44 protein-coding genes (2 of these 44 cut by a window edge) are annotated in these 57,671 nt (G+C 71.3%); 33 read left to right on the forward strand and 11 right to left on the reverse strand.

The features are described 5' to 3' along the window. Nucleotides 1–335: the 3' portion of a class III extradiol dioxygenase subunit B-like domain-containing protein gene (locus ACIGYR_RS34840; RefSeq protein ID WP_399607671.1), read on the forward strand. It extends 379 nt beyond the left edge of the window; 335 of the gene's 714 nt are visible here — the last part of the coding sequence; its start codon lies beyond the left edge, outside the window; its stop codon occupies nt 333–335. 395 nt (nt 336–730) lie between these two features. Here ACIGYR_RS34840 and ACIGYR_RS34845 read toward each other — a convergent pair whose 3' ends face one another. Both ACIGYR_RS34845 and ACIGYR_RS34850 read right to left on the reverse strand, forming a co-directional pair. Continuing rightward, the gene (locus tag ACIGYR_RS34845) at nt 731–1,036 is read right to left on the reverse strand and encodes an antitoxin (RefSeq protein ID WP_399607674.1); all 306 of its coding nucleotides are present in this window, start codon (nt 1,034–1,036) and stop codon (nt 731–733) included. Nucleotides 1,037–1,060: 24 nt separating this feature from the next. After that, nucleotides 1,061–1,360 (reverse strand): hypothetical protein, encoded by a 300-nt coding sequence (locus tag ACIGYR_RS34850; protein ID WP_399607676.1) that lies wholly within the window; start codon nt 1,358–1,360, stop codon nt 1,061–1,063. Nucleotides 1,361–1,543: 183 nt separating this feature from the next. On the opposite strand from ACIGYR_RS34850, the gene miaA reads away from it, so the two are divergent. The 6 genes from miaA (at nt 1,544) to hflX (ending at nt 10,618) form a co-directional block, all read left to right on the forward strand. Next, nucleotides 1,544–2,482 carry a tRNA (adenosine(37)-N6)-dimethylallyltransferase MiaA gene (miaA, locus tag ACIGYR_RS34855; protein WP_399607679.1) on the forward strand — a complete coding sequence of 313 codons (939 nt, stop codon included), beginning with the start codon at nt 1,544–1,546 and terminating at the stop codon, nt 2,480–2,482. A gap of 395 nt (nt 2,483–2,877) precedes the next feature. Continuing rightward, nucleotides 2,878–3,357 carry a hypothetical protein gene (locus ACIGYR_RS34860; protein ID WP_399607895.1) on the forward strand — a complete coding sequence of 160 codons (480 nt, stop codon included), beginning with the start codon at nt 2,878–2,880 and terminating at the stop codon, nt 3,355–3,357. Between the two features lie 121 nt (nt 3,358–3,478). After that, nucleotides 3,479–4,348 carry a diaminopimelate epimerase gene (gene dapF / locus ACIGYR_RS34865; protein WP_391847449.1) on the forward strand — a complete coding sequence of 290 codons (870 nt, stop codon included), beginning with the start codon at nt 3,479–3,481 and terminating at the stop codon, nt 4,346–4,348. Between the two features lie 455 nt (nt 4,349–4,803). Next, nucleotides 4,804–7,254 (forward strand): RelA/SpoT family protein, encoded by a 2,451-nt coding sequence (locus ACIGYR_RS34870; protein ID WP_399607682.1) that lies wholly within the window; start codon nt 4,804–4,806, stop codon nt 7,252–7,254. Between the two features lie 82 nt (nt 7,255–7,336). Beyond that, nucleotides 7,337–8,965, forward strand: coding sequence for a M1 family metallopeptidase (locus tag ACIGYR_RS34875; protein ID WP_399607685.1), 1,629 nt, complete (start codon nt 7,337–7,339; stop codon nt 8,963–8,965). Between the two features lie 159 nt (nt 8,966–9,124). Further along, nucleotides 9,125–10,618, forward strand: a complete 1,494-nt coding sequence (gene hflX / locus ACIGYR_RS34880) for a GTPase HflX (RefSeq protein ID WP_399607689.1) — start codon at nt 9,125–9,127, stop codon at nt 10,616–10,618. Between the two features lie 113 nt (nt 10,619–10,731). Here hflX and ACIGYR_RS34885 read toward each other — a convergent pair whose 3' ends face one another. Together ACIGYR_RS34885 and ACIGYR_RS34890 are read right to left on the reverse strand one after the other, a co-directional pair. After that, nucleotides 10,732–11,961: a trypsin-like serine peptidase gene (locus ACIGYR_RS34885; protein WP_399607691.1), complete on the reverse strand. Its 1,230-nt coding sequence runs from the start codon at nt 11,959–11,961 to the stop codon at nt 10,732–10,734. 113 nt (nt 11,962–12,074) lie between these two features. Further along, the gene (locus ACIGYR_RS34890) at nt 12,075–12,206 is read right to left on the reverse strand and encodes a hypothetical protein (protein WP_399607694.1); all 132 of its coding nucleotides are present in this window, start codon (nt 12,204–12,206) and stop codon (nt 12,075–12,077) included. 276 nt (nt 12,207–12,482) lie between these two features. On the opposite strand from ACIGYR_RS34890, the gene ACIGYR_RS34895 reads away from it, so the two are divergent. The 4 genes from ACIGYR_RS34895 (at nt 12,483) to ACIGYR_RS34910 (ending at nt 20,028) form a co-directional block, all read left to right on the forward strand. Next, nucleotides 12,483–14,183 carry a diaminobutyrate--2-oxoglutarate transaminase family protein gene (locus ACIGYR_RS34895; protein WP_399607697.1) on the forward strand — a complete coding sequence of 567 codons (1,701 nt, stop codon included), beginning with the start codon at nt 12,483–12,485 and terminating at the stop codon, nt 14,181–14,183. A 313-nt stretch (nt 14,184–14,496) separates the two neighbouring features. Further along, nucleotides 14,497–16,668, forward strand: coding sequence for an IucA/IucC family protein (locus ACIGYR_RS34900; protein ID WP_399607699.1), 2,172 nt, complete (start codon nt 14,497–14,499; stop codon nt 16,666–16,668). Between the two features lie 110 nt (nt 16,669–16,778). Next, complete coding sequence (locus tag ACIGYR_RS34905; RefSeq protein WP_399607702.1) at nt 16,779–17,549, forward strand: GNAT family N-acetyltransferase; 771 nt, start codon at nt 16,779–16,781, stop codon at nt 17,547–17,549. 502 nt (nt 17,550–18,051) lie between these two features. Beyond that, nucleotides 18,052–20,028 carry an ATP-dependent DNA helicase gene (locus tag ACIGYR_RS34910; RefSeq protein ID WP_391847457.1) on the forward strand — a complete coding sequence of 659 codons (1,977 nt, stop codon included), beginning with the start codon at nt 18,052–18,054 and terminating at the stop codon, nt 20,026–20,028. 274 nt (nt 20,029–20,302) lie between these two features. Here the strand turns inward: ACIGYR_RS34910 and lexA are convergent, their stop codons facing one another. Then, a complete protein-coding gene (gene lexA / locus ACIGYR_RS34915; RefSeq protein WP_391847458.1) occupies nt 20,303–21,082 on the reverse strand; it encodes a transcriptional repressor LexA in 780 nt (259 codons plus the stop codon). A 564-nt stretch (nt 21,083–21,646) separates the two neighbouring features. Between lexA and nrdR the strand changes: the two genes are divergently transcribed. Beyond that, nucleotides 21,647–22,198 (forward strand): transcriptional regulator NrdR, encoded by a 552-nt coding sequence (gene nrdR, locus ACIGYR_RS34920; protein WP_399607705.1) that lies wholly within the window; start codon nt 21,647–21,649, stop codon nt 22,196–22,198. A 165-nt stretch (nt 22,199–22,363) separates the two neighbouring features. Continuing rightward, nucleotides 22,364–25,261, forward strand: a complete 2,898-nt coding sequence (locus ACIGYR_RS34925) for a vitamin B12-dependent ribonucleotide reductase (RefSeq protein ID WP_391847460.1) — start codon at nt 22,364–22,366, stop codon at nt 25,259–25,261. Nucleotides 25,262–25,338: 77 nt separating this feature from the next. On the opposite strand, the gene ACIGYR_RS34930 is transcribed toward ACIGYR_RS34925, so the two are convergent. Beyond that, entirely contained in the window at nt 25,339–25,872 is a 534-nt protein-coding gene (locus ACIGYR_RS34930; RefSeq protein ID WP_399607709.1) for a TerD family protein, read from the reverse strand. Between the two features lie 152 nt (nt 25,873–26,024). Here ACIGYR_RS34930 and ACIGYR_RS34935 point away from each other — a divergent pair, with 152 nt between their 5' ends. The 3 genes from ACIGYR_RS34935 (at nt 26,025) to ACIGYR_RS34945 (ending at nt 28,356) form a co-directional block, all read left to right on the forward strand. Then, the gene (locus ACIGYR_RS34935; protein WP_391847462.1) at nt 26,025–26,630 is read left to right on the forward strand and encodes a YdbC family protein; all 606 of its coding nucleotides are present in this window, start codon (nt 26,025–26,027) and stop codon (nt 26,628–26,630) included. Nucleotides 26,631–26,778: 148 nt separating this feature from the next. Beyond that, nucleotides 26,779–27,438, forward strand: a complete 660-nt coding sequence (locus tag ACIGYR_RS34940; protein WP_391847463.1) for a histidine phosphatase family protein — start codon at nt 26,779–26,781, stop codon at nt 27,436–27,438. A 12-nt stretch (nt 27,439–27,450) separates the two neighbouring features. After that, nucleotides 27,451–28,356 carry an ADP-ribosylglycohydrolase family protein gene (locus tag ACIGYR_RS34945; protein WP_399607712.1) on the forward strand — a complete coding sequence of 302 codons (906 nt, stop codon included), beginning with the start codon at nt 27,451–27,453 and terminating at the stop codon, nt 28,354–28,356. Between the two features lie 374 nt (nt 28,357–28,730). Here the strand turns inward: ACIGYR_RS34945 and ACIGYR_RS34950 are convergent, their stop codons facing one another. Continuing rightward, nucleotides 28,731–30,281 (reverse strand): MFS transporter, encoded by a 1,551-nt coding sequence (locus ACIGYR_RS34950; RefSeq protein ID WP_399607716.1) that lies wholly within the window; start codon nt 30,279–30,281, stop codon nt 28,731–28,733. A gap of 185 nt (nt 30,282–30,466) precedes the next feature. Here ACIGYR_RS34950 and ACIGYR_RS34955 point away from each other — a divergent pair, with 185 nt between their 5' ends. From ACIGYR_RS34955 to ACIGYR_RS34965, 3 genes are all read left to right on the forward strand, one after another. Next, nucleotides 30,467–31,090, forward strand: coding sequence for a TetR/AcrR family transcriptional regulator (locus tag ACIGYR_RS34955; RefSeq protein WP_399607719.1), 624 nt, complete (start codon nt 30,467–30,469; stop codon nt 31,088–31,090). Nucleotides 31,091–31,170: 80 nt separating this feature from the next. Continuing rightward, on the forward strand, nt 31,171–31,872 hold the full coding sequence (locus ACIGYR_RS34960; RefSeq protein WP_391847467.1) for a ribonuclease HII: 702 nt from the start codon (nt 31,171–31,173) through the stop codon (nt 31,870–31,872). 68 nt (nt 31,873–31,940) lie between these two features. Continuing rightward, nucleotides 31,941–32,570, forward strand: a complete 630-nt coding sequence (locus ACIGYR_RS34965; RefSeq protein ID WP_391847468.1) for a hypothetical protein — start codon at nt 31,941–31,943, stop codon at nt 32,568–32,570. Nucleotides 32,571–32,995: 425 nt separating this feature from the next. On the opposite strand, the gene ACIGYR_RS34970 is transcribed toward ACIGYR_RS34965, so the two are convergent. Both ACIGYR_RS34970 and ACIGYR_RS34975 read right to left on the reverse strand, forming a co-directional pair. Next, nucleotides 32,996–33,616: a hypothetical protein gene (locus tag ACIGYR_RS34970; RefSeq protein ID WP_391847469.1), complete on the reverse strand. Its 621-nt coding sequence runs from the start codon at nt 33,614–33,616 to the stop codon at nt 32,996–32,998. 371 nt (nt 33,617–33,987) lie between these two features. Then, on the reverse strand, nt 33,988–36,153 hold the full coding sequence (locus ACIGYR_RS34975; RefSeq protein ID WP_399607725.1) for a RecQ family ATP-dependent DNA helicase: 2,166 nt from the start codon (nt 36,151–36,153) through the stop codon (nt 33,988–33,990). Nucleotides 36,154–36,295: 142 nt separating this feature from the next. Between ACIGYR_RS34975 and ACIGYR_RS34980 the strand changes: the two genes are divergently transcribed. The 7 genes from ACIGYR_RS34980 (at nt 36,296) to ACIGYR_RS35010 (ending at nt 48,235) form a co-directional block, all read left to right on the forward strand. Beyond that, complete coding sequence (locus ACIGYR_RS34980) at nt 36,296–37,840, forward strand: DUF4192 domain-containing protein (protein WP_399607728.1); 1,545 nt, start codon at nt 36,296–36,298, stop codon at nt 37,838–37,840. Nucleotides 37,841–38,351: 511 nt separating this feature from the next. Further along, a complete protein-coding gene (locus ACIGYR_RS34985; protein ID WP_399607731.1) occupies nt 38,352–40,535 on the forward strand; it encodes a glycogen debranching N-terminal domain-containing protein in 2,184 nt (727 codons plus the stop codon). 152 nt (nt 40,536–40,687) lie between these two features. Next, nucleotides 40,688–41,446: an NUDIX domain-containing protein gene (locus tag ACIGYR_RS34990; RefSeq protein ID WP_391847472.1), complete on the forward strand. Its 759-nt coding sequence runs from the start codon at nt 40,688–40,690 to the stop codon at nt 41,444–41,446. A gap of 162 nt (nt 41,447–41,608) precedes the next feature. After that, nucleotides 41,609–44,215, forward strand: a complete 2,607-nt coding sequence (locus ACIGYR_RS34995) for an ATP-binding cassette domain-containing protein (RefSeq protein WP_399607734.1) — start codon at nt 41,609–41,611, stop codon at nt 44,213–44,215. 162 nt (nt 44,216–44,377) lie between these two features. Beyond that, complete coding sequence (locus ACIGYR_RS35000; RefSeq protein WP_399607736.1) at nt 44,378–45,265, forward strand: FadR/GntR family transcriptional regulator; 888 nt, start codon at nt 44,378–44,380, stop codon at nt 45,263–45,265. Between the two features lie 445 nt (nt 45,266–45,710). Then, complete coding sequence (locus ACIGYR_RS35005; protein ID WP_391847475.1) at nt 45,711–47,252, forward strand: RNA polymerase sigma factor; 1,542 nt, start codon at nt 45,711–45,713, stop codon at nt 47,250–47,252. A gap of 122 nt (nt 47,253–47,374) precedes the next feature. Next, nucleotides 47,375–48,235 carry a S1 family peptidase gene (locus ACIGYR_RS35010; RefSeq protein ID WP_399607739.1) on the forward strand — a complete coding sequence of 287 codons (861 nt, stop codon included), beginning with the start codon at nt 47,375–47,377 and terminating at the stop codon, nt 48,233–48,235. Between the two features lie 100 nt (nt 48,236–48,335). On the opposite strand, the gene ACIGYR_RS35015 is transcribed toward ACIGYR_RS35010, so the two are convergent. Beyond that, nucleotides 48,336–48,566: a hypothetical protein gene (locus ACIGYR_RS35015; protein ID WP_391847477.1), complete on the reverse strand. Its 231-nt coding sequence runs from the start codon at nt 48,564–48,566 to the stop codon at nt 48,336–48,338. 440 nt (nt 48,567–49,006) lie between these two features. On the opposite strand from ACIGYR_RS35015, the gene ACIGYR_RS35020 reads away from it, so the two are divergent. The 6 genes from ACIGYR_RS35020 (at nt 49,007) to ACIGYR_RS35045 (ending at nt 56,322) form a co-directional block, all read left to right on the forward strand. Then, nucleotides 49,007–51,130, forward strand: coding sequence for a type IIA DNA topoisomerase subunit B (locus ACIGYR_RS35020; RefSeq protein WP_391847478.1), 2,124 nt, complete (start codon nt 49,007–49,009; stop codon nt 51,128–51,130). A 626-nt stretch (nt 51,131–51,756) separates the two neighbouring features. Beyond that, a complete protein-coding gene (locus ACIGYR_RS35025; RefSeq protein WP_399607743.1) occupies nt 51,757–52,278 on the forward strand; it encodes a DUF1453 domain-containing protein in 522 nt (173 codons plus the stop codon). Continuing rightward, nucleotides 52,275–53,426 carry a sensor histidine kinase gene (locus ACIGYR_RS35030; RefSeq protein ID WP_399607746.1) on the forward strand — a complete coding sequence of 384 codons (1,152 nt, stop codon included), beginning with the start codon at nt 52,275–52,277 and terminating at the stop codon, nt 53,424–53,426. The genes ACIGYR_RS35025 and ACIGYR_RS35030 overlap by 4 nt, the downstream gene beginning before the upstream one ends. Next, nucleotides 53,423–54,112, forward strand: a complete 690-nt coding sequence (locus ACIGYR_RS35035; protein WP_399607749.1) for a response regulator — start codon at nt 53,423–53,425, stop codon at nt 54,110–54,112. The genes ACIGYR_RS35030 and ACIGYR_RS35035 overlap by 4 nt, the downstream gene beginning before the upstream one ends. 69 nt (nt 54,113–54,181) lie before the next feature. Next, the gene (locus ACIGYR_RS35040) at nt 54,182–54,730 is read left to right on the forward strand and encodes a DUF485 domain-containing protein (RefSeq protein WP_400014391.1); all 549 of its coding nucleotides are present in this window, start codon (nt 54,182–54,184) and stop codon (nt 54,728–54,730) included. Next, nucleotides 54,727–56,322, forward strand: coding sequence for a cation acetate symporter (locus tag ACIGYR_RS35045; protein ID WP_399607754.1), 1,596 nt, complete (start codon nt 54,727–54,729; stop codon nt 56,320–56,322). The genes ACIGYR_RS35040 and ACIGYR_RS35045 overlap by 4 nt, the downstream gene beginning before the upstream one ends. Before the next feature lie 15 nt (nt 56,323–56,337). Here ACIGYR_RS35045 and ACIGYR_RS35050 read toward each other — a convergent pair whose 3' ends face one another. Continuing rightward, nucleotides 56,338–57,027 (reverse strand): response regulator, encoded by a 690-nt coding sequence (locus ACIGYR_RS35050; RefSeq protein WP_391847484.1) that lies wholly within the window; start codon nt 57,025–57,027, stop codon nt 56,338–56,340. A 157-nt stretch (nt 57,028–57,184) separates the two neighbouring features. Between ACIGYR_RS35050 and ACIGYR_RS35055 the strand changes: the two genes are divergently transcribed. Then, nucleotides 57,185–57,671, forward strand: partial view of an ABC transporter ATP-binding protein gene (locus ACIGYR_RS35055; RefSeq protein ID WP_399607757.1) — the 5' portion only. It continues 329 nt past the right edge of the window; 487 of the gene's 816 nt are visible here — the first part of the coding sequence; it begins with the start codon at nt 57,185–57,187; its stop codon lies beyond the right edge, outside the window.

Raw genomic sequence — 57,671 nt, forward strand, 5'->3', positions numbered from 1 at the left:
GGTGCGCCGAGACCGGGCGGGAACTCGCCGGCCGGGCCGGACGGGTGGCGCTGCTGGTGATGGGAGACGCCAGCGCCTGCCGCACGCTGAAGGCACCGGGGTACCTGGACGAGCGGGCGGCACCCTTCGACGCCGAGGTGGCGAGGGCGCTCGGTGCGGCGGACGTGGCGGCCCTGCGGGCGCTGGACCCCGGGCCGGCCCGTGAACTGAAGGCCGCCGGCCGCGCTCCCTGGCAGATCCTGGCCGGTGCGGCCGAGCACGCGAACCTCACCGGCAGCCTCCTGTACGAGAACGCGCCGTACGGCGTGGGCTACCTGGTCGCGACCTGGTCCTGACCGCTGAGCCGTACCGCCCACCGCCGGCCGGCCGGTCCTTCGCCCGCGCACCGGCGCGGCTCCCTCCGCCGGGAAACCACGACCACGCCTCCGCTCGCGAAGCCGCTCTCCACCGCACGCGCCCGCGCGGAACCGGCGAAAACGTTGGACACCGTGGAAACGTTGGAAACGTCGGACACGGCGGAGAGGGTGATATCGGCGGGGAGGGTGATATCGGCGGGGAGGGTGAGAACGGCGGACGGCCGGGAGCCGTATCGCTCCGCGGCCGTCCACCGCTGTGCCGCCGGGGGACTTCCCGGACACCGCCGCCGGGCGCGACCCTCCTCAGGGTCAACCCGTGGCAGGCGCCGCGGGACCCTCGGGGCCGCCCCAGGCAACCCGCTGACAGCGCCGGCTCATGACGTCGGAGGCGGTCCCTCCGGGCGGGTGGGGGTCATCGGGTCGCCCGGGCGCGTAGGGGTCATCGGGTCGGGGGGCGCCGCCCCCGGACCATCCTTGTGCGCGAGGCGGTCCATCGCCTCCTTGGCCTTGCCCGTACCCGCCTGGATCTTGTCGCTGTACTTGTGCTTGGTCCGCTCGTCGACGGCCTTCGCGGCCTTGTCGATCCCGTGCTGGACCTTGTCCCCGTGCTGCCGCGCGAGGTCCGACACCTTGTCCTTGGCCGGTCCCAGCTTGGCCTTCATGTTGTCCATCAGACCCATGGTCCACCTTCCCTCACGGGGCAGTTACCTGCGGGCGCCCTCGCCGGCCTCGCTGTCGGCGGCCTCCCCGGCAGACTGCTGCCGGGGGATCCCGGTGCCCTCGGACGCGTCGTCCGCACCGGCGTCCGACCGTACGGCCACGTCCTCGCTTCCGTCCCCGTCCGCCTCCACAGCCTCCGCCCCGGCTCCCCTCGGTTCCGCCGACTCCGTCCGGTCCGTCTGCTCCGCCTCGGCGCCTCCCGGCTCCGTGCCGGCAGGCGCCGCCGCGTCCGACGCCTCCGGAGTCGCCTTCGACCTGCCGAGAAGCCGTGCAAACACGCCCATATCCACTCCATACGGTACTCGTGCGGGCGAATTCCCGCGTCGCCCGGTGCGTACGGTTGCGCCGCCCGGGCCACCGCCTCCCGCAACCGAGCAGGCGGTACCTCGCCACGGGCAACGACGCGGGACCCGCGCTGTCACGTAACCCGTTCGAGACCTCGCCTGGAGGTTTGCGAGACTGGTGCGGTGAGCAGTGCACCCCCCGCCCCCCGAGTCATCGCCGTCGTCGGACCCACCGCGGCCGGAAAGTCCGATCTCGGCGTCTTCCTGGCCCAGCAACTCGACGGCGAAGTCGTCAACGCCGACTCCATGCAGCTGTACCGAGGGATGGACATCGGTACCGCCAAGCTGACGCCCGAGGAGCGCGGCGGCATCCCGCACCACCTGCTGGACATCTGGGACGTGACGGTCCCCGCCTCGGTCGCCGAGTACCAGAAGCTGGCCCGCGCGCGGATCGACGCACTGCTCGCCGAGGGTCGCTGGCCGATCCTGGTCGGCGGCTCCGGCCTGTACGTCCGTGGGGCCGTCGACAACCTGGAGTTCCCCGGCACCGACCCGGAGGTCCGGGCCCGGCTGGAGGAGGAGCTGGCGCTGCGCGGCCCGGGCGCGCTGCACGCCCGGCTGGCCGCCGCCGATCCCGAGGCCGCCCGTGCGATCCTGCCGAGCAACGGCCGCCGTATCGTCCGGGCGCTGGAAGTGATCGAGATCACCGGCCAGCCTTTCACGGCCAATCTGCCCGGCCACGACTCCGTCTACGACACCGTCCAGATCGGTGTCGACGTGGCCCGCCCGGAGCTGGACGACCGCATCGCGCGCCGCGTCGACCGCATGTGGGAGGCGGGCCTCGTGGACGAGGTGCGCACGCTGGAGGCGCAGGGCCTGCGCGAGGGGCGCACGGCGTCGCGCGCGCTCGGCTACCAGCAGGTCCTCGCGGCGCTGGCCGGGGAATGCACCGAAGCGGAAGCGCGGGCCGAGACCGTCCGTGCCACCAAGCGCTTCGCGCGCCGCCAGGATTCATGGTTCAGGCGCGATCCCCGGGTGCACTGGTTGAGTGGGGCCGCCGCGGACCGCGGGGAACTTCCGCACCAGGCCCTGGCGTTGGTCGAACGACCGGTCACAGCCTGATCACGTCATGGCATCGGGATGCGCCGCCGGTCATCGCGGCCTTCGGCGCCGTGCCATCATCGAGCTTCGATCGACCAAGTGGAGCCTAGTTGGGAGGGCGCGTGGCGATGGAGGCCGGCCCTCGCGACACCGCACAAAGTGCCGAACACCTGACCACGGAGGGTGACGGTCCGGGCCTGAGCGAAGACCGCCCGGGCGAGGAACGTCCCGGGGTGAGGGATCTGCACGACGATCTGCGTGACGGCCCTCAGACGGACGATCCGCAGCTGAACGGTGCGCAGGCCAACGGTGTGCAGCTCAACGGTGTGCGGGTCAGTGCGCAGACGAACGGTCCGCACGGGAACGGCCTGCTGGGCGGCGGCCTGGCCGAAGACCGTCCCACCGGCCCGGGCACTCTGACCGAGGACGGTCCGACCGAGGACCCGCTGGCCGAGGACCCGCTGGCCGGGGATCGTCTGGCCGACGACGGGCCCGACGACACCGCGGGCGGCGTCACCGCCGACGGTCCGGCGCCGGAGGAGATGTACCCGGGCGGGCCGGAAGTCGAGGTGGAGCTGCGCCCGCAGCGCCGGCTGCGCATCTGGCAGCTCGCGCCCATCGTGGGCCTCGCCGCCGTCGGCTCCCTGATGTTCGCCTTCCCTCTCGCCTTCGACTTCGGCGACAGCGGCGCGGTGATCGCCATGCTCGGCCTGCTGATCTGCTCCTGCGCGGCCGGCTGGGGCATGATGGCCGCCCGCAGGGTGGGCTACACCTGGCCGGGCCTGCCGGCCCGGGGTTCGGGCCGCCGCCCCGACTGGCGCGTCGTCCTCGGATACGTCGTCCTGGTGGCCGTGGTGGTCATCCTTGCCGTCTGGCGCGTGGCAAGGCTGCGCTGAAGCGCCCCGACAGGGGCGCGCGAACCCGCGCGCCCAGCCCGTCGACCGGGTACCGGCCCAGCGCCCGCACCGGCCCCTCCTCCCTTCGGCCCCCAGGCGGAGCGCCCCGTACGATCGAGGAATGAGCACACCGATCGCCTTCCTCAAGGGGCACGGCACCGAGAACGACTTCGTGATCGTCCCGGACCCCGAGAACGCCCTCGACCTCTCTCCGGCCGCCGTAGCCGCCCTGTGCGACCGCCGGGCGGGCATCGGTGGCGACGGCGTGCTGCACGTCGTGCGGTCCGCGGCACACCCGGAGGCCCGGGCGATGGCCGGTGAGGCCGAGTGGTTCATGGACTACCGCAACGGTGACGGCTCCGTCGCCGAGATGTGCGGCAACGGTGTGCGTGTGTTCGCGCGCTACCTCCAGCACGCGGGTCATGTGGCCGAAGGTGACCTCGCCATCGCCACGCGCGCGGGCGTGAGGACCGTCCACCTCGCGAAGAACGGTGACGTCACCGTCGGCATGGGCCGCGCCCGCTTCCCCGAGGGGGACGTCACGGTGACCGCCGGCGAACGGAGCTGGCCCGCTCGCAACGTGAACATGGGCAATCCGCACGCGGTCGCCTTCGTGGCCGACCTGGCCCACGCCGGCGACCTGTACGCCGCGCCGCCGGTCAGCCCGTCGGCCGCCTACCCGGAGGGCGTGAACGTCGAGTTCGTCGTCGACCGCGGCCCCCGCCACGTCGCCATGCGTGTGCACGAGCGCGGTTCCGGCGAGACCCGCTCGTGCGGCACGGGCGCGTGTGCCGTCGCCGTGGCCGCCGCCCGCCGGGACGGCATCGACCCGGCCGTCACCGGCACCCCGGCGACGTACACCGTCGACGTGCCCGGCGGCCGCCTGGTCATCACCGAACGGCCCGACGGCGAGATCGAGATGACCGGACCCGCCGTCATCGTCGCCGAAGGCGCGATCGACGCCGACTGGCTGGCCCAGGCGCTCGGCTGACGCGGCTCGGCCGTCGACCTGGGCGGCCCGGCGCGGCTCGGCCGTCGACTTAAGCGGCTCGGCCCGGCCTGCCGGGTTCGCCCCGCCCGGCGGGTTCGCCCCGCCCGGCGGGTTCGCCCCGCCCGGCGGGTTCGCTCCGCCCGGCGGGCTCGCCCTGCCCGGTGGCCGTTGCGGTTGCGGTTGCGGTTGCGGTTGCGGAGGCAGTGCAGGCGCGGACGCGGTCCCGGAGGACCGAACGGTTCGAAACCGCGGGCGAGTGCGGGGCACGTGACGCAAGATCTAAACATCGATTCCCTCGCTCGAATGGGTGATCCGTTTCACGCTCGGCGAGAGGCGGTCGGTCGCACGTGTTGGGCTCGGTAGCATCAAGCACCGGCACGGACGGGGGAACGTCGCCATCCCTGAGCCACGTGTGCCCTGGGCTCCGTCCGCCGGTCCACGAGCCGGAGGTGCCCATGAGTGCGGAGGCCACAAATCCTGCGACGGCTGGCCCGGTAGCGCCCGCAGCGCCACAAGCGCTCACAGCGTCCGCGGCGCCACGTAGAAAGTCCCGGCCCCGGATCGACCTGCGCCGGCTCGGCCGCGCCGCGCTGCTCGGCCCCGCCGCCCGCGGCAAGCTGCCCGACGCCATCAGCCACGTCGTGGAGGCGCACCGCGCCCACCACCCCGACGCCGACCTCGAACCCCTGCGCCGGGCCTACGTCCTGGCGGAGTCCTCGCACCGCGGCCAGATGCGCAAGAGCGGCGAGCCCTACATCACGCACCCGCTCGCCGTGACCCTGATCCTCGCCGAACTCGGCGCCGAGACGACGACGTTGACGGCCTCGTTGCTGCACGACACGGTCGAGGACACCGAGGTGACGCTGGATCAGGTGCGGGAACAGTTCGGCGAGGAGGTTCGTTATCTGGTCGACGGCGTCACGAAACTGGAGAAGGTCGACTACGGAGCCGCCGCCGAGCCGGAGACCTTCCGCAAGATGCTCGTCGCCACCGGCAACGACGTGCGCGTGATGTCGATCAAACTCGCCGACCGCCTGCACAACATGCGCACCCTCGGCGTGATGCGCCCCGAGAAGCAGGCGCGGATCGCCAAGGTCACCCGTGACGTCCTCATCCCGCTCGCCGAACGCCTCGGCGTGCAGGCGCTCAAGACCGAGCTGGAGGACCTGGTCTTCGCCATCCTCCACCCCGAGGAGTACGAACACACCCGCGAGCTCATCGCGGAGAACGCCGCCCGCCCCGGCGACCCGCTCGCCGAGGTCGCCGACGAGATGCGCCGAGTGCTGCGCGAGGCCGACATCCCCGCCGAAGTCCTCATCCGCCCCCGGCACTTCGTCTCCGTCCATCGTGTGGCCCGCAAGCGCGGACGGCTGCGCGGCACCGACTTCGGCCGCCTGCTGGTGCTGGTGAACGAGGACGCGGACTGTTACGCCGTCCTCGGTGAACTGCACACGTGCATGACGCCGGTGGTCTCGGAGTTCAAGGACTTCATCGCCGTACCGAAGTTCAACCTCTACCAGTCCCTGCACACCGCCGTCGCCCTCCCCCAGGCTCGAACCGACTCTTCCCGGGGGACCCCGATCGCCGCCCAGGTCGTCGAGGTCCTCATCCGCACCCACCAGATGCACAAGGTCGCCGAGGCCGGTGTCGTGGCCCTCGGCAACCCGTACGCGCCCGCGTCCGAAACCCTCGCGTCCGCAGCCTCGGTGTCCGCAGCCACCGCGCCCGGAGCCTCCAGGTCCGCAGCCTCCGCTTCCGGCGCCGCCACGTCCGGCCTCGACACAGCCGGCGCCCGGGCCGACGGCGAGCGCTCCGACGGTGACCGTGCCGACGGCGAGCGTGCCGACCCCACCCGGCCCGGCTGGCTCTCCCGCCTCCTCGACTGGCAGCAGGCCGCCCCCGACCCCGACACCTTCTGGTCCACCCTGCGCGAGGACCTCGCCCAGGACCGCGAGATCACCGTCTTCCGCCCCGACGGTGGCGCCCTCGGCCTGCCCGAGGGTGCCACGTGCGTGGACGCCGCCTACGCGCAGTACGGCGAGGACGCGCACGCCTGCATCGGCGCCCGCGTCAACGGCCGCCTGGCCACACTCAGCACGGTCCTGCGCGACGGCGACACGGTCCAGCTCCTGATGGGCCAGGACCCGGCCTCCGAACCCTCCCGCGAATGGCTGGAGCACGCCCACACGCCGGCCGCCCGCATCGCCATCCAGCGCTGGCTGGCGACGCACCCCGGCGGCGGCACCGGGGGCGGCGGTATCGACGCGGCGGAGCCGGACGGCGCCCGCACCACACCCGCCGGGGCCGCTGGCGAGCCCCGCGCGGCCTCGGCACGGACCGAGGAGGAGGCCGCCGCGGCCCACCCCACGGCCGCGTCCGCCGCCCGCCCCGACGCCCCGGGCGCTCCCTCCGCACGCCCCGCGGACGGCGCCCCCGCCGCCCCGCGCTCCCGGCGCGCCGACGTCCTCGTGGACCCGCCTGGAGCCGCCGTACGGCTCGCCGGGTGCTGTACGCCCGTACCGCCGGACGAGATCACCGGGTTCGCGGTGCGTGGGGGAGTGGTGACCGTGCACCGCGCGCAGTGCTCGGCGGTGGCGCACATGACGAGCAGAGGACGCGCGGAGATCGGCGTGCGCTGGGGAGACACCGCCGAATGCCGGGTCACCCTGATCGCTGAATCGTTCGGCCGCCCGCATCTGCTCGCCGACCTCACCGAGGCGATCGCCCTGGAGGGCGCCGAGATCGTCTCCGCCACCGTCGAACCGCCCAGCCAGCAGCGGGTGCGGCACACCTACACCCTGCAGCTCCCCGACGCGGCCCGCCTCCCGGCCCTGATGCGCGCCATGCGGGACGTGGCGGGGGTGTACGACGTGAGCAGGGCCCAGCACCAGGCACCGGCCTCCTGACGACGGTGTCCGGCTTACCCGTTCGGGTGGGCCGGGCGCGCGTCGCCGACGTGGGGCGGGCACGTACTGGTAGCGGTGGTTCATGCCGCTTACCCCCCGCCCTCGCCCCCGGCCCCGGCCCCGGTCCGAGACCTCCCCGCACCGGCCCCCGCAGACCCCCCAGCAGCACGAGTCCTCACCGCTCCAGTTCGGGCCCGGGACCTCCTCGCAACGGATCCGGTTCCGGGCGCGGGTCCGGTCCAGGATCTCCCGGCACCGGAAGGTGGCCCTGCTCGCCTCCGCCGTCTCCGTCTGCCTGGTCGCCGCCGCGGCCCCGGCCGAACCGCTCGGCGTCGGCGACCGGCTCTTCCCGTACCTCGGCAACCCGGGGTACGACGTCGCCTCCTACGACCTGGCCCTCACCTATCCCGGCAGCAATGACAAGCCGCTCGAGGCCGTCACCACCATCAACGCCCGGACCACCGCCGACCTGCAACGCGTCAACCTCGACTTCGCGCACGGCACCGTACGCTCGGTCGAGGTCGACGGCCGTCCCGCCGGCTTCACCAGCGCGGGCGACGACCTGGTCGTCACCCCGGAGCACCCCCTGGCCGGGGGCCACTGGACCCGGATCACCGTGCGGCACACCAGTGACCCCGTCTCCGGCAAGGACCAGGAGGGCGGCTGGGTGCGCACCTCCGACGGCCTCGCCATGGCGAACCAGGCCGACGCCGCCCACCTGGTGTTCCCGTGCAACGACCACCCGTCCGACAAGGCGAGGTTCACCTTCCGGATCACCGCGCCGAACGGCTACACCGCCGTCGCCAACGGCCTGCCCGCCGGTGTCGACCGGATCGGCGGCACCACCACCTGGACCTACCGCACTCAGCACCCCATGGCCACCGAACTCGCCCAGGTGTCCATCGGCCGGTCCGCCGTGGTGCACCGCGACGGACCGCACGGGCTGCCTCTGCGCGATGTCGTGCCCGCCGCCGACCGCAAGGCCCTCGAACCGTGGCTCGCGAAGACGCCCGACCAGCTCTCCTGGATGGAGAGCAAGATCGGCCGGTACCCCTTCGAGACCTATGGCGTGCTCATGGCACAGGCGTCCACGGGCTTCGAACTGGAGACACAGACGCTCTCGCTCTTCGAGAAGCGGCTGTTCACCGAGTCCGCCTATCCCAAGTGGTACACCGAGTCGATCATGGTGCACGAGCTGTCCCACCAGTGGTTCGGCGACAGTGTGACCCCGCGCAGCTGGTCCGACGTCTGGCTGAACGAGGGGCATGCCACCTGGTACGAGGCCCTGTACGCCGAGGAGACCGCGCAGCGGCCCATGGAGAGGCGGATGAAGGCCGCCTACGGCGCCTCCGACCGCTGGCGCGAGGCCGGCGGCCCGCCCGCCCGGCCCAAGGCACCGGCCCCCGGCCAGAAGATCAGTATCTTCCGCCCCAACATCTACGACGGTGCCGCCCTCGTGCTCTACGCCCTGCGCCAGGAGATCGGCCGACCGGCCTTCGAGCGGATGGAGCGGATCTGGGTGCGGGACCACCGCGACACCACCGCCACCACCGCCGACTTCGTGCGACTGGCCTCGGCCGTCGCCGGCCGCGACCTCAGCGCCTTCCTGGAGCCGTGGCTGTACGGCGAGAAGACCCCGCCGATGCCTGGCCACCCGGACTGGAAGCCGACGGCAGCGCCCAAGGCGGCCGAGCCCCACACCCAGCGATAACCCGGTGACGAGACGTGCCGTACCGTGCGACCATCTACGGGTCGGCGCGGGCACGGGACGCGGGAATCTCCCGGGGTACTCGTGCGTTGAACAGGGCGAGCGGTCCAGGTGACCGCCGCATCGACGCCGTAAAGGCACTCTCATCGACGTAAGGATCCAATGACCTCCTCTTCTTCCCCTTCCCAGGACACCAAGCGCCTCGCGCACGCCTACCCCGAGGGTCTTCGGGCCGATGCCCTGATGGAAGAGGACGTCGCCTGGAGCCACGAGATCGACGGCGAGCGTGACGGTGACCAGTTCGACCGCACCGAGCGCGCGGCCCTGCGCCGCGTGGTCGGTCTGTCCACCGAACTGGAGGACGTCACCGAGGTCGAGTACCGCCAGCTCCGCCTGGAGCGGGTCGTGCTCGTCGGGGTGTGGACCACCGGCACCGTGCAGGACGCCGACAACTCCCTCGCGGAGCTGGCCGCCCTCGCGGAGACGGCGGGCGCCCTCGTGCTCGACGGCGTCATCCAGCGCCGCGACAAGCCCGACGCGGCCACCTACATCGGCTCCGGCAAGGCCCTGGAGCTGCGGGACATCGTCGTCGAAACGGGCGCGGACACCGTGATCTGCGACGGTGAGCTGAGCCCGGGCCAGCTGATCCAGCTGGAGGACGTCGTCAAGGTCAAGGTCATCGACCGTACGGCCCTCATCCTGGACATCTTCGCCCAGCACGCCAAGTCCCGAGAGGGCAAGGCGCAGGTCGCGCTCGCGCAGATGCAGTACATGCTGCCGCGGCTGCGCGGCTGGGGTCAGTCGCTGTCCCGCCAGATGGGCGGCGGCAAGGGCGGCGGCCTCGCCACCCGTGGTCCCGGTGAGACCAAGATCGAGACGGACCGGCGACGGATCCGCGAGAAGATGGCCAAGATGCGCCGGGAGATCGCGGAGATGAAGACCGGCCGCGAGATCAAGCGCCAGGAGCGTCGCCGCAACAAGGTGCCCTCCGTCGCCATCGCGGGCTACACCAACGCCGGCAAGTCCTCCCTGCTCAACCGCCTCACGGGCGCCGGGGTCCTGGTCGAGAACGCCCTGTTCGCGACCCTGGACCCGACCGTCCGCCGGGCGGAGACCCCGAGCGGCCGGGTGTACACGCTGGCGGACACCGTCGGCTTCGTCCGGCACCTGCCGCACCACCTGGTCGAGGCGTTCCGCTCCACCATGGAGGAGGTCGGCGACTCCGACCTCATCGTGCACGTGGTGGACGGCTCGCACCCCACCCCGGAAGAGCAGCTCGCCGCGGTGCGCGAGGTGATCCGGGACGTCGGCGCCACCGACGTCCCCGAGATCGTCGTGATCAACAAGGCGGACGCGGCCGACCCGCTCGTCCTCCAGCGGCTGCTCAGGATCGAGAAGCGCTCCATCGCCGTCTCGGCCCGCACGGGCCAGGGCATCGAGGAACTGCTCGCCCTGATCGACAACGAGCTGCCCCGCCCCTCGGTCGAGACCGAGGCGCTCGTGCCCTACACGCACGGCAAGCTCGTCGCCCGCGCCCACACCGAGGGCGAGGTGATCTCCGAGGAGCACACCGCGGAGGGCACCCTGCTCAAGGTCCGGGTGCACGAGGAACTCGCGGCGGACCTGGCGCCCTACGCACCGGTCTCCGCGGGCTGACCCACGGCAGCACGAAGGCCCGCCACCCGGCTCGGGTGACGGGCCTCCGTCATGCCCACCGCGTCATGCCCACCGCGTCATGCCCACCGCGTCATGCCCACCGGGTGTCACGCTCACCGGCCGGCGAACTGCCTGCTCACCGACTCGTACACGCCCTTGGCGACGTCACCCAGCCGGGGGCCGGCCAGCCAGCCCGCGCTCACCGGGCCGATGGACGTGTTGGACACGAGCACGGGCTTGCCGTCCGCGCCCGTCTCCACCCAGCCGCCGCCGGACGAGCCACCCGTCATCGTGCAGCCGATCCGGTACATCGTCGGGTCGGACTCCTCGATGGAGAGCCGGCCCGGCTTGTCCTGGCACTGGTAGAGCAGCTGACCGTCGTACGGCGCCGCCGCCGGGTAGCCGGACGCGGTGATGTTCTGCACCTTCGCCACGGCCGGTGCGTCGAAGTTCACCGGCAGCGCCCCGCCGACCGTCTCCTCGAGCGACTTGCCGCCGCTGCCCTGCTCCGGCGTCACATGGATGACGGCGAAGTCGTACGAGGCACCGTCACCGCCCGTCTCACCGCCCTTGCTGATCCACTGCTGCGAGGTCTTCGCCGCGTCGGCCCACCACACCCCGTACGGGGCGATCTCGGACCGGCTGGCGTTCTCCAGCTCGGCCGCCGACTTGCCCTGGTCGTTGTACGACGGCACGAAGGCGATGTTGCGGTACCAGCCGCCCTTCTTGCCCGCGTGCACACAGTGACCGGCCGTCCAGACGAGGTTGGACTTGCCCGGGTGAGCCGGGTCCTGCACGACCGTCGCCGAACACACCATGGTGCCGTCGGGGGCGTCGAAGAGCAGCTTCCCCGACGTGGCCGCACTGCTGTGGTACGGCGGCGTGGCCGCCCGCGCCTTCACCGGCTGCGGCGTCGGGTCCGTCACGCCCTGGTCACCGGAGATGTCGTTGTCGTCGACGCCCTGGTCCGGATCGTCGGCGTGGCGCATCCGGTCCGGGTCCCACAGGCCCTTGATGATCGGGTTGATGAAGTCGTTGGCCTCGCGCAGCCAGTCGTCGTGGTTCCAGTTCTTCCAGGCGCCGTTCTTCCACTTGTCGATGTCGATCCCGTGCTCCTTGAGCCTCCGCTTGAGGTCGTCCGGGATCCTGATCTTTCCGTCGCCGGTGCTCGCCGCGGTGGCGGTGGCGGTCGCGTCGCCGTTGGCGTTGTCGTCACCGTCGCCGTTGCAGGCGGTGGCGGTCAGCGCCAGAGCCGAGACGAGGGCGACCGCCGTCAGCGAGGTCGAGGTGCGGCGACCGCCCCTCCCTCGCCGAGCGGTGAACGACGGCCGTATGGATCGCATGTTCTTGACTCCCCCTGCTGTGAAAGGAACTCGGCGCTTCGGTCCCGACACCGGCCGTGAACTCATGGAAGGTTCATGCCGGTCTCACGACCTTCTGGGAACGGCATCACACACTATGCGGTCGCTGTGGGGGAGTTCTGCCGGGACGGCAACGGTTCCGTCACAGGCTGCCTGAACAGGGCGTCGGCGGCGAGGGTCTGCCGTGCGGTCAGCCGGCCCACCGCCTGGACGACGTGCGCGTCCACGGCTGGAGAGCCGCCTCACCCGGAAGCCGGCTGACGGAAACGGTCACCAACCACCCGGTCATGTGCTCCATGCCGGGCGCCGCCGCACCCGCCGTTCGACACGCCGGCACGAGATGTCACCCACGCCGTCCTGCCAAGGATCTCAAGGCGACCCCGTAACCGCCCGAACGGTCCGCGGTTGTAGCCGGTGGGGCCTGCCGCCTGTGTCCGGTCCCCGAGGATCAACTCGCCTTTGAGCAGCGGGGAGGACAGCGCGCCGTGGCCGTTACGGAGTCGATGGCTGGAGGCACACCCGGGGAAGCGCCGGCCGGGCACGAAGGGATCCTGAGGCGCCAGTCGGCGCGTGAGTCCTCGGCGCGCACCTACGCCCGCGCGCTGCCCATCGTTCCGGTACGGGCGCGAGGGCTCACCATCGAGGGCGCCGACGGCCGCCGTTACCTGGACTGCCTGTCCGGCGCCGGCACCCTCGCGCTCGGCCACAACCACCCGGTCGTGCTGGAAGCCATCCGCAGGGTCCTCGACTCCGGCGCCCCCCTCTCCGTCCTCGACCTCGCGACCCCCGTCAAGGACGCCTTCATCACCGAGCTGTTCCGCACCCTCCCGCCCGGTCTCGCCGACCGAGCCCGCGTCCAGTTCTGCGGACCGGCCGGCACCGACGCCGTCGAAGCCGCCCTCAAACTCGTCCGGTTCGCGACCGGCCGTACCGGCGTCCTCGCCTTCACCGGCGCCTACCACGGCATGACCGCCGGTGCCCTGGCCGCGTCCGGCGGCGCCCACGACGTCCAGGTCGCCCGCCTGCCCTACCCGCAGGACTATCGCTGCCCCTTCGGCATCGGCGGTCCGCCCGGCGCCGAACTCGGCGTCCGCTGGACCGAGTCCCTCCTGGACGACCCCAAGTCCGGCGTACCACTGCCGGCCGGCATGATCCTCGAACCCGTCCAGGGCGAGGGCGGAGTGATCCCGGCACCGGACGACTGGCTGCGCCGCATGCGACGACTCACGGCGGACCGCTCCGTTCCGCTGATCGCCGATGAGATCCAGACCGGTGTCGGCCGAACGGGCGCCTTCTGGGCGGTCGACCACAGCGGCATCACCCCCGACGTCATGGTCCTGTCCAAGGCCATCGGCGGCAGCCTCCCGCTGGCCGTGATCGTCTACCGCGACGACCTCGACACCTGGCAACCCGGCGCCCATGCCGGCACTTTCCGCGGCAACCAGCTCGCCATGGCCGCGGGCACCGCCACCCTCGCCTTCGTCCGTGAGAACGCTCTCGCCGAACGAGCCGCCGCCCTCGGCGCCCGCATGCTGACCCAACTCGCGGAACTCACCCGCGCGTACGCCTGTGTGGGAGACGTGCGAGGACGGGGGCTGATGATCGGGGTCGAACTGGTGAACCCGGAATCCGACCGAGCCGCCTCCGACGCGAGCCCGGTCGCCGACACCCTTGGCGACGCCGATGCCTTCGCTGGCTCCGATGCCTTCGCTGGCTCCGGTGGCTCCGGTGGCTCCGGTGGCTCCGGCGTATGCGGCGGTGGCCGTGGCGTCCCGGGGCGCGTCGGTGCCTCCGGGGGCTTGAGTGGCACCGGCGGCATTGGTGTACCGGGTGGAGCGGGTGGCCCCGGTGGAGCGGGTGGCCCCGGTGGGCTCGGTGTCTCCGGTGACCTTGGCGGCCCCGGCAGCGCCAGTGGCCCTGGCGCCCCGCTGACTTGGCCGGAACCCGCCCGCACTCCGCTCCCGGCCGCTCCCGGACTCGCCGCCGCGGTGCAGCGCGAGTGTCTCCAGCGGGGCCTGATCGTCGAACTGGGCGGCCGGCACGCGTCCGTGATCCGACTGCTCCCGCCTTTGACGATCAGCGACGAACAGGCGACGGCGGTCCTCGACCGACTGGCCGACGCGGTCGACGCGGCGGCCCGCCACCACAAGTCCCACGGCCCACACCGGCAACGACACCCCGACCCCGACCAGCGCGCGAACTGAACACCGCACACGCCCCACCCGGCCCCCGGCCCGGGCACCCGCATGCGAACCGTCCCCAGTTCCATCCCACGCCGCCCCCTTCCGGGCATCCACACCGACATCGACCGTCGGCGACAACCGCACAGGCATCTCGTACACGTCCCCTCCCCGCGCCTCCCTCCCCACGCCTCCCTCCCCGCACCCGCTCTCCCGGTCCCCGCTCTCCCGCCGACCCGGCCGCACCGCCGCCCGGCGACCACGGCCCCCGCGCAAGCGTCCGGGCGGGAGACGGAAACGAGCCCGCGCCACCTCACTCCAGCCCAGAGGAGCCGTCATGAACGCCACCCCCACCCCCGACGGCCGTTCCGGCGCCCCCGACGACCAGGGAGACTCCGGCACCCCACCCTCTGCCCTACCGCTCACCGACGCGGTCCCCCAGCAGAAGAAGCGGCAGGTGGGTGCCGCCCGACGGACAGCGTGCGACGCCGATCCGCTGGAGAACCCAGACCCCCGCGCAGCAGCCGAGGCCGCCGCCGTCGAGAGCCTCCTGCGGTGCTGGGCCCGCGAAACGCGCCTCACCGCTCCCACGGCCGCGAGCCTCCGCATCCCCCTGCCCGCCAGCGGGACCGCCCTGATCGTGCCGGTCCGGTACTGGTCCCCGACGGGCTGGCACCGCTTCGACCCACCGCGTCTCGCCGACGCGCCCGACACCGCGCCACCCGTCGACGCAGTGACCCTCGCGGCGCTGCTCTGCCGGGAGTCAGCCGGCAGGCCGCCCAGCACGGCACATATGCCGGCGCGCTCCACGTCCGCCCTCGACGACGACACCGGTTCCCCGCCTGCCGGCGGCACCGGCCGTGACTCCGGCTCCGGATGTGCCGCCGACCGTCGCCCCGGCAGCGGTCCCGGTCTCGGGGACGGCGCCGATTCCGGCCCCGGTCTCGCGGACGGCTCGGTTTCCGGCCACGGCAGTGGAACCAACCCGGCTTTCGGTGACCGCGGCGACCTCGTCGCCAAGGTGGCCGACTCCGTCCGCGACCGCGGTGACCTCGTCGCCAAGGTGGCCGACTCCGTCCGCCGCACCGCGGACTTCGTCCGGCACCGGCGCGAGAATCCCGCCGACACCCCCGATCTCTTCCTGAGTGCCGAACAGGCCCTCCTCCTCGGACACCCCCTGCATCCGGCCCCGAAGAGCCGCGAGGGCCTGACCGAGGCCGAAGGCGACGTCTACTCACCGGAGTTGCGCGGCTCCTTCCCCCTGCACTGGCTCGCTGTCGCCCCCTCTCTCCTCGCGGCCGACTCGGCCTGGACCGAGCGCGGCCGTCCCGTACCCGCCGGCCACCTCGTCCGACGTCTCGCCGGAACCGACCTGTCACTGCCCGACGGCTACGCCGCCCTCCCGCTGCACCCCTGGCAGGCACGCGAGGTGCGGCACCGAGCGTCCGTCTCCGCACTGTTCGACTCCGGTCTCCTTCGCGACCTCGGCCCCCTCGGCACTCCCTGGCACCCCACCTCCTCCGTACGAACGGTCCACCGACCCGGTGCGCCGGCGATGCTCAAGCTCTCGCTGGCCCTGCGCATCACCAACTCCCGCCGCGAGAACCTGCGCAAGGAACTCCATCGCGGAGTCGAGGTGCACCGACTGCTGCGCACCGGTCTCGCCAAGCAGTGGCAGGCGGCACACCCCGGCTTCGACGCTGTCCGCGACCCGGCCTGGCTCGCTGTCGACGGCCTGGACGGCCTGCCCGTGCCGGGACTCGACGTGATGATCCGGCACAACCCGTTCAACCCGGCCGACGACGTCGGCTGCGTCGCGGGACTCCTCTCACTCCGCCCCCTCGCCGTACAGTCGGCCAAGCTTCCGCCCCCGCAGAGCACTTGGCCGATGGGGTCGCGTCTGGCCCTGCTCCTGGCACGCCTGGCCGCACGCACCGGCCGGCCCGTCGGCGCCGTCGCGGCGGAGTGGTTCCTGCGCTACCTGCACCATGTGGTCCGCCCCGTCCTCTGGCTGGACAGTGAGGCCGGCATCGCCCTCGAAGCCCACCAGCAGAACACCCTGCTCCTGCTGGACGGCGACGGTTGGCCCGCCGGCGGCCGCTACCGTGACAACCAGGGCTACTACTTCCGCGAGTCCCGGCGGCCCGAACTGGACGCCCGGCTGCCCGGCATCGGTGAGCACAGCGACACCTTCGTCTCGGACGACGTCACCGACGAACGCTTCGCCTACTACCTCGCGGTGAACAACGTCTTCGGTCTGATCGGTGCCTTCGGCTCCCAGCGCCTTGCCGACGAGCGACTGCTCCTCGCGGCCTTCCGTCGCTTCCTGACCACCCTGGTCTCAGGGGCCGCCCCACTGCGCACCTCCCTGCCCGGCCGCTTGCTCGACTCACCGGTGCTGCGCTGCAAGGCCAACCTGATGACCCGGCTGCACGGCCTCGACGAACTCGTCGGCCCGGTCGACACCCAGTCCGTCTACGTCACCATCGCCAACCCCCTTCATTCCTGAGCGCCCCAGCTCCGCGCACCACCTGAGCGGCCCGCGCCCGCCGCGAACCGCACCGTCATCCCGCACACCCGAGGAACACGACCCACCTCGTTCCCCGAGAGGAGCGCACCGTGCCTCCCACCGACGCGACCGCCGGAACCGGTCCCGCCGCTGCCCGCCAGGGCAGTGCCTGCCACCCAGCGGACAACACCGGTCCCCGGCACTCTCCGTTCGGCCGGTTCATCGTCGAGGACGACGACCCGGACAGCGAGGACACGCTGGACCTGGAGCTGCCGGCCGAGTTCCTCGCCCTCCGCGCCGGGGGGACGGCCGGCCTGCTCGGCCGACTCGACGCGTGGGGCCCGGTCACGACCCCCGTCGGCTCGTTCCAACTGGTGCCTCTACGCATCGATCAGGATCTGCCGCTCGTCCACCGCTGGATGAACGAGCCCGCCGTCGCGGACTTCTGGGAACTGGCCGGCACCCCGAAGCGGACGGAGGACCATCTGCGGGCCCAGGTTCACGGCGACGGGTGCTGCGCCCCTTGTCTGGGCGTACTCGACGGCACTCCGATGAGCTATTGGGAGATCTACCGCGCGGACCTGGATCCGCTGGCCCGCCACTATCCGGCCCGGCCGCACGACACCGGCCTCCATCTCCTCGTCGGTGAGGCCGTCGACCGCGGGCGAGGAAGGGGATCCGCTCTGCTCCGAGCGGTGGCCGACCTGGTTTTCGACCGTCGTCCCGCCTGCGCACGCGTAGTGGCGGAACCTGATCTCCGTAACACCCCCTCCATCGCCGCGTTCCTGACCGCCGGCTTTCGGTTCGCGGGTGAGATCGACCTGCCCGGCAAGCGGGCCGCCCTCATGATCCGGGACCGACTCCTGCGCGATGTCCTGTAGCGCCGCGTGTTCGATCGCTCACAATGAGATACGAGTGGCGTCCCCGCGATGTTCCCGGCTCAGAGAAAAAATTTGCCGCCCAGCCCCATGCCGGTGTGCCCAGCCTCCCCGCCGGTGTGCCGGTGCCGCGTCCGACGTGCCCAGCCTCCCCGCCGGTGTGCCGGTGTCGCGTCCGACGTGCCCAGCCTCCCCGTCGGTGTGCCGGTGTCGCGTCCGACGTGCCCAGCCTCCCCGTCGGTGTGCCGGTGTCTCACTCCGGTCTGCCGGAGCCGGATCCCCACCCGGCGCAACCAGGAGTACCCAAGACCGGGCCTCGGTCCAGGCAGGCAACCAGTCCGGGCAACCAGTCCCAGCTCACCAGTCCCAGGTCCACCAGTCCCAGCCCAGCGCCCCAGCCCAGTAACCCCAGCCCCGTCACCCCCAGGAGTCCGGACGTGATCCCGCCCCCCGCCCCCGCGGTGAGCCCCCGTTTGTCAGTGCAGGGCCGTAGGGTGGTCAGGCTATGACGAAGCCCTCCCTCTCCGAACTCCTGCATGCCGCCGTCACCGCCGTCGGCGGCACGGAGCGCCCCGGCCAGGTGACCATGGCCGAAGCGGTCGCCGAGGCGATCGACGACGGATCTCACCTGCTGGTCCAGGCCGGCACCGGCACCGGTAAGTCGCTGGGCTATCTCGTGCCCGCGCTCGCGCAGGGGGAACGGGTGATCGTCGCGACGGCCACGCTGGCACTGCAGCGCCAGCTCGTGGAGCGTGACCTGCCGCGTACGGTCGACGCCCTGCATCCGCTGCTGCGCCGCCGTCCGGAGTTCGCGATGCTCAAGGGCCGGTCGAACTATCTGTGCCTGCACCGCCTGCACGAGGGCATGCCGCAGGACGAGGAGGACGGGCTCTTCGACCAGTTCGAGGCCGCCGCGCCCACCAGCAAGCTGGGTCAGGACCTGCTGAGGCTGCGGGACTGGGCGGACGAGACCGAGAGCGGCGACCGGGACGATCTCACTCCGGGTGTCTCGGACCGCGCCTGGGCCCAGGTGTCGGTGTCGTCGCGGGAATGCCTGGGCGCGTCGAAGTGTGCGTACGGAGCCGAGTGCTTCGCGGAGATGGCCCGTGAGCGGGCCAAGCTCGCCGAGGTGGTGGTCACGAACCACGCCCTGCTGGCCATCGACGCCATCGAAGGCGCCCCCGTGTTGCCGCAGCACGAGGTGCTGATCGTGGACGAGGCGCACGAGCTCGTCTCCCGGGTCACGGGCGTCGCCACCGGCGAGCTCACGCCCGGCCAGGTGAACCGCGCCGTGCGCCGTGCCGCCAAGCTGGTCAACGAGAAGGCCGCCGATCAGCTCCAGACCGCGGCCGAGGGCTTCGAGCGGCTCATGGAACTCGCTCTGCCGGGCCGCCTGGAGGAGATCCCGGAGGATCTCGCCTACGCCCTGATGGCCCTGCGGGACGCCGCCCGCACGGTGATCTCCGCGATCGGCACGACGCGCGACAAGTCGGTGCAGGACGAGGACGCGGTGCGCAAGCAGGCGCTGGCCTCGGTGGAGTCGGTGCACGACGTGGCGGAGAGAGTGCTGAACGGCTCCGAGTGGGACGTCGTCTGGTATGAGCGTCACGACCGTTTCGGCGCGTCCCTCCGGGTCGCCCCCATGTCGGTCTCCGGCCTGCTCAGGGAGAAACTCTTCGCCGACCGGTCCGTCGTCCTCACTTCGGCCACGCTCAAGCTGGGCGGTGACTTCAACGGCGTCGGCGCTTCCCTGGGGCTCGGCCCGGAAGGCGCGGAGGGCGAGGACCTGCCGGACTGGAAGGGCGTCGACGTGGGCTCGCCCTTCGACTATCCCAAGCAGGGCATCCTTTACGTCGCCAAGCATCTGGCCCGTCCCGCGCGGGACGGCGACCGCGTCGACATGCTGGACGAGCTGACCGAGCTGATCCAGGCGGCCGGCGGTCGCACCCTCGGCCTCTTCTCGTCCATGCGGGCCGCCCAGCTCGCCGCGGAGGAGCTGCGTTCCCGGATCCCCGAGTTCCCGATCCTGCTCCAGGGAGAGGAGACGCTCGGCGAACTGATCAAGAATTTCGCGGCCGATCCGAAGACGTGTCTCTTCGGCACGCTGTCGCTGTGGCAGGGCGTCGACGTCCCGGGCCCCAGCTGTCAGCTGGTCGTCATGGACAAGATCCCGTTCCCGCGTCCCGATGACCCGTTGATGAGTGCGCGCCAGAAGGCCGTGGAGGACGCCGGCGGCAACGGCTTCATGGCCGTGGCCGCCACCCATGCGGCTCTGCTGATGGCGCAGGGAGCCGGCCGTCTCGTCCGGGCGTCCGGTGACCGGGGCGTCGTCGCCGTACTGGACCAGCGGCTGGCCACTGCGCGCTACGGCGGCTATCTCAAGGCGTCGCTTCCGGACTTCTGGTACACCACGGACCGTAACCAGGTCCGCCGGTCGCTGGCGGCGATCGACGCGGCGGCGCAACAGGCTGAGGCGGAGTGAGCGACGCGGCGGCGCGGCAGGCTGAGGCGGAGTGACCGACGCGGCGGCGCGGCAGGCTGAGGCGCAGTGACCGACGCGGCGGCGCGGCAGGCTGAGGCGCAGTGATCGGGGCGGCGGCGGAGTGACAGGGGTGGCCTGACCGGACCCGGTCAGGCCACCGCGTGCGGGGCGCTGCTCCCGCGGCCATTGTGGGCATGCGCAGGGCCCCGGAACCGGCGCAGAGGTTCCGGGGCCCGGTCTGGGAGCGAGCCCGCCGGCTCGCCCGCGGCAGCCGTCACACGCGGCGCAGCACAGCGACGACCTTGCCGAGGATGGTCGCGTCGTCGCCGGGAATCGGCTCGTAGGCCGCATTGTGGGGCAGGAGCCACACATGGCCGTCCTCGCGCTTGAAGCGCTTGACGGTGGCTTCGCCGTCGAGCATGGCGGCCACGATGTCGCCGTTCTCGGCGACCGGCTGGCGGCGCACGGTGACCCAGTCGCCGTCGCAGATCGCGGCCTCGATCATGGAGTCGCCGACGACCTTCAGGACGAACAGTTCGCCGTCACCGACGAGCTGGCGGGGGAGCGGGAAGACGTCCTCGACGGACTCCTCCGCGAGGATCGGGCCACCGGCGGCGATGCGGCCGACCAGCGGCACATACGACGCGGCGGGCTTGCCGGCGGTGTCCGTGGGCTGCACGGTGACGGCCTGGTCCGATCCACGCACCTCGTACGCCCGCGGACGGTGGGGGTCGCGACGCAGGAAGCCCTTGCGCTCCAGCGCCATCAGCTGGTGGGCGACGGAGGACGTGCTGGAGAGGCCGACGGCCTGGCCGATCTCCCGCATCGACGGCGGGTAACCGCGCCGCTGTACCGAGTCCCTGATGACCTCGATCACCCGGCGCTGTCGGTCGGTGAGCCCCGAGCTGTCCGCCCGGATGCCTGGAGGTCGGCCCGGTAGGGAGCGCTTGTGCCCCTCGGGATTCGTGGCTTCGTTCATCGCGTGTACCGGCTCGACTCGGCCCTGGGAGCGGTCCTGGGCGGTGATGATGGCACTGTCTGCGGTGGTGGTCACGGCGGCCCCTCTCGATGGTCTCCCTGCTGCACAACGGTAGTTGCTTTCGAAAGGTTGCGCCAAACACACGTTCGAGTGAAAAAGTGCGTTTTACGTGACGCGATCATGTGTCTGGGTGTATGGCTCACGCGACACTCGGCGGGCAAAAGGTCCCATTGTTGTACTCTTCACCGCCGGGGTAGCTCGCCTCGTGGGCCGCGACCCCAGTCTGCCATCCGGAATCCCGCAGTCCGGGATCCGGGGGCCCTTTATGCGCGGTAGTGCCACGCGCCCTCCGTGTGGCGCCCACCGTATCCCCGCAAGTGCCGCGACGGCGGAGTTCGGTGCCCGCGTGTCCGCGCCGGTCTCCGCAGGTGCCCACGCCCGCTGTCGCGGCGCGACACGCGTGTTCGCCTCGATGTATGGGTCGATCCCCACATGTAGTGGTTGGATGGCTACAGCGGCCCACAAGTTGTGGTCCCCCCGGTCGGAGTCGGCTCATCGATCGCCTATGCTTGGGGCTGCTTCGCGAGGCCCATGGGTCAGGCGAGGCTGACGAGTCTGCTGTGAGGAGGGTTGGAGAACATGCACTGCCCCTTCTGCAGGCACCCCGACAGCCGTGTGGTCGACAGTCGTACGACCGACGACGGCACGTCCATCCGCAGGCGCCGCCAGTGCCCTGACTGCTCCCGTCGTTTCACGACCGTGGAGACGTGCTCGCTCATGGTGGTGAAGCGGTCCGGAGTCACCGAGCCGTTCAGTCGTACCAAGGTCATCAACGGTGTGCGCAAGGCATGCCAGGGACGGCCTGTCACCGAGGACGCACTCGCCCAGCTCGGCCAGCGGGTCGAGGAGGCGGTGCGCGCCACCGGGAGCGCCGAGCTGACCACCCATGACGTGGGTCTGGCCATACTCGGCCCGTTGCAGGAGCTCGACCTCGTCGCCTATCTGCGGTTCGCCTCCGTCTACCGGGCGTTCGACTCGCTCGAGGACTTCGAGGCCGCCATCGCGGAGCTGAGGGAGGCGACGCGGGACCCCGCCCTGGGCGAGAAAGAAGCGCGAGCGGGGAGCCGGCAAGACGACCGCGGGCCCGGCGGGACCACTCAGGTTCCCGAGCCCGCCCACGCCGCCGACTGACCGGCGGGCCGGAAACCGGGAGGAGACCCGGGTTCCGGCCGGAAGGCGGCGAACAAAGACCTGTCGCGGGCGGCGGCTGAGGGTGCCCGCGACGTATGACAGAAACACGTGCCTATGGGAACAAATGGGCACTTCAGGGCGTTTGTGCCCGTACAGGGAGGCGGCATGACAGAGACGGCGAGCGGTCCGGCACGAGGTTCCCGAGCCAAGGGCGGCAAGGCGGGAAACAAGGGACTGCACATCGAGCGCATCCACACCACTCCCGGCGTGCATCCGTACGACGAGGTGAACTGGTCGCGCCGTGACGTCGTCATGACCAACTGGCGCGACGGCTCGGTCAACTTCGAGCAGCGTGGCGTCGAGTTCCCCGACTTCTGGTCGGTGAACGCGGTCAACATCGTCACCAGCAAGTACTTCCGGGGTGCCGTGGGCACCCCGCAGCGCGAGGTCAGCCTCAAGCAGCTGATCGACCGCATCGTGAAGACGTACCGGAAGGCCGGTGAGGACTACAGGTACTTCGCCTCGCCCGCGGACGCCGAGATCTTCGAGCACGAGCTGGCGTACGCCCTCCTGCACCAGATCTTCAGCTTCAACAGCCCCGTCTGGTTCAACGTCGGCACCCCGCAGCCCCAGCAGGTCTCCGCCTGCTTCATCCTGTCCGTCGACGACTCCATGGAGTCGATCCTCGACTGGTACAAGGAAGAGGGCATGATCTTCAAGGGCGGCTCCGGCGCCGGCCTGAACCTCTCCCGCATCCGCTCCTCCAAGGAGCTGCTCTCCTCCGGCGGCAACGCCTCCGGCCCGGTGTCCTTCATGCGCGGTGCCGACGCCTCCGCCGGCACCATCAAGTCCGGTGGCGCCACCCGCCGCGCGGCCAAGATGGTCGTGCTCGACGTCGACCACCCCGACATCGAGGACTTCATCGAGACCAAGGTCAAGGAAGAGGAGAAGATCCGCGCCCTGCGCGACGCGGGCTTCGACATGGACCTGGGCGGCGACGACATCACGTCCGTCCAGTACCAGAACGCCAACAACTCGGTCCGCGTGAACGACGAGTTCATGAAGGCGGTCGAGCAGGGCGGCAACTTCGGCCTGCGTGCCCGGATGACCGGTGAGGTCATCGAGGAGGTCGACGCCAAGGCGCTCTTCCGCAAGATGGCCGAGGCCGCGTGGGCCTGCGCCGACCCGGGTATCCAGTACGACGACACCATCAACAACTGGCACACCTGCCCCGAGTCCGGCCGGATCACCGCGTCGAACCCGTGCAGCGAGTACATGCACCTGGACAACACGTCCTGCAACCTGGCCTCGCTGAACCTGATGAAGTTCCTGAAGGACGACGGCAAGGGCAACCAGTCCTTCGAGACCGAGCGCTTCCAGAAGGTCGTCGAGCTGGTCATCACCGCGATGGACATCTCGATCTGCTTCGCGGACTTCCCGACCCAGAAGATCGGCGAGAACACCCGCGCCTTCCGTCAGCTCGGCATCGGCTACGCCAACCTCGGCGCCCTGCTGATGGCCACCGGCCACGCCTACGACTCCCAGGGCGGCCGTGCCCTGGCGGGCGCCATCACCTCCCTGATGACGGGCACGGCCTACCGGCGCTCCGCCGAACTGGCCGCGGTCGTCGGCACCTACGACGGCTACGCCCGCAACGCCGACGCCCACAACCGCGTCATGAAGCAGCACGCCGACGCCAACGGCACGGCCGTCCGCATGGACGACCTGGACAGCCCGGTGTGGGCCGCCGCCACGGAGGCGTGGCAGGACGTGGTGCGCCTCGGTGAGAAGAACGGTTTCCGTAACTCCCAGGCGTCGGTGCTCGCCCCGACGGGCACCATCGGTCTGGCGATGTCCTGTGACACCACCGGTGTCGAGCCCGACCTCGCCCTGGTGAAGTTCAAGAAGCTGGTCGGCGGCGGCTCGATGCAGATCGTCAACGGCACCGTCCCGCAGGCCCTGCGCCGCCTGGGCTACCAGGAGGAGCAGATCGAGGCGATCGTCGCCCACATCGCCGAGCACGGCAACGTGATCGACGCTCCCGGCCTGAAGCCCGAGCACTACGAGGTGTTCGACTGCGCCATGGGCGAGCGTGCCATCTCCCCGATGGGCCACGTCCGCATGATGGCCGCGATCCAGCCCTGGATCTCCGGTGCCATCTCCAAGACGGTCAACATGCCGGAGACGGCGACCGTCGAGGAGGTCGAGGAGATCTACTACGAGGCGTGGAAGCTGGGCGTCAAGGCGCTCGCCATCTACCGCGACAACTGCAAGGTCGGCCAGCCTCTCTCCGCCAAGAAGAAGGAGGAGGAGAAGGCCGAGATCACCGAGAAGACCGAGGACACGATCCGTGCCGCGGTCGAGAAGGTGGTCGAGTACCGCCCGGTCCGCAAGCGCCTGCCCAAGGGCCGTCCCGGCATCACCACGTCCTTCACGGTCGGCGGCGCCGAAGGTTACATGACGGCCAACTCCTACCCGGACGACGGTCTCGGCGAGGTCTTCCTGAAGATGTCCAAGCAGGGATCGACCCTCGCGGGCATGATGGACGCGTTCTCCATCGCCGTCTCCGTCGGTCTGCAGTACGGCGTCCCGCTGGAGACGTACGTCTCGAAGTTCACCAACATGCGCTTCGAGCCGGCCGGTATGACGGACGACCCGGACGTGCGGATGGCGCAGTCGATCGTCGACTACATCTTCCGCCGCCTGGCGCTGGACTTCCTGCCCTTCGAGACGCGCTCCGCACTCGGCATCCACTCCGCCGAGGAGCGTCAGCGTCACCTGGAGACCGGTTCCTACGAGCCGGCTGACGACGAGGTCGACGTCGAGGGCCTGGCCCAGTCGGCGCCGCGCGCCCAGGAACTGAAGGCGGTGGCGGCGCCGAAGGCCGAGGCCGCGGTGGCCGAGCCCGCCCCCAAGCAGGCGCACACCAGCGCCGAGCTGGTCGAGATGCAGCTGGGCATCCAGGCCGACGCCCCGCTGTGCTTCTCCTGCGGTACGAAGATGCAGCGGGCCGGTTCCTGCTACATCTGCGAGGGCTGCGGCTCCACCAGCGGCTGCAGCTGATGACCGAGGGTCGCTGAGGTAAGGGGCGCCGGCACGAGCCGGCGCCCCTTACCCGTCCCCTCCGGGAAGCCGGGGCGTCAGGCCGGGTGCGCCCTGCCCATGATCCGGGGAAACGTCGCCGGGTCCTCCTCGAATCCGTGCACGCCGGGACGGAAGGCCCACTCGCCGGAGCCGTCGCGCTCGAACTCGGCGATCGTGGCGGCCGTCGCCCCGAGGACCGAGCCGAAGACGTCCTCGGCGAGCACGGTGTAGCCCTCCCGGATCCGCATGGCCGGATTCAGTACCTGGCCGAACGTCCGGCGTGCCGACCCCTGCTGGATGACGGCGCCCACCACCACGCGCGCGTAGCGGGCATCGAGGCGGTCCAGTTCGATCGTCATGACCTCGTCCCAGCCGAAGCCCTTTCCGTCCGTGCTGTCCCGGTTCAGGAAGATCGTGCCGTCCGGCGAGCGGCTGTCGAAGTGGACCAGGTAGGCCGGGGAGCCGTACGGGTCCGTGGACACGAAGGTCGCTGCGACGAGGTCGAGATCGGTGGCGGGCTGACCCGCCGGACTGGGATCCCACTTGAGCGCGACCTCGATCTTGCGGTTCCCCTTACTGAAGCCGGTCACCAGGCTGCCCCTTCCCCCCTGCACATCATCGATCCCAACTCCCGCGGAGTCAGGACTTCTTGTCCATCGTGCCACGCGCGTGGAGCCGTGCGCGCGCGCCTTCTGTGCCGGAGCGTGACCGACGCCACGCCCGCTGGCCTTACGATGGCGCGGTGCTGGTCAAGTGGATTCGCTGCACCGTGGTGGACCGCCGCGGCTTCGAGCGGGGGCAGCGGAAATGGGCGGGGCTTCCCGGGGAACCGGGTTTCCGGGGGCAGGGCGGCGGCTGGAGCCGGCAGCGGCAGGGGGTGGCGCACGTCTTCGCCTTCTGGGAGAGCCGCGCCTTCTACGACTCCTTCATGGCCCGCTCCCACGACCGTCTGGCGGCCGCTCAGTCCGGCACGTTCAAGGACGCCCAGGTCAAGCTGTTCGAGTACCGCTTCGACGTGAAGACGGGGTTCGAGCCGCGCTTCACCGACACCGATCTGATCCGCGTGGCTCTGTGCCGGATCCATGAGGAGCGCGTCGAGCACTTCACGCTCATGCAGGAGAAGGTCTGGAACCCCGCGATGGCCGGTTCGCCGGGCATGATCCGGGGCATGTTCGCCGAGGCGCCCGAGCAGGAGTTCCTGATCCTTTCGATGTGGCGGGCCGCGGCCGAGCACGGCAAGTACCGCACCGAGCGCGTGGAGCGCCTCGCCCTGCGCGCCCAGACCGAGGCGGACGTCGCGGCGCTCTCCGGCGACATCGTCGACCTCGAGCCGGCCTGGACGGTCTGAGGTCCTTCGGTTGGATAAGCAAACGAACCGTCCGGCGTCGCCGCTCGGGCCGTCCGGAAGCGGCTCCGGACGTCGGAACCGTGTGACATACACCGTATGGAGCCCGTACGGGTGCTCGACTTCCCTCCGTTCGATCTAGGGTTTTCGCATGGTACGACCACGGCGCATCGTCCTTGTCCGGCACGGCGAGTCAACGGGCAACGCCGACGACTCCGTGTATGAGCGCGAGCCCGACCACGCCCTCGGGCTGACCGAGCGCGGATGGCAGCAGGCCGAGGAGACCGGCAAGCAGCTCCGGGAGGTCTTCGGCCGGGAACGGGTGAGCGTGTACGTCTCCCCCTACCGCCGCACCCACGAGACGCTCCGCGCCTTCCACCTCGACCCCGACCTCATACGGGTCCGGGAGGAGCCCCGACTGCGCGAGCAGGACTGGGGCAACTGGCAGGACCGCGACGACGTGCGCCTGCAGAAGACCTACCGCGACGCGTACGGCCACTTCTTCTTCAGGTTCCCGCAGGGCGAGTCCGGCGCCGATGTGTACGACCGGGTCGGCGGCTTCCTGGAAAGCCTCTTCCGCAGCTTCGAGGCCCCCGACCACCCTCCGAACGTCCTCCTGGTGACCCACGGGCTCGCGATGCGGCTTTTCTGCATGCGTTGGTTCCACTGGACGGTCGCCGAATTCGAGTCCCTGTCCAATCCCGGGAACGCCGAGATGCGGATGCTCGTTCTGGGAGAGGACGGCAAGTACACGCTCGACCGGCCCTTCGAACGCTGGCGGGAACCGCTTCCCTACTGGGTGACCGGATAGAGTGGCAGAGCGATGACCGCTGACTCCTCTTCCCTCGGGCGCCTCGAGCGGGCCCTTGCGAGCCTGCGCGGACTGGCCGTGGGGGACGCGCTGGGCTCCCAGTTCTTCGTTCCCGTGAACTACCCCCTGCTGAAGCGCCGCGATCTGCCCGCAGGCCCGTGGCAGTGGACGGACGACACCGAGATGGCCTGTTCCGTGGTCGCCGTCCTCGCCGCCCACCACCGGGTCGACCAGGACGCGCTCGCCCGCTCCTTCGCCGAGCACCACGACTTCGACCGGGGGTACGGCCCCGCCGTCAACCGACTGCTGCGCCTGGTCCGGGAGGGCGAGGACTGGCGCCGGCTGGCCGCCGGACTCTTCAACGGTCAGGGGTCCTGGGGCAACGGCGCGGCGATGCGGATCGCACCCCTGGGCGCGTGGTACGCGGACGATCCCGAGCAGGCGACGCACCAGGCGGAGATCTCGGCCTACCCCACCCACCAGCACCGGGAAGCCGTGGTCGGGGCCATGGCGGTGGCCGCGGCGGCGGCACTGGCCGGCTCGCCGGACGGGCCGCCCGCACCCGAGGCCCTCCTCGACGGCGTCGTCGCACTCGTACCGAAGAGCGCCGTCGGCCAGGGACTGCGTCGCGCCCGGGACATGCTCGACTACGGTGACGCGGCCACCGTCGCGGCCGTCCTCGGCTGCGGACGCCGCACCACCGCCCACGACACGGTTCCCTTCGCCCTGTGGTCCGCCGCGCGCGCCCTCGGTGACTACGAGTCGGGGTTCTGGACCACGGCCGGGGTCGGCGGGGATGTCGACACGACCTGCGCGATCGTGGGCGGCGTACTCGCCGCGGGCAAGGCGGGAGCACCGCCCGCCGAGTGGGCGCGGCGCACCGAGGCACTGCCGGACTGGGTGCCCTCGGGAACCTGACGGCCCAGCTGCTCCCGGACACTCGCCCCGGGCGGGGCGAGTGGAGACTCTCCGTGCTCATAGGGAACTCTCTGTGACCGTCGCTCGTTGGTCCGGTATCCGCCGATCACCGCCTCCGCGGTCGGAGAAGGCCGGCGGAGCGGTGATGACGAGGGGATGGGGGCGAGATGACGTTGACGTCGCTGACGCCGGTGCCGGTCGCGCAGCTGGGCCCGTGGCTGGCGCCGGTGCTGTTTCCCGCCGTGTTCCTGGCCTTGTTCCCGGCGCTGGCGGGTGCGCTCGGGGCCGTGCCGCGGCCGGCCGGACCGTCGTGGGTGCCGTCCGTCCCCCGGCGGCGGTCCGGCCGGCCGCGGCCCCTCGCGGCGCGGCCTGGTTCAGCCGATGTGCGGGGCCGCCGCACCCGAGAGCGAGTCGAGGTCGGTCTTGCGGACCCTCAGCACCATCCAGGCGGTGAGGAAGGCGAGCGCGGCCATCGCGGCGGCCGGTATGAAAGCGGTGGAGATGCCGTGCGCGAGCACGTCGTGCCCCCATGGCGCGGGCAGTTGATGCGTCTTGGCGAACTGCGCCTTCTGCTCCGGCGAGCCGTCGGCGAGGAACTTCGGCAGCTGCTTCTTCGCCTCGTCCGTGCTGGCCGTCCCGAAGACGGTCGTCAGGATGGACAGCCCGAGCGAACCGCCGACCTGCTGCATGGCGTTGAGCAGTCCGGATGCCGCGCCCGCCTCGTGCGGGGAGACACCGGACACGGCGGTGACGGTGGCCGTCACGAAGTTCAGGCCCATCCCGAAGCCGAACACCACCATGGGGCCCAGTACCCCGCCCACATACGTGCTGTCGGGCCGGATGAAGCTCTGCCAGGCCAGTCCGATCACCACGAGTGCCGAACCCGTCATCATGAACGGCTTGGGGCCGAGCTTCGGCAGGAAGCGCTGCGACAGACCCGCACCGGCCGCGATCGCGACGGTCACGGGAAGGAAGGCGATACCCGCCTCGATGGCGCTGTAGCCCAGCACGTTCTGCACGAACAGCACGATGTAGAAGAACATGCCGAACATCGCCGCGGCCAGGCACAGCATGATCACGTACGTGCCCCAGCGGTTCCGGTCGGCGAACATCCGGAGTGGGGTGATCGGCTCCTTGGCCCGCTTCTCGGTGAACACGAAGGCGATCAGCAGCACCACGGCCGCGCCGAAGGAGCCGAGGGTGAGGCCGTCTTGCCAGCCTTCCTCCGCGGCGCGGATGAACCCGTACACCAGCGAGGCCATGCCGACGGTGGAGGTCAGCGCGCCGGTGAGGTCGAAGCGTCCCGGATGCCGCTGCGACTCGTTGATGTACAGCGGCGCGAGCGAGACGATCAGTACGCCGATGGGTATGTTGACGAACAGCACCCACCGCCAGTCGAGCCAGTCCGTGAGCATGCCACCAGCGAGCAGGCCGATGGCGCCACCGCCCGCGGACACGGCGGCGAACACGCCGAAGGCCCGGTTGCGTTCGGGGCCTTCGGGGAAGGTCGTGGTGATCAGCGCCAGCGCCGTGGGGGACGCGATCGCGCCGCCCACTCCTTGCAGGGCCCGTGCGGCCAGCAGCTGCCAGGGTTCCTGGGCCAGGCCACCCAGCAGCGAGGCGAAGGTGAACAGCAGGATGCCGGTCATGAACACCCGGCGGCGGCCGAGGATGTCACCGGCCCGCGCACCGAGCAGCAGCAGGCCGCCGAAGGTGAGCGTGTAGGCGCTGACCACCCACGTCAGGTCGGTGGTGCTGAACTTGAGCGCGTCCTGAATGTGCGGGAGCGCGATGTTCACAATCGTCGCGTCGAGTACCACCATGAGTTGACTGGCCGCGATGACGGTGAGTGCGATGCCGGGATGCCCCGCTCGGCGGGCCACGCCCGGTTTCCGGTCATCCTTGAGCAACTGAGAGGTCGTCACTATGGGTCCCCCATAAAGGCTTTAGTGAACGCTCGCGTTCACTGTCACGTCCACGGTAGTGAGTCCCCAACAGTGAACGCAAGCGTTCACTTAAGTGCGCGCCGCGCCCTGCGTCCCCCCGTTGCTGCAGCGCGGCGCCGCTCCCTCCCGGAATCCCCGCTTCCCTTGCATGCTGGAGAACACAGATGGTTACCTCGCGCTGGACGGCCGCGCCTGTCGGCACGGCCTCCCCTCGTCGGCGCGGTGCGGTGCTGGAGCGCGCGATCCTCGACGCCGCTCTGGAGCAGCTCAGCACGGTCGGCTGGAAGGGCCTGACCATGGAGGGCATCGCGGCCGGCGCCCATACCGGCAAGGCGGCGGTCTACCGCCGCTGGCCCTCCAAGGAGGATCTGGTCGCGGACGCTCTGGTGTCCGGACTGCCCAGGGTGGAGAAGGTCCCGGACCTCGGGAGCGTGCGCGACGACCTTCTCGCCCTGTGCCGGCAGGTGCGGCAGATCATGTACTCGCAGCCCGGCGTCGCGCTTCGCTCAGTCATTCACGAGTGCGATGAAGTGCAGGCGGAGCGCTTCGAAGGGGTGATCATCGGGAGTGTGGTGGAGCCGACCGTCAAACTGCTTCGGGAGGTCATCACCCGTGGAATAGAGCGAGGAGAGGTGCGCGCGGACGCGGCCAACGGGTATGTCTTCGACGCCGTCCCGGCCATGATGATGTACCGATCGAAGATGTGCGCAAGCGAATGGCCCGAGCAGGAACTCGAAGAGATGATCGACCTGCTGATGCTTCCGCTGCTGCGCCCCTACGGAGCCTGATGCCTCGCGTCGGCGCTCTCGCCGTCGGCGGGAGACCGGGGTGTCGCGCGGCGATCGAGACGGCGTACGCTAAGGGCGCCATGCCGTACGAACCACCTACTCACACCGTCGAGCGCTCCCTGCGCGCCACGACCGGAGCGAAGGTCATTGCCGGTGTCGACGAGGTGGGACGCGGCGCCTGGGCCGGACCCGTCACCGTCTGTGCCGCGATCACCGGACTGCGCCGCCCGCCCGAGGGTCTGACCGACTCCAAACTGCTGACGGTCAGGCGCCGTACGGAACTCGCCGAGACGCTGCGGTCATGGGTGACTGCCTATGCGCTGGGGCATGCTTCCCCCGAGGAGATCGACAGCCTGGGGATGACGGCCGCGCTGCGGCTCGCCGCGGTCCGTGCCCTGGACGTTCTGCCTGTCTGCCCCGACGCCGTGATCCTCGACGGGAAGCACGATTACCTCGGCGCTCCGTGGAAGGTACGCACGGTGATCAAGGGCGATCGGTCCTGTGTGGCCGTCGCGGCGGCGTCGGTGATCGCCAAGGTTCAGCGCGACAAAATGATGGCCGAACTGGGTACCGACCATGCAGACTTCGGATTTGCGGACAACGCCGGGTATCCGTCACCCGTGCACAAGGCCGCACTGGAGGAGCGGGGGCCCACCCCGCACCACCGTTTGTCGTGGGCGTATCTTGATGCGTTGCCTCAGTGGCGGCACCTCAAGAAGGTCCGCAGCTGGGTGGACGGAAGCGTTCCGGAAATCGAGGGCCAGCTCGGCTTCGATTTCTGACGGTTGCGCTCGCACTGATGTGCCCCCCGGTCACCCGCGCCGCACCAACGTTTGATAAATAACAGCTCATGCCTCTCATTCCCGAGGAGCCTCAGATTCACGAGAGTGCCCAGGGTCCCCGCGTCACTCCGGCCAGCGGCCGTACCGCGCCGACCCCTCGCCCCGTACCCGGCCCCCGCCCCGCGGCCCCGTCCCGCCCCGGTCGTCCCGGCCCTCAGCGGCCCACACCACCGGTGCAGCGCACGCCGCGTGACGTGAGTCCGGCCAGGCCCGGCCCCTCCGGCCCGGCCGCTGCCGCCGCCACGGCGAGCCCGCAGATCCAGCTGATCCCGGCTTCGGCCGAGGGTGCGCTCGACGCCGCCGAAGAGGCGGTGGACCTGCTCCTGGACACGGGCCGCGCCCCCGGCGACGTGCTTGTGATCACCACTGGTGCCCAGCACCCGTGGGCCGAGCACGAGCTGTCCTTCGGTGAAGCGTCCTACTGGGCGCAGCACGACGGCGGTGATGACGTCTTCTACGCGGATGCGGCTGTCGTCTCGCGCGCCGCGTCCCGCCCGGTGGTCGTCGTGGCCGTCAACGGAGGGCCCGCCTCCGCTGCCGCCACCGTCCTCCCGCTGGCTCACGCCCGTGCCGGTGCGCTGCTGATCGTCTGCGGCGACCCGCAGCAGATCAACTCGGGGCTGGGCGTCGGCGTCTGAGCCGCGACCGGCACCTCGGGACACCGAGGTGCCGACGGAGCCGCTCCGGCGGAATCCGCACGGTGCGGCTTTCGGCGTGCCCGGACGACGGGTGTCGGCCGCGCCGCGGAGGGGGCTGTTCCGCCGACAGACGCCGGGGGTGTGGGCGGCCGATGCCTCGCGGGTCCCGTTTCCGGTCGCCACGGCGAGGCGTGCCCGGGCCGGACGGTGTGCCCTCTCGGCGCAGCCCTGGAGTAGTGGGCGACCGTGCCCGGGCGCACCCCGGGCGCGCCCCACAGGGCCGTTGGACCACGACGGGAGCCCGCCTGCGCTCCTCGCCGGTGCTCGTGGCGACCGGCGGCCCGGTCGTCGGACACCAGCCGGTCGTGCGGTGCGTACGGCGCGGTCGGCGGCACACGCCGTCCCGTCCGTCTGCGCCGAGCAGTTCAGCGAGCCGCCGCCCGGCGCAGCACCTCGGAGACCGGGCCGCCGGTGCGCGGCACCAGTGGCGGGGCCTCCGACGTGGCGAAGGGCTCCGGCGCCGAGTGCGCGTGGGGCCGGCGTCCGCCGCGTCCCTCGCCGAGCACCTGCCAGCCCTCGTGCGTCAGCGTGATGTACGCCCCGCAGCGCAGCCCGTGCAGTGTGCAGGCATCGCGCAGCCCCCACATCCAGGCGCCGTCCTCCTCGGTCCAACGCGCCTCGCCCTCACGGCAGTAGAGCAGGACGGCCGTGCGCACGGGGGTGCGGCGACGCAGGTCGTGCGGAATCACCCGGCGGAGCTGGGCCAGCAGCGCGTTGCGGAACATCCAGCCGTCGGCCGCCGCCGGACGGCGTGTGAACGACGCGCTGGCCCGCAGCCGCTCCTCCGGGTCCAGAACCGCCACGATCGCCGTGAGCGGCTTCGGGTGGTGGCGGGCGTGCAGCCCGCTGACGACCTCACGGGGGTTGCGCAGCAGCGGGATTCCGGCGGCGGCCCATTCCGCCGGCTCAAGCAGGCGACTGGCGGAAGCGGCGGACGCGGACGTCGACAACGAGGCCGCCGAGGACGATGCGAATCCGAAGGTCACGTTCCTCCCTTCGGCTACGCGCCCATACTGCGGGCGAGGTCGGATTCGGGGGAGCGCGCACCGCAGCGGAGCCCAGCCGGAGCACGGACGAGTCGTGCGGGTAGCGGACCTCAATTCTTCCTGTCGAACTTGGATGCGGCAACGAGCAATTGGGGCCACCGGCTGTTATCTGGTGGTGCGTGGCTTATATCCCTACCCAAAGGTAGGGCCGATGACGCCCGAGGCATCCGGACACGGTCCGACGGGCCGCCGGACCGCCACTCCCGGAGGGTACGGATCGGCGGCAACGCGTCGCTCCTCTCCGGAGGGCGAGGACCAGCGGTACCGCGTCGCTCCTCCCCGGAGGACAAGGACCAGCGGTACCGCATCGCTCATCCCTGGAGGGCGAGAACCAGAGGCAGCACGCCGCGCGCGCCGGACTTCCGGAGCAGACGTGCCGCGATCGCCAGGGTCCAGCCTGTCTCCGTGAAGTCGTCGACCAGCAGCACCGGACCCTGGGCCTCGCCGAGTGCCGAGGCCAGGGCAGGTGGCACCGTCAACGCGCCGTCGAGGGCCTTCAGCCGCTGCGCGCTGTTGCTGCGGGGCGATCGGGGCGTGTCCCCGGCGTATTCCACCGAACCGAGCAGAGGGAGCCTGCCGATCTCGGCGATCCGGGCGCCCAACGAATGGATCAGCAGGGGCCGGCTACGCGAGGCCACGGTGACCACGCCCACCGGCCGGGCGGGGGCATCGGGTGCACCGGAGGCCCAGCCGCCGGGCCCCCGGGCCCAGTCGGCCAGCACGTCGACCACGGCATGCGCCACGTCGTCCGGCACCGCGGCGTCCGGCGTCCGGGGCGCGAACAGCGGACGCAGCCGGTTGCCCCAGCCGATGTCCGACAGACGCCCCAGAGCCCGCCCGGGCGAGGCCTGCTCCCCGGCCGGAATGCGTCCCTTGAGATCGATGCCGATGGCCGGGAGCCCGGTCGGCCACATACGGCGGGGCTCCACTTCCACCCCGGCACGGCCCAGGTCGCTCCGCGCGGCGTCCAGGGCCGCCGTGGACAGGCCGGAGGTGAAGCGAGGTTCCGCGCAGTTGTCGCAGCGGCCACAGGGCTTGGCGCCCTCGTCGTCCAGCTGGCGCTGCAGGAACTCCATCCGGCACTCGGTGGTGGTGGCGTACTCGCGCATCGCCTGCTGCTCGGCGGCGCGCTGCCGGGCCACCCACGCGTAGCGCTCGGCGTCGTACGACCACGGCTGTCCGGTGGCGATCCAGCCGCCCTTGACCCGGTGCACCGCTCCGTCCACGTCGAGGACCTTGAGCATGGTCTCCAGACGTGAGCGGCGCAGCTCGACCAGCGGCTCCAGGGCGGGCAGCGACAGGGGCCCGTCCGCCCGGGCAAGGACGTCGAGGGTGCGCCGGACCAGATCCTCGGAGGGGAAGGCCAGCGATGCGAAGTACTCCCAGATCGCCTCGTCCTCCTTGCCGGGCAGCAGAAGTACCTCGGCGTGTGCGACGCCGCGGCCGGCCCTGCCGACCTGCTGGTAGTAGGCGATGGGGGAGGAGGGCGAGCCGAGATGGACCACGAAACCGAGATCCGGCTTGTCGAAGCCCATGCCGAGCGCGGAGGTGGCGATCAGGGCCTTGACACGGTTGCCGAGCAGGTCGTCCTCCGCCTGCTGCCGTTCGGCGTTCTCGGTCTTGCCCGTGTACGAGGCGACGGTGTGCCCGCGCTGCCGCAGGAAGGCGGTGACCTCCTCGGCGGCGGCGACAGTGAGTGTGTAGACGATGCCGGAGCCCGGCAGGTCGTCGAGATGGTCGGCGAGCCAGGCCATCCGGTGCGCGGCGTCCGGGAGCCGCAGCACGCCGAGGCTCAGACTCTCCCGGTCCAGCGGCCCGCGCAGCACCAGCGCGTCGGATGTGCCGCCCGTGCCGAGCTGCTCGGCGACGTCCGCGGTGACCCGCGCGTTGGCCGTGGCGGTGGTGGCCAGCACGGGGACGCCGGGCGGCAGGTCGGCGAGCATGGTGCGCAGCCGGCGGTAGTCGGGGCGGAAGTCGTGGCCCCAGTCGGAGATGCAGTGGGCCTCGTCCACGACCAGCAGGCCGGTGGCCGCGGACAGCTTGGGCAGGACCTGGTCACGGAAGTCGGGGTTGTTCAGCCGCTCCGGCGAGACGAGCAGCACGTCGACGTCGCCCGCCGCGATCTCGGTCTGGACGGATTCCCACTCCTCGGTGTTGGCGGAGTTGATGGTCCGGGCGTGAATACCGGCCCGGCCCGCGGCCTCCACCTGGTTGCGCATGAGCGCGAGCAGCGGCGAGACGATCACCGTGGGCCCGCTTCCTGCGGCCCGCAGCAGCGAGGTGGCCACGAAGTACACCGCGGACTTGCCCCAGCCCGTGCGCTGCACCACCAGGGCCCTGCGCCGGTCGGCGACCAGTGCCTCGATCGCCCGCCACTGGTCCTCGCGCAGGCGGGCGGCGCCCGTGGCGTCCCCGACGAGTCGGGCGAGGACGGCGTCGGCCTGTGCCCGGAGATCCGCGTTGCTCGTGTGCTCCATGCGTTCCATACAACAGGACGGGACCGACAACCGGGCGCGCCCGGGCCGAGGCTGTGGACAACGGGAGCGGCAGTGTCGTGTCCCTGACTCGACTTATCCACAGGCTCAAGCGGAATTTCAAGATCCGCGAGATCGTCGGCGCATGACGAACCACAGCGAGACCACCGGACCCTTCGACAACGACATCCCGGACCAGGAGCCGCCGAACGGACCGGCCGAGCACACCGCGCAGGTCACTCTGCGCACCCCGGCCGAACTCGCCGACGCCCTGCCCTACCTGCTCGGCTACCGCCCGGAGGACAGCATGGTGCTCGTCGCCCTGCACGACCGCGGAGGCCGCGGCAGGTTCGGCGGCCGGGCCCGGCTCGGCATCCCCGCGAGCCCGGAGGACTGGGAGGCGGCCGCCCGGCAGCTGGCTCGCGGGCTGGTGACCGGCAGCGAGCGGCGTGGCACCCGGCCCGAGCGGATGGTGGCCTACGTCTGCCAGGAGCCGGGTCGGGGGGAGTCGGGCAGGGACGTCAAACGGCGGCTGGAGAGGCTGGCCCACCTCATGCGCACCGAGTGCGGCAGCCTCGACGTGCCCGTCGTCGAGGCCCTGTGCATCTCGGACGGCCGTTACTGGTCGTACTGCTGTCCGGCGGGGGACTGCTGCCCCGAGGACGGCTCACCGATGGGCCTGCCCGGCACCTCCGTGCTCGCCGCGGCGGCCACCTACGCCGGCATCCAGGTGCGCGGCACGCTGCGGGAGCTGCGCGCCAGGTTGCAGCCCTGGGAGACCACCGCGGCGCTGGGACAGGAGATCGCCCTGGACGCGGCCGGCATGAGCTTGGTGCCCCGCATGCTGGACGAGACGGCCCGCGAGGAGGTGGCGAAGGAGACCCTCGGTCTCGCCGAGCGGATCATCGGCCGCTTCGCCGCCGTGGCGCCGGTCTCCGGCACGCATCCGGCGGACGTGCGTGACGACGGGCTCCTGGGGGACGACGAGGCGGCCAGCCTCATCCTCGGGTTCCAGGACCGAACGACGCGTGACAAGGCCGCCGCCTGGATGGAGGGGGACGAGGCGGGCCCGGCGCTCCGGCTCTGGCGGGCGCTGGCCCGTCGCTGCGTCGGGCCCTACGGCGAGCACGCCGCCGCGCCGCTGACCCTGGCGGGCTGGGTCGCCTGGTCCATGGGTGACGAACTGGAGGCTCGGGAGGCCCTGGCCATGGCCTTGGGTGCCGATCCCGACTATCTCTTCGCCCGTCTGCTGCACCAGGCGTGCAACGAGGGGCTCGACCCTGAAGCGATCCGCCGCTGCCTGCGCGCGGAGAGCACGCGACGCACGCCTGCGCAGACCGCGCAGCGCACGGACGAGGCAGCGCGGCCCGCTCTGGCCGAGTCCTCGCAGATCCTGGCCTCGGCTCCCGGAAGCCCGGCGGTCGACCGGAGCCCCGGCTCCCGGGCGGGCGTGCGGCGACGGCGCCGTGCGCGCTGGGCGGACGGCGAGGACGGCCGTCACTCAGCCAGGGTGAAGGCGGGCCGACGGAGGCCGGCCGATTCCCGTCCCGGCTCGTCCGCTGACACAGCCGCCCGCCCCGGCATCTCCGGCCCGGTCGACACGCGCACGCGTGGAGCGGGCCTCGGAGACGCCACGACCAGTGGCACCCCGTCGGACAGCGGACGCCCGCAGTCCGAGAGGGACGGATGAGCGCCGGCCGGTCTGCCCGGGTCCGTGAGCGGTCCTCGCGGGAACGGCCGGAGTCCCGCCCGCAGAGATCGGAGGACACCCCCCCCACACCACCGGAGCGAACCGGCGGGGTGGTCCCGAGGCCGGCAGGAGGAGAGCCGTGCGTCCCTGGAGGGAGGTACCGGTTCGGTGTCGAGGCCCGGTCGGAGGACACCCCGCACACCCGGGGGAGAACTCCCAGTGTGGTGTCGAAGCCCGGGGGGAGGAGAACCCACCGACACCGGGGTGGACTCCCAGCGCAGTGCCGAGGCCACCGGCGGAAAGTGCGCCGGCGGACAACCTCGCCGGCCGGTCACGCCGTCATCGGTCGGCTTCCCCCTCGCGAGCCGTGACCCTGACGTGTCCCCTTCCGTTCACCTGAGTGGCGGAACGCCTGGACGGGCCCTGCCGCCGTACTTCCGCCTGCCCCCTGGGGCGACCCACCGGCCGCACAGCACGTACGCACCGCACCGAGCACAGAAGAAGCCACTCCATGCACCAGCAGCCGATTCCGCCCTCCGCCGTCGGCGACCGTCCGCCCCGGGGCCGGCAGGAGCCGTTCGCGACGGACGGCGCCCCCCACCCACCCAACGTCTCCAGCCCCCCACCGCCGCCGTCCGCGAACCCACCTCCCCGGCCCCCGGTCACCCGCGGCGATCACCCATCGCCCGCCTCCCACCGGCCCGCCGCGGCCCCGCCGCCACGCACGCCCCCGGGCAGCCGCCCGGCGCCCGAGCTGCCGCCCACGCACACGGCGCTGATCTGCGTCGCCCTGCCCGGTCTCGCCATCTCCGGCGAACTGGGACAGCTGGCCGGCCGGGGGCTGGACGGTTTCTACCGGAGTGGCAGGCGGCTGCTCTCCCGGTGCCAGGTTCGTGTTGCAGGACGTGAACCTCTGCCGCTGCAGGCCAGGATGACCGGAGCCGACACCGCCCGTTTCGTGGGTACGCTGCGCGCTTCCCCGGCAGCCGGCCCCGACCCCGACGTCGTCGTCGAACGCACACGCCACGCCGACGGAACCGAACGGATCACGCTCCACAATGCCGCCATGCGTCCGCTGCGCCTGCCCGTCGAGGTCGCGCTCGCCACCGACCTGGCGGAACTCGGCGCCATCGCCGCCGGTGCGGCGGGTTCCGAACTCCCGGCCAGCGTTCACGACTCGGGTCTGCGCTGGGCCACGGCCGACGCCGCCGCCTGCGTGACCGCCGAACCACCACCCTCCGACGCCCTGGCGTCCGCCGGACTGCTGCGCTGGGAACTTCAACTGCCCCCGGGCGGGACGGCAACCGTGGAACTGAGGGTGCGGCCCGAAGGCACGGGCCCGCTACGGGCCGCGGGCCATGCCGCCACCAGTCCCTTCGCGCCCGCCCGGGCGGAGGGCGACGACCCCCGGCCGGCCTCGCTGCTGAACTCGGCCGTCGCCGACCTCCAGGCACTGCTCCTGCGGGACCCCGCGCACCCCGCCGACACCTACCTCGCGGCAGGCGCCCCCTGGCGCTGCGGAATGGCTCCGGCGGAGGCCCTCGCCGCCGCCCGCATGACACTGCCCCTGGGTACCCGCCTCGCCGCGGGCACCCTGCGCACCCTGGCCCGTACCCAGCTCCCGGGCCCGGGCCCCAGGGCGGGCCTGATCCCCGGCCCGCGACGCGACGCCGGCCCCCACCTCCCGCCGAGCTGCACCGCAACGGAGGCGACACTCCTTTTCCCCGTCCTGCTCGCCGAGGCCCGCCGCTGGGGGCTGCCCGACCAGGAGACGGAGGAACTCCTGCCCGCGGCCGAGCGCTGCCTGACCTGGCTGCGGACCACCGTGGGCGATGGCACCTATCTCTCCGACCCGCACCCCGCGGGCCCGGCCCGCTGCGAGACCCAGGCCCACGCGCATCGCGCCGCCCTGCTCGGTGCCGACCTCCTCGACGCCTATGACAGGCCGGGAGCCACGGAATTACGTCACTGGGCCCAGACCCTCAGGACGGCCTTCCGGGCCGGCTTCTGGATCGAGGACCGCGGCGGTGGACGCCCGGCCGCGGCCCTGGCACCGGACGGCCGACCCGTGCCCCACCTGACCGCCACCGCCGTCCACCTCCTCGACACCGGCCTGCTCGGTGCCGGCCGGCTCGCCCCGGGCCTGCTCGACAAGGTGCACACCGAACATCTCGCCCGGCTGATCGGTACCCCCGCCATGGACGCGGGCTGGGGGCTGCGGGGCCTCGGCACCAAGGAGCCGGGACACAATCCGTTCGGCCACCGGGCCGGGGCCGTGCGGGTCCATGAGACAGCACTCGCGGTCGCCGGACTGGCGGCGGCCGGCTACGAGACGGAGGCCGGCGGCCTGCTGAGAGGGCTGCTGGAAGCGTCGGAACACTTCGGTCACCGGCTGCCGGAGATGTTTGCCGGCGAACAGCGTTCCGCCGGCTCCGCACCTCTCCCGCACCCCGCGGCCTGCCGCCCGGCGGCTACCGCGGCGGCTTCCGTGATCCTGCTGCTCACCGCCCTCGCCGGTATCCGCCCCGACGGCCCGGCACGCACGGTCACCCTGTGCCCCGTGCGCAGTGCGCCGCTCGGCGAACTCGGCCTCAGTGGGCTGCGCGTCGTGGGCGCCCCCTTCGCGGTGCGTATCAGCCGGCTGGGACTCGCGATGGTGGAGGAGGCGGCGGACGACCTGCGACTGGGCTCGTGACACCCCGGACAAGGAGGTCGACCTCGCACGACGCCACCGGACCGAAGGACGGGAGGCGGCCCCGCACCCCACCGCCGTGACGAAGCGGAACCGCCACCGATGCGGCCGACCAGGGGAGTGTTTATCGTCAAGCAGACGACTATGATCGCCGCATGCCCTACGACCCGTCAGCCTTTCCGCCCTTCGCCGTCACCGTGGATCTGGTCGTGCTGACCGTGCGCCGCCATGCTCTGTGCGCGCTCGCGGTACGCAGGGGCGAGCCGCCCTTCCAGGGGCGCTGGGCACTGCCCGGCGGCTTCGTACGGGACGACGAGGATCTGACCCAGGCGGCGGCGCGCGAGCTGGCCGAGGAGACCGGGCTGTGCGCCCACGATCCCTCCGCTCCGGCCCAGGACAACGGGGCCCACCTGGAGCAGCTCGCCACCTACGGCGACCCCAAGCGGGACCCGCGCATGCGCGTGGTCAGTGTCGCGCATCTCGCGCTCGCACCCGACCTGCCCGCACCGCGTGCCGGCGGTGACGCCAGCAACGCGCGCTGGGCGCCGGTCGAGGAACTTCTCCAGCAGGGCGGTTACGGCCGCGACGAAGAACCCGTGGCGCCGCTCGCCTTCGACCACGCCCAGATCCTCGCCGACGGAGTCGAACGCGCCCGCTCCAAGATCGAGTACTCGTCACTGGCTACCGCCTTCTGCCCGCCCGAATTCACCGTCGGAGAGCTGCGCCGGGTGTACGAGGCGGTATGGGGCGTGGCGCTCGACCCGCGCAACTTCCACCGCAAGGTCACCGGAACCCCCGGCTTCCTCGTCCCGACAGGAGGGACGACCACGCGCCAGGGCGGTCGGCCGGCCCAGCTCTTCCGAGCCGGCGGCGCCACCCTGCTCAACCCGCCGATGCTGCGCCCCGAGGTGTGACACGCGGGGCGGCGGCCCCCCTCAGCAGTCAGCACGCCGGGGGTTCGTGCTGAGCGCCGGTTCCATCGAACGGCGGACAAGAGCGGGGCTTGGCCACATGGCTTCGTCGCGCAAGCCGCCTTATACCGGAAAAAACGGATATGTCGCGCTATCTTGCTTCAGGTGATCCAGGCCTTCGGACTGACCAGCAACCCCCGCAAGGCGCATCCGCCCGCCATCGACGACATCTCCTTCGAAGCGCGTGCCGGGCATGTCACCGCGCTGCTCGGGGGCGCCGACGCGGGCAAGACGACGACGCTCAAACTGATGCTTGAGCTCCAACAGGGGCGCGGCATCACCTACTTCAGGGGCCGGCCCCTGCACCGGATCGCCCATCCGGCACGGGAAGTCGGCGTACTTCTCGGCGACGTACCGGGCCATCCGGCCCGATCGGTCCGTGGCCATCTGCGGATGCTGTGCGCGGCGTCGGGCGTTCCCGTGCGGCGAGCCGACGAAGTCCTCGAAGTGGTCGGACTCATCAGTCTCCGGGAGGAGCGCCTAGGCACACTGTCGCGCGGCATGGACCGCAGACTCGGACTCGCCTGCGCCCTGCTGCCCGACCCGCACACGCTCGTCCTGGACGAACCCACCGACGGCCTCTCCGCCCGTGAGGCCCAGTGGCTGCACGGCATGTTGCGGGCCCACGCCACCCAGGGTGGCACGGTGCTGTTCACCACGGCCGACCCCAAGGAGGCGGCGCGGACCGCCGATCGGGTCGTCACGCTCGACGGCGGCAGACTCGTCGCCGACCAGGAGGCCAGGGCTTTCGCCCGCACCCGGCTGCGCCCGCGCGTGGCCGTCCGCAGCCCCCACGCCGCACGCCTGGCGGCCCTGCTCGCCAAGGACGCTCGTACTGCCCGGCGCTCCGTCGAAGTCGTACGCGAGGGCGGCAACCGCCTCTCGGTGTACGGCAGCACGACCGCCGACGTCGGCGAGATCGCGTTCCGCAACGGGATCCTCGTCCATCAACTCGCCGACGAGGTGGGCGACATGGGGCCGGGCACCGACGCGGAAGGCGACGGCGGGACCTGCTCCGCCGATCCCCGGCAGGCCGTACCGGACTCACCGCGGGCGGACCGGCAGGCGCGGCCGGTCAGCGGAGCGACGGGGTGGCAGGCGCGGCCGGACAGCGGAGCGACGGAGTGGCAGGCCGTACCGGACAGCGGAGCGGCGCCGTGGCCCCCAGCGGCCTCCGACGTACGGCAGGGCGAGCGGGAGAACACCACGGCCGGCTTCCCGGTGGCGGAGCCGTGTACCGCGGTGCCGGTGGGGAAGTCGGACACCGCGCTGCCCGATCCGGCAGCGGCCGCGCCGGACCTCGACCGGCCCGCGCCGGAGCCGCATACCCCGGCGCCGGGCCTGCCGACGGCGAACGCCACGGCGTCCGGGCATCCGTCAGGACAGCCGGAGCGCACCCCGGCCGAGCCGAAGACGCCTCGGGCCAAGCGGGAGGTGACCGGCCCGCACCTGACCGACGAAGGGCGATCGGCGTCCGGCCCTTCGGCGTCGGAACGGGTGTGCACAAGCGACGGCCAGCGCAGTGGGCGCGGCCGATCTCCTGAGCAAGGGGCCGAGCCGGACCGCCCGGTGACCAGCTCCGGTGCTACGGCCCGCGACGCGTCACCGGCCGCCGCGGACTCCTCGGGCGACGGCACCACGCACAGCCTCACCGCAGCCGGTGACGCGAGCACGGCCGAAGCGGCGCCAGGCGGAGCCGCCGGCCGGTCCGCCGACTCGGCCCCTGCCCGTGAGACCGGTCTCGGCGGAGCCGCGTCCGCCACCGAACCGCAGACCGGTGGCATGGGTGCCCCCGCGGCGACCATCACCGGTACCCGAACCCTTCTCCCCGGGGCCAGGAATCCCGGCGTACGCCGGCCGCAGACCGGCCCTGCCACGCGTACCGACGGTGTCCGCACCGCCGCCGCCTTCCCCCTGCCACCTCCCATCTCCGTCCACCCCGCCCCCAGCCCCCTGCGGCCTCTGCGCTACGAGCTCCGGCGCGCCGCCGGCATCAGCACCGGCTTCCTCACCTGCGGTGCCGTGCTGGTCGTGTCCGCGCTCATCGCGGTACTCCTGGCGCGGATGGGGCACACCCCTCAGGCGCGGCTCTTCGCGGCATGGCCGCGGGAGCTGCCGCTGCCGCCGGCCGCCCTCGCGGCAGGGCTGCTCGGCGCGCTGGCCTTCGGAGACGAGTTCCGTCACCCCGCCCTCGCGGCGGACCGCGGCACCGTCCCCCGCCGACTGGGTCTGCTCACCGCCAAACTGCTCGTCTCCGGAGCCACCGCGGCGCTGCTCGCCTTCCTCACGGTGGGCTGCGACGCCGAGGTGCTCTACATCGTCTACGGACGGCAGCTGACGGAAGTTCCCGCGGACTGGCTTTCGGCAACCGCGAGTTGGTTCGCCCTGGTCGTCGGCTGCGCCTGGGCCGGCGTGCTGGCGGCCGGCGTGTTCCGGTCCACGACGGCCGGGCTGGCCGCCGTCCTCGCCGTACCCGTCCTCGTCGTCCCCGTCGTGCACAAGGCGCTGCAGGGGCCGGCCGTACGGATGGCGGCCGATTTCCCCCTGCGGATGCGGGAGGTCTTCCTGTTGCAGTGGCCCTTCGGAGGGGAGCGATATTTGCTCGCAGCCGCTCGGGTCCTGGCTCAACCGGTGGGCTGCGCACTGGCGTTGTCGCTCGCCGGGCTGCTTTGCGCGTACGTCCTCACGGCCCTGCGTATCAGATGGCGATGACCACCGTCCGCACGCTTCCGGTCCTGCTCTGCGCACAACTCCCCGAAGAAAGCCCATTTCTTTCCGATAAGGCGTCAATTGCGACGGTGTGAGCGATCACCCTTTCGTGTGCTTTTCACCAAAGACCTCAAGGGAGTTGGAGACGACGCCGACAAAGGATCCGTGAGTACCCTTGCGCACACCATGATGACCGCCGCCCGCTCCACCGACTCCGGTCTGGCCGGCCCGGGCGAACTCGACCGCTACCCCTACGCCGAGGCCCCGATGGCCGACCGCGTCGGTATGCCTGCCTGGGACGGCGGTGAGACCGAGCTGGGCCGTGTCGGCCGACGGGCCACGGGCAGCCGCGGACGCGGGCTGCACGGCCAGCTCGTTCAGCAGCTTGGACAGATGATCGTCTCCGGCGACCTGGGCGCCGACCGTCCGCTGGTGCCGGAGGAGATCGGCCAGCGTTTCGAGGTCTCCCGGACCGTCGTCCGCGAGTCCCTCCGCGTCCTCGAGGCCAAGGGCCTGGTCAGTGCCCGCCCGAACGTCGGCACGCGCGTGCGTCCCGTCAGCGACTGGAACCTCCTCGACCCGGACATCATCGAGTGGCGGGCCTTCGGCCCCCAGCGCGACGACCAGCGCCGGGAACTGAGCGAGCTGCGCTGGACGATCGAGCCGCTCGCCGCCCGCCTCGCCGCCGGACACGGGCGCGAGGAGGTGCAGCAGCGCCTCTGCGACATGGTCGAGATCATGAGCCACGCCATGGCTCAGGGTGACGCCCTCACCTACTCGCGCGCCGACACCGAGTTCCACGGGCTGCTCATCCAGATCGCGGGCAACCGGATGCTGGAGCACCTCTCCGGCATCGTCTCGGCGGCACTCCATGTCTCCGGGGGCCCGGTCACCGGCTGTGACCGCCCGAACGAGGCGTCCCTCGCGCAGCACGCGCGGATCGTCGACGCGCTCGGCACCGGCGACGGCAGCGCGGCCGAGACGGCCATGCGCCAGCTGCTCACGGTCCACCCCGAGGTGGAGCGTGTGGTGCCCGCCCCGCGCGAGCACTGACCCCGCGAGGGGCGCGGTGCGGTCGCCGGTGTGCGGCGTCCTCGTGGTGCTCGTCGCGGCGCCGGGCCCGAACCGGCCGTCGCCGGACCCCGCCGGACCTTCTGGAGTCCGGCGGTCCGGCGGGGCCCGGCGACGCGTCGGATCGCCCCGGCCATGGGTGTGCGGCCGGGGCGGAGGCCATGGATGATCTCATTTGTGTACATCTGACCACTTTTGACTGCTTACGGGGTGTGACTCGGACCACGCAGATTGGGCGTAACGCTTGTGGAGACAGCGCGATGACCTAAGAGGTGATAGCCGCGGAGGGAATACGGACGCCATGCAAGGCGCTGTGCATCTCCCCGGTCCCCGCCCGCGCCGTCGGCCCATCCCCAGGCCGGTGGTCGGCTCCTGTCCGCAGTGGACGGTGCCGGAAGCCGTTTTCCAACGTTCCGAGAGGTTGTTCGTGTCGGCCAGCACATCCCGTACGCTCCCGCCGGAGATCGCCGAGTCCGTCTCTGTCATGGCGCTCATTGAGCGGGGAAAGGCTGAGGGGCAGATCGCCGGCGACGATGTGCGTCGGGCCTTCGAAGCTGACCAGATTCCGGCCACTCAGTGGAAGAACGTACTGCGCAGCCTCAACCAGATTCTTGAGGAAGAGGGTGTGACGCTGATGGTCAGTGCCGCAGAGCCCAAGCGCACCCGCAAGAGCGTCGCAGCGAAGAGCCCGGCAAAGCGCACCGCCACCAAGACGGTCGCGGCGAAGACGGTGACCACCAGGAAGGCCACCGCCCCCACGGCCACCCCCGCGGCTCCCGCCGCCCCGGCCTCCGCCGATGCCGCCGAGGAAGCCGCACCCGCCAAGAAGGCCGCTGCCAAGAAGGTGACCGCCAAGAAGACGGTCGCCAAGAAGGCCGTCGCGAAGAAGACGGCCGCCAAGAAGACCACGGGCAAGAAGGACGACGCCGAGCTCCTCGAGGAAGAGGTGCTCGAGGAGACCAAGGTCGCCGACGAGCCCGAGGGTGCCGAGAGCGCCGGCTTCGTCCTGTCCGACGAGGACGAGGACGACGCGCCCGCGCAGCAGGTCGCCGCGGCCGGTGCCACCGCCGACCCGGTCAAGGACTACCTGAAGCAGATCGGCAAGGTCCCCCTGCTCAACGCCGAGCAGGAGGTCGAGCTCGCCAAGCGCATCGAGGCGGGTCTGTTCGCCGAGGACAAGCTGGCGAACGCCGACAAGCTCGCCCCGAAGCTCAAGCGTGAGCTGGAGATCATCGCCGAGGACGGCCGCCGCGCCAAGAACCACCTTCTGGAGGCCAACCTCCGTCTGGTGGTCTCCCTGGCCAAGCGCTACACCGGCCGCGGCATGCTCTTCCTGGACCTCATCCAGGAGGGCAACCTCGGTCTGATCCGCGCGGTCGAGAAGTTCGACTACACCAAGGGCTACAAGTTCTCCACGTACGCCACCTGGTGGATCCGTCAGGCGATCACCCGCGCCATGGCCGACCAGGCCCGCACCATCCGTATCCCGGTGCACATGGTCGAGGTCATCAACAAGCTCGCGCGTGTGCAGCGCCAGATGCTCCAGGACCTGGGCCGCGAGCCCACCCCGGAGGAGCTGGCCAAGGAGCTCGACATGACCCCGGAGAAGGTCATCGAGGTCCAGAAGTACGGCCGTGAGCCCATCTCGCTGCACACCCCGCTGGGCGAGGACGGCGACAGCGAGTTCGGTGACCTCATCGAGGACTCCGAGGCTGTCGTCCCCGCCGACGCGGTCAGCTTCACGCTTCTGCAGGAGCAGCTGCACTCCGTGCTGGACACCCTGTCCGAGCGCGAGGCAGGCGTCGTCTCCATGCGCTTCGGTCTCACCGACGGTCAGCCGAAGACCCTCGACGAGATCGGCAAGGTGTACGGCGTGACGCGTGAGCGCATCCGCCAGATCGAGTCCAAGACCATGTCGAAGCTGCGCCACCCCTCGCGGTCCCAGGTGCTGCGCGACTACCTCGACTAAGTCGCGGTCGTACGACGGCGAAGGCCCGGTTCCCCACGCGGGAGCCGGGCCTTCGTGCTGCGCGCTTGCGTCCCCTGGATCACTCTTGGTGCCCCAGGAGGACCTCGGAGTGAGGAGCATGCATGCGCCGTTCCGTTGCCCGGACACTGATTCGACCGCTGGTTCTGGCGGCCACCGTTGCCTCGATACCCCTGGTGAACGCGGCTCTCGCGGCTGCCGACAGCGTGGTCGTCGGGGGATTCCCGATTGATGTCTCCCAGGCCCCGTGGACGGTGGCACTGGCCAGCCGTGACCGATTCGGAGGTACGCGGGCGGGGCAGTTCTGCGGTGCCGTGGCCATCGGTCGCAGCACGGTGCTCACCGCGGCCCACTGTCTGTCCGAGGAAGTCCTCGGGGCGCCGCCGAGCCGAATGCGCGACCTCAAGGTCATCGCGGGCCGCACGGACCTGCTGTCGTCCCAGGGCGAGGAGATCGCCGTTCAGGACGTCTGGGTCAACCCCCGGTACGACGTCAGGACGAACTCCGGCGACTTCGCGGTCGTCACACTCGCCGGGCAGCTGCCTCAGAGTGCCGTCATCGCCATGGCGGCCCCGGGAGACCCTGCCTACGCGCCCGGCACGGAGGCACTGGTGTCCGGATGGGGCGACACGACCGGCGGAGGGGACTACGCGCGCCGGCTGCGCGCCGCACACGTGCGCGTGCTCTCCGACGAGCTGTGTGCAGGCGCCTACCCCGGCGGCCCTGACGGCACCTACCAGGCCGCCACGATGCTGTGCGCCGGTGAGGCCGCCGGCGGCCCCGACGGCTGTCAGGGGGACAGCGGGGGGCCTCTGGTGGCCGGTGGACGGTTGATCGGCCTCGTGTCGTGGGGGAGCGGCTGTGGGCGGCCCGGGCTGCCCGGCGTCTATACGCGCGTCTCCGAGGTCGTACGGGCGCTGGAGCCGGCCACAGGGGCCCGCCAACGGCCCGGCAGGAGCTCATGACGGTGTGTGTGGGCATGAGTACGGGCGGCCGCTCCTGGTGTGGGGAGCGGCCGCCCGTCCACCGGCCTGTGCCGGCGCTGGCTCGTCGTGGGTGCGAGATTCAGCGCTCTTCTTCGGAAGCGTTGTTCGGAACGGACGTAAGCCGCTCCGTCTCGTCCTGTATCTCAGCGGCGATCTTCTTGAGTTCCGGCTCGAACTTGCGACCGTGGTGGGCGCAGAAGAGCAGTTCTCCGCCGCTGAGCAGGACCACGCGCAGGTATGCCTGGGCGCCGCAGCGGTCGCAGCGATCGGCGGCCGTCAGCGGGCTCGCGGGGGTCAGAACAGTAGTCACGTCGCCTCTTCTCTAGCTCGACGAGCTGTCGTACCAGGGTCAACATCCAACCAGCCCGAAAACGTTCCCGCTCGTGGCTTTTCCTCGAAAAAATCTCTCCGGGGCGGCTGTCTGCTGCCGGTTGGCGGCGAATGTGCCGTATTGCGTGTCTTGTGTGCTTACGGGTTCGCGCTGTCTTGCGGTCTCGTCCTCCCGGCTGGGTTGCCGGTTGTTCATGAGGACGTGCCCGGAGCCTAAATGGTTCATGCCCCGAAGGGAACGTGATATGTACTTCACTCCATCGAGGGATCGAACACGTATACGACCCTGGACTAGGGTGAGTTTCCGACGAGGGTGGCGTTACACCGGTCCTACCAGGGCTCGGTACCCTCTGAGCGGCGACCGAAGCCGCCCCCTTACCCATAAGGGGGCCATCTGAAATTCAGCGAGGAGCGAACCGCGTGACCGCCGATACGTCCGTGCCGTCCACAGCGCTGCTGGCAGGAGCAGACCGGGACGGTTCCAACTACACCGCGCGGCACCTGCTCGTCCTCGAGGGCCTCGAAGCCGTGCGCAAGCGCCCGGGCATGTACATCGGCTCGACCGACAGCCGTGGCCTCATGCACTGTCTCTGGGAGATCATCGACAACTCCGTGGACGAGGCCCTCGGCGGCTACTGCGACCACATCGACGTGATCCTCCACGACGACGGCTCCGTGGAGGTGCGCGACAACGGCCGCGGCATCCCCGTGGACGTGGAGCCGAAGACCGGTCTGTCCGGCGTCGAGGTCGTCATGACCAAGCTGCACGCCGGCGGAAAGTTCGGCGGTGGCTCGTACGCCGCCTCCGGCGGTCTGCACGGTGTCGGCGCCTCCGTGGTCAACGCGCTCTCCGCGCGTCTCGACGTCGAGGTGGACCGGGGCGGTCACACGCACGCCATCAGCTTCCGGCGCGGCGTGCCCGGTGCCTTCGCCGGTGACGGCGGCGAGGCGAAGTTCGAGGCCAAGAGCGGTCTGCGCAAGGCCAAGAAGATCCCCAAGACCCGCACCGGCACGCGCGTGCGGTACTGGGCCGACCGGCAGATCTTCCTCAAGGACGCCAGGCTCTCCCTGGAGAACCTGCACCAGCGTGCCCGCCAGACCGCGTTCCTGGTACCCGGCCTGACCATCGTCGTGCGCGACGAGTTCGGCCTCGGCGAGGGCGGCAGCAAGGGCGAGGAGTCCTTCCGCTTCGACGGCGGCATCAGCGAGTTCTGCGAGTATCTGGCGAACGACAGGGCCATCTGCGACGTCCTCCGCTTCTCGGGCAAGGGCACCTTCAAGGAGACCGTCCCGGTCCTGGACGAGCACGGCCAGATGACCCCGACCGAGGTCACCCGTGAGCTGGGCGTCGACATCGCGCTGCGCTGGGGCACCGGCTACGACACGACGGTCAGGTCGTTCGTCAACATCATCGCCACCCCAAAGGGCGGCACGCATGTCACCGGCTTCGAGCAGGCCCTCACCCAGACGATGAACGATGTGCTGCGCGCCAAGAAGCTGTTGCGCGTGGCCGAGGACAACATCGTCAAGGACGACGCCCTGGAGGGCCTCACCGCCGTCGTCACGGTCCGGCTGGCCGAGCCGCAGTTCGAGGGCCAGACCAAGGAGGTCCTCGGTACCTCGGCGGCCCGCCGCATCGTGAACAATGTGGTCACCAGCGAGCTGAAGGCGTTCCTGACGACTACCAAGCGTGACGCCGCGGCCCAGGCCCGCGTCGTCATGGAGAAGGCCGTCGCCGCCGCCCGTACCCGGGTCGCGGCCCGCCAGCACAAGGACGCACAGCGGCGGAAGACCGCCCTGGAGTCCTCGTCCCTGCCGGCCAAGCTCGCCGACTGCCGCAGCGACGACGTCGACCGCAGCGAGCTGTTCATCGTCGAGGGCGACTCCGCGCTCGGTACGGCGAAGCTGGCGCGGAACTCCGAATTCCAGGCCCTGCTGCCGATCCGGGGCAAGATCCTCAACGTGCAGCGGTCCTCGGTGACGGACATGCTCAAGAACGCCGAGTGCGGTGCGATCATCCAGGTCATAGGAGCGGGCTCGGGCCGCACCTTCGACATCGATCAGGCCCGGTACGGCAAGATCATCATGATGACCGACGCCGATGTGGACGGCTCCCACATCCGCTGCCTGCTGCTCACGCTGTTCCAGCGCTACATGCGGCCCATGGTCGAGGCCGGCCGGGTCTTCGCCGCCGTGCCGCCGCTGCACCGCATCGAGCTGATCCAGCCGAAGAAGGGCCAGGAGAAGTACGTCTACACGTACTCCGACCGTGAGCTGCGCGACAAGCTCATGGAGTTCCAGAGCAAGGGCATCCGGTACAAGGACTCCATCCAGCGCTACAAGGGTCTGGGCGAGATGGACGCCGACCAGCTGGCCGAGACCACGATGGACCCACGCCACCGCACCCTGCGCCGCATCAACCTCTCCGATCTGGAGGCCGCGGAACAGGTCTTCGACCTGCTGATGGGCAACGACGTGGCTCCCCGCAAGGAGTTCATCTCCAGCTCGGCGGCGACGCTGGACCGGTCACGCATCGACGCGTAGCAGCCGGGCTCGGGCTGACGGGCTGGGCCTCGGCCGGAAGGCCGGGTTCCGCCTGCCGGGCTGGTCGGCCGGCGGGGTGTGGGTTTCGGCGGTCGGGCTTTGTCGGTGGGCAGGCTGAGCTTCGGCTGACACGCCGGGTCTGGCTGCCGGGCTGGTCGGCAGCGGGGGTGTGGGCTTCGGTGGTCGGGCTTGGTCTGGTCGGCGGGTGGAGCTTCGGCCGGCAGGTCGGGGCTCGGCCGACAGGCTGTCCCCCGGCTGTCGGGCTGGACCTCGGATGGCGGGGCTCGGCTGACGGCTGAATCGGGCGGGCGGCCTGAGCCCGACGGGCAGCCGTCCAGCCTTGCAGCCGCCGGCCTCCACCGCTCACCTGCACCACTTCGCGGCACCGCCCCGCTCACCTCCGCCACCCTGCGGCACGGCCCCGCTCGACGACCGGCTCGCCTCCGGACCGCGTCCGGCCAAGGCATGGCCCACGGGGTCTCTCCACCTGTGGGTGGAGGCGGGCCACCCAGAGGTTCCACCCGTGATCCACCCGGGGTCCGATCCCTTGACCTGCGGATTTCCGTAGCTTCGAAGGCGTCGGCAGCACTGGCTCCGGCACCACCTTCTCGCTCACGGAGGCTCCGATGTCCGGGCTCGTCAACGCGCTGGTGATCGTGGCCGTCGTCGCCATAGTGATCGCACGGCAGTTCCGTGCCCACTCGATCGACACGGACCGCCGCTGGTGGCTGCTCCCCGTGGTCCTCGCCGTCGTCGCGCTGCGCGAGCCCGGCATCCTCGACGTCCACCACCGCGCGGAATCCGCCGTACTGCTCGCGGTCGAGATCCTCATCGGCCTGGCCACCGGTGTCGGCTGGGGCTGGACCACCCGCATCTGGACGGCGCCGGACGGCATCGTGTGGACCAAGAGCACCAAGGCGAGCGTCGCCGTCTGGGTCCTGGGCATAGCCCTGCGAGGCGGTGTCTTCGCCCTCGGCTCCACACTCGGCCTGCACCAGGACAGCTCCGCACTGATGCTCGGCCTCGCCGGCACCCTGCTGGTCCGGGGCGCAATCCTGGCCTGGCGGGCGCAGCCCTTGGGCACCGTGAGCAGTCCGGCCCCGGCGTACGGTGACGACAAGCGGTCGGCCTGGAAGGAGCGCGTGTGAGGGACAACGCCTGGACACGCTGGCCGTCACGGGAAGCGCTCGGCCACGCGGGAATCAGCCGTCCCCGGCGTCTGCTCGGCTGGGCCGTCCGACTGGTCCTGGTGGGCATGCTTCTGTGGGCCGCCTTCAGCCAGCGGCACGTCGGCGTCATGGGGGCGCTCGCGGCGGCGGCGGGAGTCGTCCTCGCCGGTCTCGTCTCCTGGGCCTTCTTCCGGACGACCTACGAGCACCGGCTCGTGCCCTCGCTCGCGCTCATGGGTGGGCTCCTGGGCATCGCGATCGCCGCCGAGGCGACAGGCTTCAAAGGCCCCGCCCTCCTGGTCTGGTGCGCCTCCGGCGTCGCCGCGCTGGAACGGCTGCCGCTCGGAGCCGCGGTCCCCATGACGTCGGTGGCGCTGGCCTCGTACTCCGCGTTCACCGACGACGTGTGGCTGACCACGGCCGCCACCGTGGCTGGCATGGCCCTCGCCGGATACGTCCTGCGGCTGGACGCGGAAGCCCGGGGCAGTGCGCAGCGGCTGCTCGCCCAGGAGCGCGCCGCCCGCGCGGCCGAGGCCCAGACCGCGGCGCTGGCCGAACGGGCCCGCATCGCTCGGGAGATCCACGACGTGCTGGCCCACAGCCTCTCGGCGCAGCTCGTGCACCTGGAGGCGGCTCGGTTGCTGATCGAGAACGACGCGGACCGCGAACGGATCCTGGAGCGGGTGGTGGCCGCCCGGGGGATGGCCCGCGACGGCCTCGCCGAGACCCGGCAGGCGCTGTCCGCACTGCGGGGCGAGCTGACCCCGCTGGAGGACTTCCTGACCGAACTCGTCACCACGGCCGACGGCGCCGAGGTCACCGTCACAGGTGAACGCAGGCCCCTGCCGGCAGAGGCGTCCCAGGCCGTGCGGCGGGTCGCGCAAGAGGCGCTGACGAACGTCCGCAAACACGCCCACGGCGCCAAGGTGGATGTGCGGCTCGACTACAGCGAGCACGAAGTGACGCTGCGCGTCCGCGATTCGGGTGGCCGGCCGGGCGAACTCGACGGATCCGGTGGCGGGTACGGTCTGCTGGGCATGCGGGAGCGCGCCGAACTGCTGGGCGGTTCGCTGGACGCGGGACCGGACGAGGAGGGGTTCGTGGTGACGCTGAAGGTGCCCGTATGACGAAGACGGAGGAGGAGAGCAGGCCCGCTCGAGTGGTGGTGGCCGACGACCAGACCGTCGTGCGGGAGGGCATCGTGATGCTGCTCGGGCTGTTGCCCGGAGTGGAGGTCGTGGGGGCCGCGGGAGACGGCGAGGAAGCGGTACGGCTGGTCGGGGAGGTCGCTCCGGACGTCGTCCTGATGGATCTGAGGATGCCCCGCTGCGACGGTGTGGAGGCCACGCGGCGGATCCGGGCACAGTACCCCGCGACCCAGGTCGTGGTGCTCACCACCTACGCGGACGACGAGTCGTTGTTCCCCGCGCTGCGGGCCGGGGCCCGGGGATACCTCACCAAGGACGCGGGCGGTGACGAGATCGTCCGTGCCGTGCACAGCGTGCTGTCGGGAGACGCGGGGCTGTCGCCCAGTGTCCAGCGCCGGTTGCTGGAACGGCTGTCGCAGCCTGAGCCGGAGCCCGTCCCGGCGGCCGGCGAGGCGCCCGACGGACTCACCGCACGGGAGACCGAGGTACTGGTGCTGATCGCCGACGGGCTCAGCAATCAGGAGATCGCTCGCAGACTGCATGTGTCGACCGCGACGGTGAAGACTCACATCAACAACCTCTTCGCCAAGACGGGTCTCAAGGACCGGGCGCAGGCCGTGCGTTACGCCTACAGCAAAGGGCTGGTGCGGCCGCCCACCGGGTGAGTCACCTGATGGGGTGAAGAGCGGGAGGAAGAAGAGTCAGGGATCTTCCCGTTCTGTCCATCCTTGGGCATGCAGTCAAGCAACGGTCGGTCCCGCGGAGCCGGGGACGGTCCCGAGAGTTCGGGCGGGGACCAGCAGGACCATGGCGCGCCTACCCGCGACGTGACGTACGACGATCCTTGGTACGACGCGCTGGCCGGCGGCTGGGGCGCACTGGACGGGACCGGCATGCCGGCGCCGACGGTGCCGCCCGCACGCGGCGAGCCCGGTGGGCCGGCGGTGCGCGCCCGCGATGTGTACCTGGAAGTGCAGCGCAGCCAGGCGTTCCAGGATGTGCGCGGCAGGTACCGACGGTTCGTGGTGCCGGGGACCGCCGCCTTCCTGGTCTGGTACGTGGGGTACGTGGTCGCCGCGACGACCGCGCCTGGACTCATGGCGCGGCCCGTGGCGGGGGCGGTGAACGTGGCGATGGTGGCGGGGCTCGGCCAGTTCCTCACGACGTTCCTGCTCACCTGGGCCTACGCCCGGCATGCGCGGCTTCGCCGGGACCGGGCCGCGCTGGAATTGCGCTGGGACACTCAGGAACTGGCGCGCGAAGCACGGAGGGGAACTAGGTGACGGGCGACCATCAGACGCTGGCGCTGCTGCTGTTCAGCGGGTTCGTGGCGGTCACTCTGGGGATCACGACCTGGGTGAGCCGCAGGCGGCGCGGTTCGGCGGAGGAGTTCTATGCCGGCGGGCGGCTGTTCAGCCCGATGGAAAATGGTTTTGCCATCGCGGGGGACTACATGTCGGCCGCCTCCTTCCTCGGAATCTCCGGCCTCATCGCGCTGTACGGGTACGACGGGCTGCTGTACGGCGTCGGCTTCTTCGTGGCGTGGCTGGTCGTGCTGTTCCTGGTCGCGGAACTGGTGCGCAACTGCGGACGGTTCACCCTGGCCGATGTGGTGGCCGCGCGGATGAGCGAGCGGCCGGTGCGGATCGCCGCGGGAACGTCCTCGGTCGTGGTGTCCGTTCTGTACCTGGTGGCGCAGATGGTCGGTGCGGGCAGCCTGGTGGCGCTGCTGCTCGGGCGGACCAGCGGTGCGGCCCGGGTATGGGCGGTCATCGGCGTCGGCGCGCTCATGGTGATCTATGTGTCGTTGGGAGGGATGCGGGCCACCACCTGGATCCAGATCGTGAAGGCGGTCCTGCTGCTCGGCGGGACGATCGTGCTGACCGTCCTCGTCCTGCTGCGTTTCCACGGCGACGTCGACCGGCTGCTGCTCACCGCCGCGGACCGCAGCGGCCATGGGAGGGCCTTCCTGGCGCCGGGACTGCGGTACGGCGGGGACTGGACGGCCCGGCTCGACTTCATCAGCCTGGGGCTCGCGCTGGTGCTGGGCACAGCCGGCCTGCCGCACATCCTGTCCCGCTTCTACACCGTGCCGACCGCGCGGGCCGCCCGTCGCTCCGTGGTGTGGTCCATCGGCCTGATCGGCAGCTTCTACCTGATGACGATCGTCCTCGGATTCGGTGCGGCGGCACTGGTGGGGCCACGGGCCGTGCGCGCCTCCAACGCGGCCGGGAACACCGCGGTGCCTCTCCTCGCCCTCAACGTGGGCGGCGGGGAGGGTTCCACGGGTGGCACCGTGCTGTTCGCGGTGGTCGCCGCGGTGGCCTTCGCCACCATCCTCGCGGTGGTCGCGGGCATCACGCTCGCCTCCTCCGCCTCGGTGGCCCATGATCTGTACGCGTCGTTGCGACGCCCCCGCGGCAGGGTTCCGCGCAGCGAGGTGGCGGTGGCACGATGGGCGGCGGTCGGGGTCGGCGTCGTGGCGATCGCACTCGGTCTGCTGGCCCGTGATCTCAACGTCGCCTTCCTCGTCGGCCTCGCCTTCGCGGTCGCCGCGTCGGCGAACCTGCCGGTCCTGCTCTACTCGCTCTTCTGGCGCGGCTTCACCACGCGGGGCGCGGTGTGGGCGGTGTACGGCGGGTTGCTTCCGGCGATCGGGCTCGTGCTGCTGTCCCCGGTGGTGTCCGGCAGCCCGGACTCGCTGTTCCCGGGAGTCGACTTCCAGTACTTCCCGCTGGAGAATCCCGGCGTCGTCTCCATCCCGCTGGGCTTCCTGGCCGGCTGGCTGGGCACGGTCACCTCGGACGAGGCAGCGGACGAGGCCAAGTACGCCGAGACGGAAGTGCGTTCGCTGACCGGGGCAGGGGCCGCGTAGGAGGACCGCAGGCCGCTACGGCGCCACCCAGGTGTACCGGTGTTCCGGGCGGCCGGTGTCGCCGTACTTCAGGGACAGGCTGAGGCGGCCCGCCTGTTCCAGGTGGCGAAGGTAGCGCTGGGCCGTGGAGCGGCTCAGGCCGGTCCGGGCGGCCACCTCGTGGGCCGAGAGCGGGTGGTCGGCGCGGTGCAGGACGCCGCAGATCAGGTCGGTCGTGGGCTCGGAGTGGCCGGTCGGCAGGCCGGGCGCGGACGGGGGAGCGGTGCGCAGGGCGCCGAAGATCCGGTCGATCTGTTCCTGTCCCGTCAGGCCTCGGCCGCCCACCCGGTCGACCGTGCGGCGCAGGGCGGCGTAGGAGTCCAGGCGGGTGCGCAGCGCCGCAAAGGTGAACGGTTTGACCAGGTAGTGCAGGGCGCCCAGGCGCATCGCCTGCTGGACCGTCGTCACGTCGCCGGCTGCTGTGATCATGATGACGTCGGTGCCGTGGCCCTGCTCCCGCATGCGGTGGACGAGTTCCAGGCCGGTGCGGTCCGGAAGGTAGTGGTCGAGCAGGACCAGGTCGATGGTCCCGCGTTCGACGGCGGCCAGGGCCTGGGCGGCACTGTGCGCGCGGGCGGTCACCCGGAACCCGGGAACCTTTCCCACGTATTTGGCGTTGATCTCGGCGACGCGGAAGTCGTCGTCGACTATCAGGACGTCAATCATCGGGCCTCTCCTTCAAGGCCGACGAGCGGCAAGCCCGTGTTTCGGCTCCGCAGTTGTAGCGCGAGCAAAACGAGCACAACAGGTTCTTGCGAGCAAAAGAACGGCTTGCGCCCACAAGACTCCTGCTGTGGCCGGGCCACACCTACCGTCCCGGCCCATGAGCGCACACACCAGTCCCGCCATTGAGCTGCGGGGCGCGAGCAAGACCTTCAGAGCCCCGTCCGGGGGACTGCACCCGGCCGTGCGTGGTCTGGACCTCACGGTCGAGCGTGGGGAGTTCGTGGCCGTCGTAGGCCCCACCGGGTGTGGCAAGTCCACCACCTTGACCCTGGTCAGCGGCCTGGAGGAGCCCACCGAGGGCGAGGTGCTGGTGGCCGGGGAGCCGGTCTGCGGAGTCGGCGACAAGGTCGGCTTCGTCTTCCAGCAGGACGCCACCTTCCCCTGGCGCACGGTCCTCTCGAACGTCATGGCGGGTCCGCGCTTCCGGGGCGTGCCCAAGGCGGAAGCCAAGGAGAAAGCCCGTGAGTGGCTGGCCCGGGTCGGTCTCGCCGCCTTCGAGGACCGCTATCCGCACCAGCTCTCCGGAGGTCAGCGCAAGCGTGTCGCCCTGGCGGCCACCTTCGTCAACGATCCCGGGATCCTTC

The organism is Streptomyces sp. NPDC053076, assembly GCF_044546845.1.
In the GTDB taxonomy this organism is placed as follows: domain Bacteria; phylum Actinomycetota; class Actinomycetes; order Streptomycetales; family Streptomycetaceae; genus Streptomyces.

What these genes read in the sequence shown, in the direction of transcription:
- ACIGYR_RS34845 (WP_399607674.1), bottom strand. Translation starts at nt 1,036, where the DNA reads ATGGGTCTGATGGACAACATGAAGGCCAAGCTGGGACCGGCCAAGGAC.
- ACIGYR_RS34850 (WP_399607676.1), bottom strand. Translation starts at nt 1,360, where the DNA reads ATGGGCGTGTTTGCACGGCTTCTCGGCAGGTCGAAGGCGACTCCGGAG.
- dapF (WP_391847449.1), top strand. Translation starts at nt 3,479, where the DNA reads ATGAGCACACCGATCGCCTTCCTCAAGGGGCACGGCACCGAGAACGAC.
- ACIGYR_RS34870 (WP_399607682.1), top strand. Translation starts at nt 4,804, where the DNA reads ATGAGTGCGGAGGCCACAAATCCTGCGACGGCTGGCCCGGTAGCGCCC.
- ACIGYR_RS34875 (WP_399607685.1), top strand. Translation starts at nt 7,337, where the DNA reads ATGCCGCTTACCCCCCGCCCTCGCCCCCGGCCCCGGCCCCGGTCCGAG.
- hflX (WP_399607689.1), top strand. Translation starts at nt 9,125, where the DNA reads ATGACCTCCTCTTCTTCCCCTTCCCAGGACACCAAGCGCCTCGCGCAC.
- ACIGYR_RS34885 (WP_399607691.1), bottom strand. Translation starts at nt 11,961, where the DNA reads ATGCGATCCATACGGCCGTCGTTCACCGCTCGGCGAGGGAGGGGCGGT.
- ACIGYR_RS34895 (WP_399607697.1), top strand. Translation starts at nt 12,483, where the DNA reads ATGGCTGGAGGCACACCCGGGGAAGCGCCGGCCGGGCACGAAGGGATC.
- ACIGYR_RS34900 (WP_399607699.1), top strand. Translation starts at nt 14,497, where the DNA reads ATGAACGCCACCCCCACCCCCGACGGCCGTTCCGGCGCCCCCGACGAC.
- ACIGYR_RS34910 (WP_391847457.1), top strand. Translation starts at nt 18,052, where the DNA reads ATGACGAAGCCCTCCCTCTCCGAACTCCTGCATGCCGCCGTCACCGCC.
- nrdR (WP_399607705.1), top strand. Translation starts at nt 21,647, where the DNA reads ATGCACTGCCCCTTCTGCAGGCACCCCGACAGCCGTGTGGTCGACAGT.
- ACIGYR_RS34925 (WP_391847460.1), top strand. Translation starts at nt 22,364, where the DNA reads ATGACAGAGACGGCGAGCGGTCCGGCACGAGGTTCCCGAGCCAAGGGC.
- ACIGYR_RS34940 (WP_391847463.1), top strand. Translation starts at nt 26,779, where the DNA reads ATGGTACGACCACGGCGCATCGTCCTTGTCCGGCACGGCGAGTCAACG.
- ACIGYR_RS34945 (WP_399607712.1), top strand. Translation starts at nt 27,451, where the DNA reads ATGACCGCTGACTCCTCTTCCCTCGGGCGCCTCGAGCGGGCCCTTGCG.
- ACIGYR_RS34955 (WP_399607719.1), top strand. Translation starts at nt 30,467, where the DNA reads ATGGTTACCTCGCGCTGGACGGCCGCGCCTGTCGGCACGGCCTCCCCT.
- ACIGYR_RS34960 (WP_391847467.1), top strand. Translation starts at nt 31,171, where the DNA reads ATGCCGTACGAACCACCTACTCACACCGTCGAGCGCTCCCTGCGCGCC.
- ACIGYR_RS34965 (WP_391847468.1), top strand. Translation starts at nt 31,941, where the DNA reads ATGCCTCTCATTCCCGAGGAGCCTCAGATTCACGAGAGTGCCCAGGGT.
- ACIGYR_RS34975 (WP_399607725.1), bottom strand. Translation starts at nt 36,153, where the DNA reads ATGGAGCACACGAGCAACGCGGATCTCCGGGCACAGGCCGACGCCGTC.
- ACIGYR_RS34980 (WP_399607728.1), top strand. Translation starts at nt 36,296, where the DNA reads ATGACGAACCACAGCGAGACCACCGGACCCTTCGACAACGACATCCCG.
- ACIGYR_RS34985 (WP_399607731.1), top strand. Translation starts at nt 38,352, where the DNA reads ATGCACCAGCAGCCGATTCCGCCCTCCGCCGTCGGCGACCGTCCGCCC.
- ACIGYR_RS34990 (WP_391847472.1), top strand. Translation starts at nt 40,688, where the DNA reads ATGCCCTACGACCCGTCAGCCTTTCCGCCCTTCGCCGTCACCGTGGAT.
- ACIGYR_RS35010 (WP_399607739.1), top strand. Translation starts at nt 47,375, where the DNA reads ATGCGCCGTTCCGTTGCCCGGACACTGATTCGACCGCTGGTTCTGGCG.
- ACIGYR_RS35025 (WP_399607743.1), top strand. Translation starts at nt 51,757, where the DNA reads ATGTCCGGGCTCGTCAACGCGCTGGTGATCGTGGCCGTCGTCGCCATA.
- ACIGYR_RS35035 (WP_399607749.1), top strand. Translation starts at nt 53,423, where the DNA reads ATGACGAAGACGGAGGAGGAGAGCAGGCCCGCTCGAGTGGTGGTGGCC.
- ACIGYR_RS35040 (WP_400014391.1), top strand. Translation starts at nt 54,182, where the DNA reads ATGCAGTCAAGCAACGGTCGGTCCCGCGGAGCCGGGGACGGTCCCGAG.
- ACIGYR_RS35050 (WP_391847484.1), bottom strand. Translation starts at nt 57,027, where the DNA reads ATGATTGACGTCCTGATAGTCGACGACGACTTCCGCGTCGCCGAGATC.